General features: G+C 69.2%; 44 protein-coding genes. 18 read left to right on the top strand and 26 right to left on the bottom strand.

The genetic code is table 11. The annotated features are described in order from the left end of the window. Positions 1 to 272 precede the first annotated feature (272 nt). The gene (locus tag ACIA03_RS13835; protein ID WP_396983300.1) at positions 273 to 3,095 is read left to right on the top strand and encodes a M4 family metallopeptidase; all 2,823 of its coding nucleotides are present in this window, start codon (positions 273 to 275) and stop codon (positions 3,093 to 3,095) included. A gap of 93 nt (positions 3,096 to 3,188) precedes the next feature. Here ACIA03_RS13835 and ACIA03_RS13830 read toward each other — a convergent pair whose 3' ends face one another. The 3 genes from ACIA03_RS13830 to ACIA03_RS13820 form a co-directional block, all read right to left on the bottom strand. Then, positions 3,189 to 5,366: a 3-hydroxyacyl-CoA dehydrogenase NAD-binding domain-containing protein gene (locus tag ACIA03_RS13830; protein WP_396983298.1), complete on the bottom strand. Its 2,178-nt coding sequence runs from the start codon at positions 5,364 to 5,366 to the stop codon at positions 3,189 to 3,191. Positions 5,367 to 5,548: 182 nt separating this feature from the next. Then, entirely contained in the window at positions 5,549 to 6,760 is a 1,212-nt protein-coding gene (locus tag ACIA03_RS13825; RefSeq protein WP_396983296.1) for an acetyl-CoA C-acetyltransferase, read from the bottom strand. Between the two features lie 53 nt (positions 6,761 to 6,813). Continuing rightward, positions 6,814 to 7,407: a MerR family transcriptional regulator gene (locus ACIA03_RS13820; RefSeq protein WP_396983293.1), complete on the bottom strand. Its 594-nt coding sequence runs from the start codon at positions 7,405 to 7,407 to the stop codon at positions 6,814 to 6,816. Between the two features lie 134 nt (positions 7,408 to 7,541). On the opposite strand from ACIA03_RS13820, the gene ACIA03_RS13815 reads away from it, so the two are divergent. Continuing rightward, the gene (locus ACIA03_RS13815) at positions 7,542 to 8,690 is read left to right on the top strand and encodes an acyl-CoA dehydrogenase family protein (protein ID WP_396983291.1); all 1,149 of its coding nucleotides are present in this window, start codon (positions 7,542 to 7,544) and stop codon (positions 8,688 to 8,690) included. 92 nt (positions 8,691 to 8,782) lie between these two features. After that, positions 8,783 to 9,286 (top strand): GNAT family N-acetyltransferase, encoded by a 504-nt coding sequence (locus ACIA03_RS13810; RefSeq protein ID WP_396983288.1) that lies wholly within the window; start codon positions 8,783 to 8,785, stop codon positions 9,284 to 9,286. Here ACIA03_RS13810 and ACIA03_RS13805 read toward each other — a convergent pair. From ACIA03_RS13805 to ACIA03_RS13795, 3 genes are all read right to left on the bottom strand, one after another. After that, complete coding sequence (locus ACIA03_RS13805; protein ID WP_396983286.1) at positions 9,275 to 9,448, bottom strand: hypothetical protein; 174 nt, start codon at positions 9,446 to 9,448, stop codon at positions 9,275 to 9,277. The two genes, ACIA03_RS13810 and ACIA03_RS13805, sit on opposite strands and share 12 nt — an antisense overlap. A 134-nt stretch (positions 9,449 to 9,582) precedes the next feature. Continuing rightward, positions 9,583 to 10,371 (bottom strand): pyrroline-5-carboxylate reductase, encoded by a 789-nt coding sequence (proC, locus tag ACIA03_RS13800; RefSeq protein WP_396983284.1) that lies wholly within the window; start codon positions 10,369 to 10,371, stop codon positions 9,583 to 9,585. Between the two features lie 33 nt (positions 10,372 to 10,404). Beyond that, the gene (locus ACIA03_RS13795; protein ID WP_396983282.1) at positions 10,405 to 11,055 is read right to left on the bottom strand and encodes a TetR/AcrR family transcriptional regulator; all 651 of its coding nucleotides are present in this window, start codon (positions 11,053 to 11,055) and stop codon (positions 10,405 to 10,407) included. 58 nt (positions 11,056 to 11,113) lie between these two features. Here ACIA03_RS13795 and ACIA03_RS13790 point away from each other — a divergent pair, with 58 nt between their 5' ends. Further along, the gene (locus ACIA03_RS13790; protein ID WP_396983280.1) at positions 11,114 to 11,626 is read left to right on the top strand and encodes a DUF4386 family protein; all 513 of its coding nucleotides are present in this window, start codon (positions 11,114 to 11,116) and stop codon (positions 11,624 to 11,626) included. A gap of 103 nt (positions 11,627 to 11,729) precedes the next feature. Beyond that, complete coding sequence (locus tag ACIA03_RS13785; protein ID WP_396983278.1) at positions 11,730 to 13,349, top strand: Coagulation factor 5/8 type domain-containing protein; 1,620 nt, start codon at positions 11,730 to 11,732, stop codon at positions 13,347 to 13,349. Positions 13,350 to 13,498: 149 nt separating this feature from the next. Here the strand turns inward: ACIA03_RS13785 and ACIA03_RS13780 are convergent, their stop codons facing one another. Together ACIA03_RS13780 and ACIA03_RS13775 are read right to left on the bottom strand one after the other, a co-directional pair. Beyond that, positions 13,499 to 13,900: a hypothetical protein gene (locus ACIA03_RS13780; RefSeq protein ID WP_396983276.1), complete on the bottom strand. Its 402-nt coding sequence runs from the start codon at positions 13,898 to 13,900 to the stop codon at positions 13,499 to 13,501. A 107-nt stretch (positions 13,901 to 14,007) separates the two neighbouring features. Continuing rightward, positions 14,008 to 17,421, bottom strand: a complete 3,414-nt coding sequence (locus ACIA03_RS13775) for a bifunctional proline dehydrogenase/L-glutamate gamma-semialdehyde dehydrogenase (RefSeq protein WP_396983274.1) — start codon at positions 17,419 to 17,421, stop codon at positions 14,008 to 14,010. Positions 17,422 to 17,502: 81 nt separating this feature from the next. Here ACIA03_RS13775 and ACIA03_RS13770 point away from each other — a divergent pair, with 81 nt between their 5' ends. After that, positions 17,503 to 18,420, top strand: coding sequence for a LysR family transcriptional regulator (locus ACIA03_RS13770; RefSeq protein WP_396983272.1), 918 nt, complete (start codon positions 17,503 to 17,505; stop codon positions 18,418 to 18,420). 6 nt (positions 18,421 to 18,426) lie between these two features. On the opposite strand, the gene ACIA03_RS13765 is transcribed toward ACIA03_RS13770, so the two are convergent. Both ACIA03_RS13765 and ACIA03_RS13760 read right to left on the bottom strand, forming a co-directional pair. Then, positions 18,427 to 19,095: a TetR/AcrR family transcriptional regulator gene (locus ACIA03_RS13765; RefSeq protein WP_396983270.1), complete on the bottom strand. Its 669-nt coding sequence runs from the start codon at positions 19,093 to 19,095 to the stop codon at positions 18,427 to 18,429. Between the two features lie 49 nt (positions 19,096 to 19,144). Continuing rightward, complete coding sequence (locus ACIA03_RS13760; protein WP_396983268.1) at positions 19,145 to 20,659, bottom strand: flavin-containing monooxygenase; 1,515 nt, start codon at positions 20,657 to 20,659, stop codon at positions 19,145 to 19,147. A 275-nt stretch (positions 20,660 to 20,934) separates the two neighbouring features. Here ACIA03_RS13760 and ACIA03_RS13755 point away from each other — a divergent pair, with 275 nt between their 5' ends. Further along, positions 20,935 to 21,729 (top strand): hypothetical protein, encoded by a 795-nt coding sequence (locus tag ACIA03_RS13755; RefSeq protein ID WP_396983266.1) that lies wholly within the window; start codon positions 20,935 to 20,937, stop codon positions 21,727 to 21,729. Positions 21,730 to 21,812: 83 nt separating this feature from the next. Here ACIA03_RS13755 and ACIA03_RS13750 read toward each other — a convergent pair whose 3' ends face one another. Beyond that, positions 21,813 to 22,991, bottom strand: coding sequence for a CaiB/BaiF CoA transferase family protein (locus ACIA03_RS13750; protein ID WP_396983264.1), 1,179 nt, complete (start codon positions 22,989 to 22,991; stop codon positions 21,813 to 21,815). Between the two features lie 179 nt (positions 22,992 to 23,170). Here ACIA03_RS13750 and ACIA03_RS13745 point away from each other — a divergent pair, with 179 nt between their 5' ends. Together ACIA03_RS13745 and ACIA03_RS13740 are read left to right on the top strand one after the other, a co-directional pair. Then, the gene (locus ACIA03_RS13745) at positions 23,171 to 24,550 is read left to right on the top strand and encodes a serine/threonine protein kinase (RefSeq protein WP_396983262.1); all 1,380 of its coding nucleotides are present in this window, start codon (positions 23,171 to 23,173) and stop codon (positions 24,548 to 24,550) included. Between the two features lie 156 nt (positions 24,551 to 24,706). Then, positions 24,707 to 26,155, top strand: a complete 1,449-nt coding sequence (locus tag ACIA03_RS13740; RefSeq protein ID WP_396983260.1) for a glyceraldehyde-3-phosphate dehydrogenase — start codon at positions 24,707 to 24,709, stop codon at positions 26,153 to 26,155. A 25-nt stretch (positions 26,156 to 26,180) separates the two neighbouring features. On the opposite strand, the gene ACIA03_RS13735 is transcribed toward ACIA03_RS13740, so the two are convergent. Both ACIA03_RS13735 and ACIA03_RS13730 read right to left on the bottom strand, forming a co-directional pair. Continuing rightward, positions 26,181 to 26,897 (bottom strand): hypothetical protein, encoded by a 717-nt coding sequence (locus ACIA03_RS13735; RefSeq protein ID WP_396983258.1) that lies wholly within the window; start codon positions 26,895 to 26,897, stop codon positions 26,181 to 26,183. 266 nt (positions 26,898 to 27,163) lie between these two features. After that, positions 27,164 to 27,493 (bottom strand): AAA family ATPase, encoded by a 330-nt coding sequence (locus ACIA03_RS13730; RefSeq protein ID WP_396983256.1) that lies wholly within the window; start codon positions 27,491 to 27,493, stop codon positions 27,164 to 27,166. Between the two features lie 265 nt (positions 27,494 to 27,758). Here ACIA03_RS13730 and ACIA03_RS13725 point away from each other — a divergent pair, with 265 nt between their 5' ends. Both ACIA03_RS13725 and ACIA03_RS13720 read left to right on the top strand, forming a co-directional pair. Further along, positions 27,759 to 29,783 carry an NADPH-dependent 2,4-dienoyl-CoA reductase gene (locus tag ACIA03_RS13725; RefSeq protein WP_396983254.1) on the top strand — a complete coding sequence of 675 codons (2,025 nt, stop codon included), beginning with the start codon at positions 27,759 to 27,761 and terminating at the stop codon, positions 29,781 to 29,783. 19 nt (positions 29,784 to 29,802) lie between these two features. After that, on the top strand, positions 29,803 to 30,222 hold the full coding sequence (locus ACIA03_RS13720; RefSeq protein WP_396983252.1) for an HIT family protein: 420 nt from the start codon (positions 29,803 to 29,805) through the stop codon (positions 30,220 to 30,222). 2 nt (positions 30,223 to 30,224) lie between these two features. Here ACIA03_RS13720 and ACIA03_RS13715 read toward each other — a convergent pair whose 3' ends face one another. Next, positions 30,225 to 31,475: a glycoside hydrolase family 1 protein gene (locus ACIA03_RS13715; protein WP_396983250.1), complete on the bottom strand. Its 1,251-nt coding sequence runs from the start codon at positions 31,473 to 31,475 to the stop codon at positions 30,225 to 30,227. A gap of 15 nt (positions 31,476 to 31,490) precedes the next feature. On the opposite strand from ACIA03_RS13715, the gene ACIA03_RS13710 reads away from it, so the two are divergent. From ACIA03_RS13710 to ACIA03_RS13700, 3 genes are all read left to right on the top strand, one after another. Continuing rightward, positions 31,491 to 32,174, top strand: a complete 684-nt coding sequence (locus tag ACIA03_RS13710; protein ID WP_396983248.1) for a pirin family protein — start codon at positions 31,491 to 31,493, stop codon at positions 32,172 to 32,174. A gap of 76 nt (positions 32,175 to 32,250) precedes the next feature. Next, positions 32,251 to 32,781 carry an NfeD family protein gene (locus ACIA03_RS13705; RefSeq protein WP_396983246.1) on the top strand — a complete coding sequence of 177 codons (531 nt, stop codon included), beginning with the start codon at positions 32,251 to 32,253 and terminating at the stop codon, positions 32,779 to 32,781. Positions 32,782 to 32,796: 15 nt separating this feature from the next. Beyond that, positions 32,797 to 34,299, top strand: coding sequence for a flotillin family protein (locus ACIA03_RS13700; RefSeq protein ID WP_396983244.1), 1,503 nt, complete (start codon positions 32,797 to 32,799; stop codon positions 34,297 to 34,299). 262 nt (positions 34,300 to 34,561) lie between these two features. Here the strand turns inward: ACIA03_RS13700 and ACIA03_RS13695 are convergent, their stop codons facing one another. The 3 genes from ACIA03_RS13695 to ACIA03_RS13685 all read right to left on the bottom strand — a co-directional run bounded on the left by ACIA03_RS13695 (position 34,562) and on the right by ACIA03_RS13685 (position 39,810). Beyond that, the gene (locus ACIA03_RS13695; protein ID WP_396983242.1) at positions 34,562 to 36,361 is read right to left on the bottom strand and encodes a penicillin-binding transpeptidase domain-containing protein; all 1,800 of its coding nucleotides are present in this window, start codon (positions 36,359 to 36,361) and stop codon (positions 34,562 to 34,564) included. Positions 36,362 to 36,568: 207 nt separating this feature from the next. Then, the gene (locus tag ACIA03_RS13690; protein WP_396983240.1) at positions 36,569 to 37,591 is read right to left on the bottom strand and encodes an SGNH/GDSL hydrolase family protein; all 1,023 of its coding nucleotides are present in this window, start codon (positions 37,589 to 37,591) and stop codon (positions 36,569 to 36,571) included. Between the two features lie 128 nt (positions 37,592 to 37,719). After that, complete coding sequence (locus ACIA03_RS13685) at positions 37,720 to 39,810, bottom strand: MMPL family transporter (RefSeq protein WP_396983238.1); 2,091 nt, start codon at positions 39,808 to 39,810, stop codon at positions 37,720 to 37,722. Between the two features lie 89 nt (positions 39,811 to 39,899). Between ACIA03_RS13685 and ACIA03_RS13680 the strand changes: the two genes are divergently transcribed. Both ACIA03_RS13680 and ACIA03_RS13675 read left to right on the top strand, forming a co-directional pair. Continuing rightward, positions 39,900 to 40,220 carry a PadR family transcriptional regulator gene (locus ACIA03_RS13680; protein ID WP_396983236.1) on the top strand — a complete coding sequence of 107 codons (321 nt, stop codon included), beginning with the start codon at positions 39,900 to 39,902 and terminating at the stop codon, positions 40,218 to 40,220. Positions 40,221 to 40,465: 245 nt separating this feature from the next. Continuing rightward, the gene (locus ACIA03_RS13675) at positions 40,466 to 41,104 is read left to right on the top strand and encodes a permease prefix domain 1-containing protein (protein WP_396983234.1); all 639 of its coding nucleotides are present in this window, start codon (positions 40,466 to 40,468) and stop codon (positions 41,102 to 41,104) included. 98 nt (positions 41,105 to 41,202) lie between these two features. On the opposite strand, the gene ACIA03_RS13670 is transcribed toward ACIA03_RS13675, so the two are convergent. Genes ACIA03_RS13670 through ACIA03_RS13655 form a run of 4 tightly spaced genes read right to left on the bottom strand, consistent with a single transcriptional unit; the run spans position 41,203 to position 46,067 of the window. Continuing rightward, entirely contained in the window at positions 41,203 to 43,071 is a 1,869-nt protein-coding gene (locus tag ACIA03_RS13670; RefSeq protein ID WP_396983232.1) for a DEAD/DEAH box helicase, read from the bottom strand. Between the two features lie 59 nt (positions 43,072 to 43,130). Next, entirely contained in the window at positions 43,131 to 43,943 is an 813-nt protein-coding gene (locus ACIA03_RS13665) for an MOSC domain-containing protein (protein WP_396983230.1), read from the bottom strand. A 22-nt stretch (positions 43,944 to 43,965) separates the two neighbouring features. Continuing rightward, positions 43,966 to 45,789, bottom strand: coding sequence for a glutamine--fructose-6-phosphate transaminase (isomerizing) (glmS, locus tag ACIA03_RS13660; protein ID WP_396983228.1), 1,824 nt, complete (start codon positions 45,787 to 45,789; stop codon positions 43,966 to 43,968). A gap of 14 nt (positions 45,790 to 45,803) precedes the next feature. Beyond that, positions 45,804 to 46,067 (bottom strand): hypothetical protein, encoded by a 264-nt coding sequence (locus tag ACIA03_RS13655; protein ID WP_141791254.1) that lies wholly within the window; start codon positions 46,065 to 46,067, stop codon positions 45,804 to 45,806. Between the two features lie 215 nt (positions 46,068 to 46,282). On the opposite strand from ACIA03_RS13655, the gene ACIA03_RS13650 reads away from it, so the two are divergent. Next, positions 46,283 to 46,414 (top strand): hypothetical protein, encoded by a 132-nt coding sequence (locus ACIA03_RS13650; protein WP_396983226.1) that lies wholly within the window; start codon positions 46,283 to 46,285, stop codon positions 46,412 to 46,414. A gap of 187 nt (positions 46,415 to 46,601) precedes the next feature. Further along, on the top strand, positions 46,602 to 47,216 hold the full coding sequence (locus tag ACIA03_RS13645; protein WP_396983224.1) for a YceI family protein: 615 nt from the start codon (positions 46,602 to 46,604) through the stop codon (positions 47,214 to 47,216). 81 nt (positions 47,217 to 47,297) lie between these two features. Here the strand turns inward: ACIA03_RS13645 and ACIA03_RS13640 are convergent, their stop codons facing one another. The 5 genes from ACIA03_RS13640 to ACIA03_RS13620 form a co-directional block, all read right to left on the bottom strand. Beyond that, complete coding sequence (locus tag ACIA03_RS13640) at positions 47,298 to 47,786, bottom strand: hypothetical protein (protein WP_396983222.1); 489 nt, start codon at positions 47,784 to 47,786, stop codon at positions 47,298 to 47,300. A gap of 579 nt (positions 47,787 to 48,365) precedes the next feature. Further along, the gene (gene mctP / locus ACIA03_RS13635) at positions 48,366 to 50,006 is read right to left on the bottom strand and encodes a monocarboxylate uptake permease MctP (protein WP_396983220.1); all 1,641 of its coding nucleotides are present in this window, start codon (positions 50,004 to 50,006) and stop codon (positions 48,366 to 48,368) included. Continuing rightward, positions 50,003 to 50,257: a DUF3311 domain-containing protein gene (locus ACIA03_RS13630; protein ID WP_396983218.1), complete on the bottom strand. Its 255-nt coding sequence runs from the start codon at positions 50,255 to 50,257 to the stop codon at positions 50,003 to 50,005. The genes mctP and ACIA03_RS13630 overlap by 4 nt, the downstream gene beginning before the upstream one ends. A 156-nt stretch (positions 50,258 to 50,413) precedes the next feature. Next, entirely contained in the window at positions 50,414 to 51,736 is a 1,323-nt protein-coding gene (locus tag ACIA03_RS13625; protein WP_396983216.1) for an exo-beta-N-acetylmuramidase NamZ domain-containing protein, read from the bottom strand. A gap of 84 nt (positions 51,737 to 51,820) precedes the next feature. Then, the gene (locus ACIA03_RS13620) at positions 51,821 to 52,978 is read right to left on the bottom strand and encodes an ROK family protein (RefSeq protein WP_396983214.1); all 1,158 of its coding nucleotides are present in this window, start codon (positions 52,976 to 52,978) and stop codon (positions 51,821 to 51,823) included. Positions 52,979 to 53,032 lie beyond the last annotated feature (54 nt).

Raw genomic sequence — 53,032 nt, 5'->3', positions numbered from 1 at the left:
CTAACCCGCTTAAACAACACCAACCCCCCCCCCGGGGCCCCCACCCCAACACCCCCCCCCCCCCCCCCCCCTCGAGCCCCCGCCGGGGCGGGGTCCCCCCACCACCCCCCCCCCCCCCCCCACGGAACCGACTTCTCGGCCATCGCAAGGCGCCGAATTGAGGGCGACGACACCCACGACTGCCTGGGAGACTTCTGACCGCTGGTTCGGGCCGGCGGACTTGTCGGTCCGTGAAAATCCTCTGGGCCGCTCCCACCTCCGAAGGAGTCGAAGTGTCACCTCGTAGACGCGTCGTCGCCCTGACCGCGACCGCACTTGCCCTCGGCGGGCTGAGCGTCATTCCGCTGGCCCCGCCCGCCTCCGCCGAACCCGACCCGGTCGCGACCTACCAGGACCGCGCGGGCGTACCTCTCACCATCCATCGCACCGCCGACGGCGTGGCCGACTTCATCGGCTCGAAGGCCGAGAGCGCCGAGCCGCTGGGTGCCGCCGTCAAGCCCGCCAAGGCGGCCCGGACCCAGCTCGACCGCGCCGCGAAGGCGCTGGGAACCGACAAGGCTGACCTGCGCGAGACGTCGACCAGCAAGGCGGTCGGCGGCGGGTCGGTGACCAGATTCGGGCAGTACGTCGCCGGCCTCCCGGTCCTCGGCGGCGAGGTGGTCATCGGGCTCGACAAGGACCGCGGCCTCACCTCCGCGGCCACCAACCTCTCCGACGCCACGACCACGGAGGTCACCGAGCCCGACGATGTCACACGCGCGAAGGCCGAGGCAGCGGCGCGGGCCGTGGTCGCCAAGGCCCACCACGGAGCCACCGGCCTCACCGTGAGCGACGAGGGCACCTGGCTCTACGACGACGACCTGGTCGCCGGGCCGGAGCTCGGCGAGACCAGTGTCTTCCGGTTCTCGGTGACCAACGGTTCGAACATCCGCGAGACCGTGCTCGCCCACGGCGGCACCGGCCGCGTACTCATGCACATCAACGAGATCGCCCACGCCAACCGCCGCATCTGCGACAACGCCAACGTCCGCGCCGATGACACCCCGTGCACGGACACCAGCCTCAAGGTCAAGCGCCGCGAGGGTGATGCGCCCACCGGGATCGCCGACGTCGACAGCGCCTACGACCTGCTCGGCGCGACCTCCGACCTCTACGCCTCCCTCGGGCTGGACCTGACCGAGGAGATCGGCTGGTCCGAGGGCGTGACCCCCAAGGCGATCGCCGCGACGACCCGCTACTGCGAGCCGACACAGCCGGGCTACACACCGCCGTGCCCGATGGACAACGCCTTCTGGAACGGCGAGCAGATATTCCTCGGCCAGGGTCTGGTGGTCGACGACATCGTCGGTCACGAGCTGACCCACGGCGTGATCGAGCGCAGCTCGAACCTCTTCTACTGGCACGAGTCGGGCGCCATCAACGAGTCGATGGCCGACATCATGGGCGAGATCGTCGATCACCGCTACGCGACTCCCGGCGACTCGCCGACCGACTGGCGCATCGGCGAGGACTCCTCGTTCGGCGCGATCCGCGATCTCGCCAACCCGACGTTGCACGACCAGCCCGACCGGATGACCAGCTCGCTGTGGGAGGCCGACGACCTCAGCTACTACGCCGATGGCGGCGGGGTTCACACCAACAGCGGGGTGGGCAACAAGACGGCCTACCTGATCTCGCAGGGCGGCACCTTCAACGGCGTCACCGTCACCGGCCTCGACGTCGGCGACCCGACCCTGCAGAAGACCGCGGCGCTCTACCTCTACACGATCCAGCACCTCGTCTCCGGAAGCCAGTACGCAGACCTCGGCCGTACGCTGGCGAACGCCTGCGGCACGCTGTCGGCCGCCGGCACCGCCGGCTTCGTCGCGGAGGACTGCATCCAGGTCCAGCGCGCCACCCAGGCGACCGAGCTCGCCAAGTCACCCACCAAGGCGGGCGCGACCCACCCCGCGGAGGCGCCGAACACCTGCCCGGCCGGGAGCACCGGCAAGGCCGCGATGACGAAACCGTCCCTCACCCGCGGCGGCCTGTGGCACCAGGCGCCCGACGCCGCGCAGAACGTCCCCGAGAACGACCGTGACGGCAACGGCTCCGACTTCGGCTGGGACCCCGACCCGGAGGCGTACGGCGACCCGACCGCCAGCGGTCTTACGACGGCCGCGATCAACGTGCCGGCGGGCAAGCGGACCTATCTGCGGTTCAGCCATTGGTATCTCTTCGACTGGTACCCCGGCAGCGAACCTGCCTACCCGACGCCGGAGTACTACGACGGCGGCGAGGCCCGCCTGCTGGTCAACGGGGTCGCGACGGCCATCCCATCCTCGGCCTGGGTGAACGGGCCGAAGCAGAAGCTGCTGCTCAACAACCCCGCCAAGCCGCTGACCGGCTTCGGCGGCGACTCAAACGGGTGGATGAGTTCTCGCGTCGACCTGTCCGCCTTCGCGGGCAAGTCCGTCCAGTTCCAGTGGGTCGTGCGCGGGGACCAGTCCGTGTCGTACATCGGTTGGTTCATCGACGAGCTCGAGCTCTACACGTGCAACCCGCTGACGATCGCGAGCACCGCGCCGCCGACGATCAGCGGCACCGCACGGGTCGGCTACACCCTGACCGCGACGAAGGGCTCCTGGAACCCCACGGCCACGTCGGTGAAGTACCAGTGGCTGCGCAACGGCGTCCCGATCTCGGGCGCCACCGCGTCGACCTACAAGCTCAGCGGGGCCGACCACACCAAGGAGATCCGGGTCCGGGTGACGGCGTACTCCTCGTCGTGGCCAGCCGCCAACCCCGGCGTCCGGGCGAGCGCTGCGACCGCGAAGATCGCGGCCGGCTATCTCACCGCGGCCACCCCGACGATCGGCGGCACGCGCAGGGTCGGCTACCTGCTCACCGCCTACCCGGGCACGTGGAAGCCCTCGGGGATCACCTTCTCCTACCAGTGGCTGCGCAACGGCGTCGCGATCTCGGGCGCAACTGGGAAGTCCTACCGGCTCCGGTCCGTCGACCGCGGTGACCGCATCCGCGTGCGGGTGACCGGCCGCAAGACCGGCTACTACACCAAGACGGCGACCTCGGCGGCCACCAGCACCATCCGCTGACCCACGCCGAGGCGTCACCCAAACAGATCGAGCTGGCACCGCGGTGCCAGCTCGATCTGCGTACGTGACGTCTCGGCGATCAGACGGGGCCGATCAGACCGGGAAGGCCTCACCCTTCGCCGCGAGGTCGCGGAGGTACTGCGTCGGACGGAACCGCTCGCCGTACTTCTCGGCCAGCTCGTCGGCACGGGCCAGGAACGCCTCGATGCCGATCGAGCCGTCGGCGGCCTCGTAGCCGGTGATGAACTGGGCCGCACCACCGGTCTGCGGCGGGAAGCCGATGCCGAAGATCGAGCCGATGTTGGCGTGCGCGGCGGAGGTGATGACGCCCTCCTCGAAGCACTTCGCCGTCTCCAGGGCCTCGATGAAGAGCATCCGCTCCTCGGCGTCCCGGATCGGGATCTGCTTCTCCGCGACGGGGAACACGCTGCCGAGGTCGGCCCAGATCGAGCCACGCTTGCCGTCGGTGTAGTCGTAGAACCCGGCACCCTTGAGCTTGCCGGAACGACCCGCCTCGATGAGGGGGGTGAGCACCCGCTCCGTGGTGGTCAGCTCCTCGACGCCGGCAGCCTCCCGGGTCGTACGAGCGATCTTGACCATGAGCTCGTGGTTGAGCTCGTCGGCGATCTGCAGCGGCCCGACCGGGAACCCGGCCTGGGTCGCGGCACGCTCGAGCGAGTAGGGCGCGAAGCCCTCGGCGAGCAGCTCCAGGCCCTCCTGGATCTGGGTGCCGATGACGCGCGAGGTGTAGAAACCGCGGCTGTCGTTGACGACGATCGGGGTCTTCTTGATCTGCTGGACGATGTCGTAGGCCTTGGCCAGCGCGACGTCGCTCGTCTCGGCGCCCTTGATGATCTCGACCAGCGGCATCTTGTCGACGGGCGAGAAGAAGTGCAGGCCGATGAAGTCGGCCGGGCGGTCGATCCCCTTGGCGAGCTCGGTGATCGGCAGCGTCGAGGTGTTGGAGCAGAGCACCGCGTCCTTGTTGACGAACGGGGCGATCTCGTTGAAGACCTTCTGCTTCAGGGAGACGTCCTCGAAGACCGCCTCGACGACGACGTCGACGCCGGCGAAGTCCTCCGGAGCGACCGTCGCGGTGATCCGGCCGAGGATCTCGTCGGCCTTCTCCTGGGTGAGCTTGCCGCGGGAGACCGCCTTCTCGTTGAGCTTGGCGGTGTAGGCCTTCCCCTTCTCGGCCGCCTCGATGGCGACGTCCTTGAGGACGACCTCCGCGCCCGCCCGGGCGAAGGAGTACGCGATGCCCGCACCCATCATCCCGGCACCGAGCACGCCGACCTTCGTCGCGGCGAACTTCTCGATGCCGTCAGGACGCAGCGTGCCGGCGCCGATGGCGCCGAGGTCGAAGAAGAACGCCTGGATCATGTTCTTCGACTGCTGACCGGTGACCAGCGAGGTGAAGTAGCGCGACTCGATCCGGGTGGCGGTGTCGAAGTCGACCATCGCACCCTCGACCGCGGCCGACAGGATCGCCTTCGGCGCACGCATGTCGGACTGCTTGAGCTGCTTGCGCAGGATCGGCGGGAACGCGGGCAGGAAGCCGGCGAGCGCCGGCGAGGTCGGCTTGCCACCGGGCATCTTGTAGCCCGGCTTGTCCCAGGGCTGCGCGATCTCGTCGGGGTTGGCCTTGATCCACGCCTTCGCGGCGGGCACGAGCTCATCGGGGGAGGAGACGAGCTCGTGGATCAGACCCTTCTCGAGGGCGGCGGCGGGCTTGAACTTCGTGCCCTGACCGAGGACGTCCATCAGTCCGGTCATGATGCCCAGGAGACGTACGACGCGGGTGACGCCGCCGCCACCGGGCAGCAGGCCGAGGGAGACCTCGGGCAGACCGATGTCGTAGCGGGCGTCGAGCGCGATGCGGTGCTGGGCGGCCAGCGCGATCTCCAGACCGCCGCCGAGCGCGGCGCCGTTGATCGCCGCGACGACCGGCTTGGGGAAGGTCTCCAGCTTGCGAAGGGTCGCCTTGATCGACTCGACCTCCTCGAAGACCTCGGCGGCGTTCTCCGGCCGCACCTGGATCATGTTCTTGAGGTCGCCGCCGGCGAAGAAGGTCTTCTTCGCGGACGCGATCACGACACCGGTGACGCTCTGCTCATCGCTGGCTGCCTCGGCGTACAGCTTCTCGACGGCCTCCGCCATCGAGGTCTTGTACAGCTCGTTCATGGTGTTGGCCGACTGGTTCGGGTCGTCCAGGGTCAGCGTGACGATGCCATCGCCATCGCGGTCGTATTTCACTGCAGTCTCAGACATCTCGTTCCTTGGTGAGTCTCTCGGGGTGCTGTTCGGCTCGCGTCCCTGACATTTGTGGGCCGAGGGCCGGCGTGTCGCGTGCAGAACGTCAGGGGCGCCGGGTGGGCGGCTCGCGTCCCTGACATCTCGTACGTCACGACCGCGTGTCGCGCGCCAGAACGTCAGGGGCGCCGAGCGGCGCGTCAGACCAGCTCGACGATCGTCGCGATACCCATGCCGCCACCGACGCACAGCGTGGCGAGACCACGCCGCTTGCCCTGACGCTCGAGCTCGTCGACCAGGGTGCCGAGGATGATGGCACCGGTCGCGCCCAGCGGGTGACCCATGGCGATCGCGCCGCCGTTGACGTTGGTGACCGACTCGTCGATGCCCATGTCCTTCATGAACCGCATCGCGACCGCGGCGAACGCCTCGTTGATCTCGAACAGGTCGATGTCCTCGACGCTCAGGCCGGCCTTGGCCAGCGCCTTGCGCGAGGCCGGCGCCGGGCCGGTGAGCATGATCGTCGGGTCGGCGCCGGAGACGGCGGCCGAGACGATCCGGGCACGCGGGGTGAGGCCGTTGGCCTGGCCGGCCGCCTCGGAGCCGATCAGCATCAGCGCGGAGCCGTCGACGATGCCGGAGGAGTTTCCGGCGTGGTGCACGTGGTCGATCTTCTCGACCCAGTGGTACTTGGCCAGCGCGACGTCGTCGAAGCCGGCCTCCTGGCCCTGCTGGAGGAAGGACGGCTTGAGGCCGGCCAGGGTCTCCGCGGTGGTGCCGGGGCGGATCAGCTCGTCGTGCTCGAGCACGGTCAGGCCGTTCTGGTCGACGACCGGGATCACGGCGTCCTTGAAGTAGCCGTTCTCCCAGGCAGCGGCCGCCCGGGCGTGCGACTGCGCGGCGTAGCGGTCGACGTCGGCACGGCTGAAGCCCTCGAGCGTCGCGATCAGGTCGGCGCCGATGCCCTGCGGGACGAAGCCGGTCTTGAGCGCGGTGTCGGGGTCCTGCGCCCAGGCGCCGCCGTCGCTGCCCATCGGCGCCTTGCTCATCGACTCGACACCACCGGCGAGGATGAGGTCCTCGAACCCGCCGCGTACGCGGGAGGCGGCCTGGTTCACCGCCTCGAGGCCGGAGGCGCAGAAGCGGTTGAGCTGCACACCGGCGGTCGTCTCGGGGAGACCGGCCTTGATGGCGGCGGTCTTGGCGATGTCACCGCCCTGCTCGCCGACGGGCGTGACGACACCGAGGACGACGTCGTCGATCCGCGCGGGGTCGAGGTTGGGGTTCCGCTTGCGCGCCTCGTCGATCAGGCCGACCACCAGGTCGATCGGCTTGACCTCGTGGAGCGCTCCGGTCTTCTTACCCTTCCCGCGCGGCGTGCGCAGGTGGTCATAGATGAATGCTTCAGCCATGCGCCGATTGTGACACTAAAACTGTCACAGTCAACAGGGTCGGACGGAAAGGTTCACGATAGGTTTCGAGAAATGGTCCGGTTCACGGCGTCCTGGAAGCTGACCACGATCGCCTCGGTGGTCAGCTGCCGCAGCCGCGGGAGCACCTCCTCGAGGTGCTGGGCCTCCTCCGCGCTGTGATGGGTGCGCCGGAACGGGTCGACCACCTGGTCGCGCAGGATGGTGTTGAGGTCGGCGGCGAGCTCGGCCATGTGCCGTGAGGTCGCTGCGTACGCTGCCGCCAACGCGTCGCGAGGCAGCCCCAGCGCGATCAGCTCACGGCCGATCCTGGCCTGGATGTCCTCCGTCGGCTCGGTGGCCCAGGAGGTGATCATCGCGCGCTGCATCGCGAGATCCTCGCTGGTGATGTCGGCCGGGAGCCGGCCGAGGTAGCGCTCGATGGCCTGCAGCGTGAACCCGTGCTCCTGGAGCGCGGTGACCAGGTCCAGGCGGGCGCGGTGCTCGGGGCCGTAGTAGGCGACCCGCCCCCGGCGGATCGGGGCCGGGATCAGCCCGAGGCTCGCGTAGTAGCGCGTCGTACGCACCGACAACCCGGTGGCGGTCGACAGCTCATCGATCGTCATCAGTTCATCGGTCGTCTCGGTCATAGCCACGGACGGTAGACCAAACCGTTGCCACTTCGCCAGTGTTACTGTCACAGTTGCTCCGTCGCCCACCTATGGATGCGGTATGCGTCACGGACGCCAGGCGCGATGAGCACGACTGTCTACGGAGGAGTGTCATGCCCGAGAAGCCCACCATCTACGAAGCCGAGCACGAGGACTTCCGTGCCACGGCCAAGGCCTTCTTCGAGAAGGAGGTCGCGCCCTACCACGACGAGTGGGAGAAGGCCGGGATCGTCCCGCGCGAGCTGTGGAAGAAGGCCGGCGACACCGGGCTGCTCTGCTTCGACGTCGACGAGGAGTACGGCGGCCCCGGCATCAAGGACTTCCGGTTCAACGCGGTCCTCCACGAGGAGATGGCGAAGATCGGCGCCAGCGGCCCGGGCTTCTTCGTCCACACCGACATCATCGTCCCCTACATCTCGCACCTCGGCACCCCGGAGCAGAAGGCGCGCTGGCTGCCGGGCTGCGTCTCCGGCGACATCATCACCGCCGTCGCGATGACCGAGCCGGGCGCCGGTTCAGACCTCCAGGGCATCCGGACCACCGCGGTCGACAAGGGCGACCACTACGTTCTCAACGGCTCTAAGACGTTCATCTCGAACGGCATCAACGCCGACCTCGTCATCGTCGTCGCCAAGACCAACCCCGACGCCGGCGCCCACGGCATCTCGCTGCTGGTGGTCGAGCGCGGCATGGAGGGCTTCGAGCGCGGCCGCAACCTCGACAAGGTCGGCATGAAGGCGCAGGACACCGCCGAGCTCTCCTTCACCGACGTGGTCGTGCCGAAGGAGAACCTGCTCGGCGAGGAGGGCTCCGGCTTCATCTCGCTGATGACCCTGCTGCCGCAGGAGCGCATCTCGGTCGCCTCGATCGCCGTCGCCGCGGTCGAGCAGGTCCTCGAGCTCTCCCTCGACTACGCCCGCACCCGCGAGGCCTTCGGTCGCCCGATCGGCCGCTTCCAGAACACCGCGTTCACCCTCGCCGAGATGGCCACCGAGGCCTACCTCGCCCGACTGTTCCTCAACGACGCCATCACCCAGCTCAACGCCGGCACCGCCGACACCGTCCTGGCCAGCATGGCGAAGTGGTGGACCACCGAGCTGCAGAAGAAGTTCGTCGACCAAGGCGTCCAGATCCACGGCGGCTACGGCTACATGATGGAATACCCGATCGCCAAGGCGTTCATCGACAGCCGCATCCAGACCATCTACGGCGGCACCACCGAGGTGCAGAAGCTCATCATCAGCCGGCACCTCGGGCTCTAGCCCCGCCGGTCGAGCCGCGAGCGCCAGCGAGCGGCCTCGCGGCTCGACCGTGGCACCAGATGCCAGGCAGGTCCGTGTGCGACTCTGTCCAGATGTCGCACTCGATCGACCCTGAATCCATTCGTGTCGTTCCGATGACGTTGGAGCAGGCCGAAGACATCACCGGCTGGCGATACCAGGCGCCATACGACGTCTACGACATGGCCGGCGTAAGTCCCGATGAGTTGCTCGATCCGGAGGCCGGCTTCTACTCCGTCATGGCAGGCAGCACCCTCATCGGCTTTCGTTCCTTCGGACCCGATGGTCGGGTGCCGGGATGGGACTACGACTCGTCCGCACTCGACACCGGGGGTGGAATGCGGCCCGAACTCACGGGGCAAGGACTTGGCCGTGTGGTCGTCTCGGCAGGGCTCGAATTCGGTCGTGCCCGGTTCGCGCCCCGGGCGTTCAGAGTCACCGTCGCGTCGTTCAACACCAGAGCGCTACGAACCGTGGATTCCCTGGGTTTCGAGCGGGTCGGAACCTTCACTGCGACTCGCGGCGCCCGGAACTTCCATGTCCTCGTCCGCTCCGAACGTGTTGCACTAGGGACCTAGCAGAGCCGCCGGGATGACCGCCACCCCATCCTGGCGCCGGTAGGCATGCCGACCAGTCGTGATCACCACCATGTCGACGAGGTCATCACCCAGCTGCTCCCGCAGCCAGAGCAGATGGCGTACGTCAGCGTCCTCCGGGGTGGCTGTCAGCTTGACCTCCAACGCAACCTCCTAGTCGGCTTTCGAGCCAGGAGCCGTTTCACACGCGATCTAAGACACCTTACACACACTTTCTAGGAGTCGTTTCACACAGCCACCAGGGAACCGGGCGCACAGATGGCGAGAATCGCCTCGGACTACGACAGTTCCTTGGAGCGTACGTAGGCGGCGCGGGTGGCCTCGAGGAAGGCCGCCCGCAGGCCGCCCTTCTCCAGTGCACCCAGGGCGGCGGCGGTGGTGCCGCCGGGTGAGGTGACCTGCTCGCGGAGGATCGCGGGATGCGTGCCGCTCTCGAGCAGCTTGGCGGAGCCGGTCAGCGTCTGGATGACGAGGGTGGTCGCGTCGTCCCTGGTCAGACCCAGGTGGACGCCCGCCTCGATCCAGGCCTCGGCGACCAGGAAGACGTACGCCGGGCCGGAGCCGCTGATCGCGGTGACCGCGTCGATCTGCGACTCGGGGACGGTGACGACCTTGCCGACGGCGCCCATCAGGTCGGCCGCGGTGGCGACGGCCTCCGGTGTCGCCTTGGCACCGCCGGCGACGGCGGACATGCCCTCTCCGACCAGGGCCGGGGTGTTGGGCATGACCCGCACGACCGAGACGCCGTCCGGGACGACCGGCTCCATCGCCGAGGTCGGCACACCGGCGGCCAGCGAGACCACCGTGGCGCCCTCACGCAGCGCGGACGCGACCGACTGCAGCACCGGCACGACGCCGTAGGGCTTCACGGCAAGCACCACCACGTCGGCCTCGGCCGCGGCCTCGGCGGCCGGCAGCGTACGGATGCCGTGCTTCTCGCGAAGCGCGGCCGCCTGCTCCTCGCGCGCCTCCACGACGATGACGGAGTCGGGGGCGTGACCCGCCTCGAGCAGCCCGGCCAGCACGGCCCCGCCCATGTTGCCTGCACCGATGATCGCGATGGTCATGGGCGCAGTCTCTCAAAGTGTCCGGCGCCCGGATCAGGCGCCGCTCGGAACGAGTCCGTCCAGGATGATCCGCAGGCCGTGGTCGAACACGTCGTCGTGCGACGGCGCCGGACCCGCCGCGACCGCCTGCGCCACGGCACGCAGATGTGGCAGATCCTCCGAGGACGGATCGGCGAGCAGGGCGCTCGCAGCCAGCTCGGTGTCGGCAGGCACCTCGATGCCCTGCTGCCGCTCCTGCAGGACGAAGCCGTATACGTAGCCGTCCAGCAATGTGGTGGCCTGGACCGCCTCGATGGCCGAGAAGCCGGCCTCGAGCAACAGACCGAGGACTGCATCGATGTGCCGCAGCCTTGCTGGTCCGACATGCTCTCGCGACTCGACCAGGCCGAGCACCCAGCTGTGCCGTGCGATTGCCTTCCGAGCCGACCGACTGCACTCCTCCAAGGCACGCCGCCAGTGCGGTGTCGGCTCAGGGACATCGATCTCGGCGAAGACCGCGTCGACGATCCTGTTCAAGATCGCGTCCTTGTTGGGCACGTGGTGATACAGCGCCATCGCCTCGACCCCGAGCACCTCGGCGACGTTGCGCATGCTGACCGCAGCGACCCCTCCTCGGTCCGCCACCGAGACTGCAGCGTCGATCACACGGTCGGGCGACAGCGGCTGGCGGCGACGGGGCGGCACGTCTTCTCACCTCGCGGACCGGATGCTGATTCTTACAGGCGTAAGGTACCACGCATCCGTGCTTTACACCCGTAAAGGAGACCGCCATGACCATCGCGCCCCGGGCCTGGCGGCCGGGTTCCTCGGTTTCCGGCTGATGGCCTGCGGCTTCCATCTCCTCGCCGCCGCGATGCTCCCGGCGCTGCTGGACCTGGCACAAGGACACGGCACCACGGCTCCGGACGCCGCCACCTACGAGGTGCTTGCCGAGACGCTTCGGAGGATGCGGGATCTGGTCAACCATGTCGCTGTCATCGTGGCGATGGGCTTGGGAGACCTGCTGCTCTTCACGCTCCTCCACCGCTGGCGGCTGATCCCACGATGGCTGTCGCTGTGGGGTCTCTGCGGGGCGGGGCTCGCCATCCTCGCCAGCCTCTTGGTGCTGTCCCAGGCTCTCGAGATCGTCGCGGCACCCTACCTCTCCCTCAACGCGCCGCTCGCACTGCAGAGCGTGGTCCTGGGGGCCTGGCTCATCGGTCGCGGCCTCAGCGAGGCGAGGCCTGGCGCGCAGGGCCGAGAAACCGGGAACTAGAACACGTTCTGCCGAATTCCCGATTCCGCCGCCGGAGGGCCTCGTGCGCTGCTAGGTTTCGATACCCACCCCAGTACGACGCCGCTGGTCATCGGGAGGCCACATGCGCATCAGACGTACGTCCCTGCTCGCTGTGGTCGCCCTTGCGGTGACGGTCGCGATGGTGGGTCCACCCGCCTCCGGTGACGATGTGGAACGGCGGCTTCCCTCGCCGGAGTCCGAGATCAATGTGACCGGTGATCCGCGCACCGGCACCGCGCCGGACGGCACGGTTCAGGGGCTGGTCGACGCGCACAGCCACATGTTCATGCAGGACGGGATCGGTGGCGCGGCGGTCTGCGGGAAGGCCTGGTCGACCGCAGGGATCGCGGACGCGCTCAAGGACTGCCCGTCCCACGGGATCGCGGGCGAGACGGCGCTGCTGGAGAACCTGACCCGCTCGGGCAGCCCGCTCGGGTTCCACGACACCACCGGCTGGCCCTCCTTCAAGGACTGGCCGGCCTACGACTCCCTGACCCATCAGCAGATGTACTACCGCTGGGTCGAGCGCTCCTGGCGTGCCGGCCAGCGGATCATGGTCGTGAACCTGACCAGCAACAAAGCGCTGTGCGCGATCAACCCGGGCACCCACCAGTCCTGCGACGAGATGACCGCGGTGCGCAGGCAGGCCCGGGATGCGTACGACACCCAGGCGTTCATCGACGCGCAGTACGGTGGCGAGGGGCGCGGGTGGTACCGGATCGTCACCGACCCCGGCCAGGCGCGCGAGGTGATCGAGGACGGCAAGCTCGCCGTCGTGCTCGGCGTGGAGACCTCCGAGCCGTTCGGCTGCTCCCAGAAGCTGCGGCTGGCAATGTGCACACGCGCCAACATCGACGCCGGGCTCGACGAGCTGAAGTCGCTCGGGGTCTCTTCGATGTTCCTGTGCCACAAGTTCGACAACGCGCTGTGCGGGGTCCGCTACGACAAGGGCACCACCGGGCTGCTGATCAACGCCGGGCAGTTCCTCACCACCGGGACGTTTTGGACGCCGAAGGCCTGCGACCCCGACCAGCCCCACGACAACAACCCCCGCCTGGTCGACCGGCCTGCCGAGCTCGCCTGGCTGCCGCAGCCGCCGATCTATCCCGAGGGCATCGTCTGCAACCCCTACGGTCTGTCCTCGCTGGGCGAATACGCCCTTCGCGGGCTGATCAAGCGCGGCATGATGGTCGAGGTCGACCACATGAGCGCCAAGGCCGCGGGCCGGACCCTGGGCATCCTGGAGGAGACCGACTACCCCGGCGTCCTCGCCAGCCACTCCTGGATGGACGAGCGCTACCTCGACCGTCTCTACGCCCTCGGTGGCTTCTCGACGATCTACGGCCACAGCACCGACCAGTTCCTGGCGGAGTACGCCCGCACCGCTCCCGTCCGCGACCGTCACGACGCGGGCATCGGGTTCGGCTTCGACATGAACGGCTTCGGCGGCACGCCCGGGCCGGCGAAGACGCACGTCACCTACCCGTTCCGCAGCATCCTCGGTGACGCCGTGGTCGACCGCCAGGTCACCGGCCAGCGGATCTGGGACTACAACACCGACGGTGTCGCCCACTACGGGATGGTCCCCGACTACCTCGAGGACCTCCGCCTGACCGGTGGTCAGGACGTCATCGACGACATCGTCCGTGGCCCGGAGTCCTACCTGCGTACGTGGGCAGGGGCTCAGTCAGCAGCACACTGACAAGCAGGCCTGCCGAGTCGGCGCATCTGACCCCGTGCCTCGCGAAACTCGTGGCGCCGAGTCGGCGCATCTGACCCCGTGCCTCGCGAAGCGAAGCGAGCGAGAGGGGTCGGAGGCGCCGACTCGGCAGTCATGTCAGTGGTGGTGATTCAGTCGTCCCGAGAACACCACAGCCAACCCCCGCCGAACAAGGCCCAGACGACGAGCACAGGCTGGAAGAACAGCCGGATCAACCGCTTGGTGTCCGTGTCGAGCCCGAACGCGTCGACGCCTTCCACGTATTGCGCGATGTTGCCCGGGAAGATGGCCACGAAGAACGCGGCGAGCAACCCTCCGATGAGCCGTCGCTTGCGCGGCAGCGCGACGAAGGCCACCCCGAGCCCGATCTCGACGACGCCCGAACCGAGCACCGTCAGATCCTCGTCGACGGGGAACCATTCAGGCACCTGTGCTCGGAACTCTTGTCGCTGGGTGGTCAGGTGCGCCACCCCGGCGCCGGCCATCGCAACACCCAGCAGGAGGCGCGCGGCGGTTCGCGCGATCGAGGTCATGACACCACTGTAGGCGGACGCGCAGGAGCGTGACGGAGTCGCCGCGCTCAAGCTCCAGGCCCGCCGAGTCGGCTCGTCATAACGAGCCGACTCGGCGCTCATCTGTGTCAGAAGAGGTTCTCCACCAGCGGCGTCGGCGAGCCGAAGCGGTGCGCGGTGATCGAGACGGCCTGCTCGTGCAGGAAGGTGAGCAGCTCGACCCGGCCGGCCTCGACGACGGGCTGGGCATAGAGCGCGATGTCGACCCGGCCCTGGCTCGCCTCGGCGAAGGCCGCGCGCGACCCACCCAGCAGACGTACGCGGCTGGGCGCATGCGGGCCGGAAACGATCGACGCCCACGCGGCGGCGTCCTCGACGACGTAGGTAGCACCGGTCGCCCGCACCAGCGAGGCGGTCTCGTCGTCCAGCGCGGCGGCGACGGACACCGTGACCGGCGCTCCGGCAGCGACACCGGCCGCAAGGACGCGCAGCAGGTGGGCCACGGGGCCGCCCTCATGACGAAGCGTCACCGGCACCGGCGAGTAGCGCAGCACGTTGACCTCGGCGGTCAGTCGCGAGACGTCGCGGGCAGCACCGAACTCACGCTCCCAGGCGACGGCGTCGGACCCGGCGCCACGCTGGAGCATCTCGATCTCGTCGACCCCGAGCCGATCGGCCCAGTCGACGAGCGACCGGACGGCAGGCGCCGGAGTCGCGAGCTCGGTGGCCGGAGCCGAGACCCAGTCGCTGAGACCGACCAGGTAGTTGGGCCCGCCGGCCTTCGTCCCGGCACCGACGGCCGACTTCTTCCAGCCGCCGAAGGGCTGACGACGCACGATCGCACCGGTGATGCCGCGGTTGACGTACGCGTTCCCGACCTGGACCGACGAGAGCCACTGCGAGATCTCGGCCCGGTCGAGGCTGTGGAGGCCACCGGTGAGGCCGTAGTCGACCTCGTTCTGGATCTCGATCGCCTCGTCGAGCGAGGAGGCCGAGATCAGGCCGAGCACGGGACCGAAGTACTCGGTCAGGTGGAACTCGGAGCCACGCTTGACGCCGGTCTTCACACCCGGCGACCAGAGCCGGCCGGTGTCGTCGAGCTGGCGCGGCTTCACCAGCCACGTCTCGCCCGGGGCGAGCGTGGTCAGCGCCTTGAGCAGCTTGCCGGAGGCCGGCTCGATGACCGGGCCCACCTGCACCGTCGGGTCGGTCGGATAGCCGACGCGAAGCGAGGTCACCGCGTCGATGAGCTGGTCCCGGAAGCGCCGCGAGGTCGCGACCGAGCCGACCAGGATGCCCAGCGATGCGGCGGAGCACTTCTGCCCGGCGTGGCCGAAGGCGGAGTAGACGAGGTCCTTGACCGCCAGGTCGAGGTCGGCGTCCGGCGTGACCACCAACGAGTTCTTGCCGGAGGTCTCGGCCAGCAGCGGAAGATCGGGACGGAAGGTCCGGAACAAGGCGGCCGTGTCGAAGGCACCGGTCAGCACGAGCCGGTCCACCAGCGGCGAGGCGATCAACGCGCGACCGACCTCGTTCTCCGGCACGTGGACCAACCGCAGGACCTCCTTCGGCACCCCGGCGGCCCACAGCGTCTCGACCAGCACCGAGCCGCAGCGCTGCGCCTGCGGAGCCGGCTTGATCACCACGGCCGACCCGGCGGCGAGCGCCGCCGCGACGCCACCGGTCGGGATGGCGAGCGGGAAGTTCCACGGCGGGGTGACGAGCGTCAACCGCACCGGCACCGCACGCGCGCCGTCGACGAGGTCGAGCTCTTCGGCCAGACCGGCGTAGTAGTTGAGGAAGTCGATCGCCTCGGAGACCTCGGGGTCGCCCTGGTCGAGCGTCTTGCCACACTCCGACGCGGCGACCTCGAGCCACTCGGCGCGGCGCCGCTCGACCTCGACCGCGGCGGCCCGCAGCACCGCGGCCCGCTCGGCACCGGACTTACGGCCCCAGTCGGCCTGGGCACCGACGGCGCCCTCGAGCACCGACTCCACGGCCTCGACCGAGGTCACGGTGTGGTCGGCGACGAGCTGGTCACCCAGCGTCGAGGAGCCCACCCGGGCGATGATCGCCTTGCCCCACTCCCGGTTGCCCGGCAGGTGCGGGTCGGTGTCCGGAGTGTTCTCGAACACGGTCTGGACGTCGTCCGCGACCGGGGAGCGCCGGTCCTGGGTGCGGTTGGGCCCGGGCACCGACGAGTCGACGGCCGCCAGGGAGCGTACGAACCGCTCCTTCTCACGCGCGTAGAGCGCCTCGGAGGAGTTGAGGTCGAAGACGGCCGACATGAAGTTCTCGGTGCTGGCGCCCTCCTCGAGGCGACGCACGAGGTAGGCGATGGCGACGTCGAAGTCCTTCGGGTGCACGACCGGCACGTAGAGCAGCAGGCCACCCACGGTCTCGCGGACCGCCTCGGCCTGGCCCTCGGCCATGCCCAGCAGCATCTCGAACTCGACGGAGTCACGAACCCCACGCTGACCGGCCAGGATCCAGGCGTACGCCACGTCGAACAGGTTGTGGCCGGCGACGCCGACGCGCACGTTGGCCATCCGCTCGGGCGTCAGCGCCCAGGACAGCACCCGCTTGTAGTTGGTGTCGGAGTCCTGCTTGGTCGGCCAGGTCGCGACCGGCCAGCCGTGCAGGGAGGCCTCGACGTGCTCCATCGGCAGGTTGGCGCCCTTGACCAGGCGCACCTTGATCGGTGCGCCGCCACGCGCGCGCCGAGCAGCCGACCACTCCTGGAGCCGCATCATCGCGGCCATGGCGTCAGGCAGGTAGGCCTGCAGGACGATGCCCGCCTCCAGGTCGGCCAGCTCGGGACGGTCGAGGAGCCGCGTGAAGACGTCGATGGTCATGTCGAGGTCGCGGTACTCCTCCATGTCCAGGTTGATGAACTTCTTCGTCCCGGCGGCCGAGGACTCGGCGGCGTAGGTGTAGAGCGGGAGGAGCCGCTCGACCACGTGCTCGACCGCCTCGTCGTACGCCCAGACGGCATGCGGCGCGACCGGCGAGGAGACCTTCACCGAGACGTAGTCGACGTCGTCGCGCGCCAGCAGCTTGCGGATCCCGGCCAGCCGCCGGTCGGCCTCCTTCTGGCCCAGGACGGCCTCACCGAGGAGGTTGATGTTCAGGTTCACCCCACGCGACCGGATGCGCTCGATCTGCTTGCCGAGGCGCGCGTCGGAGGCGTCGATCAGCAGGTGTCCCACCATCTGCCGCAGCGCACGCCGCGCCACCGGGATGACGAACCACGGCGCGACCAGCGACATCAGCGCGCCGAGCTTCACGCCCAGCTTCAGGTGCCAGGGCAGGAACGAAGGTACGTTGCCGGCCAGCTCGCGCAGGCTGGCCGCGGCCACGCGTACGTCCTCGGGCCGGATCACCCGGTCGACGAACCCGACGGTGAAGTCGAGTCCGGAAGGGTCCTTGAGTACGTCGGCGAGGCGCTGGGCGGCCGCGGCGGTCGGCTTGGTCGAAGCCTTCGCCAGCCAGCCGCGGACGAGGTGGTCGACCTCGGCGATGAGCGCGTCATTGGTGGTCATAGAGCCGAGTATGCGACCGGAGTCAGATAAGATAAAGCGATGTTTCTTGGAGTTTATTCGTAAGACAGACTGAAGGATCAGATGCTCGACGTTCGCCGTCTCCGCCTCCTCGCCGAGCTCGCCGCCCGCGGGACCCTGGCCGAGGTCGCCGAGGCCCTCCACCAGAGCCCGTCGTCGGTCTCCCAGCAGCTCGGCCTGCTCGAGCGGGAGGTCGGTGTCCCGCTGCTCACCAAGGCCGGCCGCCGGGTCCAGCTCACCGCCGCGGCCGAGGTGCTCGTCGAGCACACGACCGAGATCCTGGCCCGGCTCGAGGCGGCCGAGGCCGCGGTCACCGCGCTCGGCGACGAGACCGCGGGCACGGTGCGGGTCGCCGTCTTCCAGTCGGTGGCGCTCGCCTACATGCCCCAGGCGCTCGCGGACCTCACCCGGCGGCACCCGCGCCTGCGGGTCATGCTGTCCCAGCGCGCACCCGAGCAGGCGCTCAACGACCTCGCCCTGCGCGAGCTCGACCTCGTGGTCGCCGAGCACTATCCCGACCACGGCGCTCCGCACTTCGACGGTCTCGACCGGCAGCCGCTCACCACCGACCGGCTCCGGCTCGCCGTCCCGCCCGACGGCTCCGGGGAGATCTGGGACGACATCACCTCGCTCGCCGACGCCGGCCGCGTCCCGTGGGCGATGGAGCCGCCGGGCACGGCGTCGCGCCACTGGATCGAGGAGCAGTGCCGGCGGGCGGGCTTCGAGCCCGAGGTCCGCTACGAGACCGACGACGTCGAGGCGCACGTCGCGCTGGTCGAGTCGGGCAACGCCGTCGCCCTGCTCTCCGACCTGATGCGGGTCCGCCACCGGACGGCGGTGCGGCTCATCGAGCTGCCGGGGGCGCCGCGGCGTACGGTCTTCACCGCCACGCGCACCGCCATCGCCGACTCCCCCGGAATCATCGCGTGCCGTGCCGCCCTGGCTCGCGTGGTGCCACCGGACCTGACGCTGCCCACCTGAGCGGGATCAGCGGAAGAGGTCCTCGAGCGGCTGGTCGTGGTCGATCGAGAGCCCGTACGCCGTGGTGCGGGTGTCGATCATGGCCAGTACGGCCTCGGTGACGACCGAGGTCAGGTGCTCGGCGTCGGGGATGCCCTCGCCGAGATGGACCCAGCGGCGTACGGCGCCGAAGACCATCCCGATCAGGCCGTAGATCAGCGGGTCGACGGCCTTCTTGTCGACCTCGGAGATCTCAACACCACCCAGCTCGAACGCGGTCAGGATCAGCTCCTTGATCCGTTCCGCGATCCGGTCGAGGCCCTGCTGCAGCGGCCCGGTGCCGTTCGGCGCGGTGTCGACGTCGGCCACCTGGTGCAGGAGCGGGTGCTCGAGCGCCCAGTTGACGTAGACCCCGACGGTGCGGGAGATGATCTGCCGGATCGACCCGGTCAGCTCCATCGCCGGGAAGAGCTTGGCCCACAACCCGTCCAGGATGTCGGCCTGGATGGCGAGGTCGAGCTCACGCCGGTCGGCGAAGTGGCGGTAGACCACGGACCGGGAGAGCCCGGCCGCCTGACCGATCGCCTGCAGGCTGACGTTGACGCCGTCGGTCTCGATCAGGCCGATCGCAGCATCGACGATGCGCTTTCGTCGGTCATCGTTGTGACGCTTCCAGCGAACTGCCCTGCCATCCATGGTGTGGCCATCGTAGTCCCCGCAGCGGCAGCGTCTCAGGCGAACCTGCTCAGCTGAACTTGAGGGCCCCGTCGGCGACGGGCGCACCCAGCGCCTTCATGTCGACGAGGTAGTTCTGCTTCGCGGCCCACGGCGCCCGGTCTCCGGCCTTCGGCATCTGGTCCAGCGAGCGCTGGATGTAGCCGGAGGCGAGGTCCATGAACGGCCGCTCCTCGACGCTCGGGTCCCGGGTGACCGCGGCGACGTCGTAGCCGTTCTCACCCATGAAGTCGAGCAACCGGATCACGTAGTCGGTGACCAGGTCGGCCTTGAGCGTCCACGAGGCATTGGTGTAGCCGATCGTGTAGGCGAAGTTGGGCATCCCGGTGATCATCAGGCCCTTGTAGGCCATCTGGTCGGGCAGGTTGATCGGCTCGCCGTCGACGGTGTAGTCGAGGCCACCGAAGAGCCGGAGGTTGAGCCCGGTGGCGGAGATGACGATGTCGGCCTCGAGCGTCTCGCCGGACTCGAGCTCGATGCCCTTCGGCACGAACGTCTTGATCCGGTCGGTCACCACCGCGGCGTACCCCTCGCGGATGGACTTCATCATGTCGCCGTCGGGCACGAAGCAGATCCGCTGGTCCCACGGGTTGTAGGGCGGGTTGAAGTGCTTGTCGACGTACGCGATCGCCTCGTCCTTGGTCATCCCAGGACGGCCGCCGCGGGCGGTGAGGCCGTTGATCCACTGGTCGCGGATCACCTTCTTGACGAGACCGGGGGCCCGTCGGGCCAGCTGGTAGGTGCCGACGGTGAGCGCGATGTTCTCCCAGCGGACCGTCTCGTGGCCGATCTTCTCGCGCACGCGCTTGAACGGCAGCTTGCTGAGCAGCTTGAACGGCGCGGTCTTCAGCAGAGAGGCGATCGCGTCCTGGCCCGGCCGGGAGAGGATGTACGTCGGGGTGCGCTGCAGCATCGTCACCTTCTCGGCCCGGTCGCTGCCCTCGCCGGCCAGGTTCGGCAGGAGCGTGACCGCGGTCGCGCCGGAGCCGATGATGACGACCTTCTTGCCCGCGTAGTCGAGGTCCTCGGGCCAGTGCTGCGGATGGACGAAGGTGCCCTCGTAGTCGTCGAGCCCGGGGAACTCCGGCTGGTAACCGTTGGCGTAGTCGTAGTAGCCCGAGCAGTTCCACAGGAAGTCGGCGGTGATCTCGGCGGAGCCGTCCGGCGTCTCGACGGAGACCGTCCACCGCTTGTCCTCGGTGCTCCAGGCGGCACCGGTGACCTTGTGGCCGTAGCGGATCAGCTTGTCGACGCCGTAGTCCTTCGCCGTCCTGCGCAGGTAGTCACGGATCTGGTGACCGTCGGCGAGCGCCTGCGCGCTCTCCCACGGCCGCCACTTGAAGGCGAAGGTGAACATGTCGGAGTCGGACCGGATGCCGGGGTAGCGGAAGAGGTCCCAGGTGCCGCCACTGGCATCGCGCTGCTCGAGGATGGCAAGCGTCTTTCCGGGGAGGCGCTCACGGAGCTGCGCGGCCGCTCCGATACCGGAGACGCCGGCACCGATGATCAGTACGTCGACATGCATGTGGGCCAGGTTACCCGGGAGTACGTGTTTGCGACACCCTGTCCCGCGAACTTTTGCAAGCAAATCAGAAGATCCGCGATTGAGGAACGGCTCGGTAACACCGGGGCGCCCCGCTTCCACGCGCGTACACGCGGTCACTACGCTCCCGTCTGCAGCTGTGGGGGCGGCAATGCATCCACAGCGATTTCGGGGTCACTCACCCATCGCTTTCGGTGGCTGAGGCTGCACGCGGACCGCATGGTGCGGTCGAATGATCTTCGAAAGGTTTTCGAGTGTTGAGTTTCGTACGCGCCGGCGCGGTTGTCGCGGGCGTCACCCTCGCCGGGCTCGCAGCAACTCCGGCTTTCGCCACCGGCGACGACCCGGCCGGCAACAACGGCACGGTCAAGATCATCCAGCACGGCAACATCGACGACGTTCCCGAGAACCAGCCGCACGTCGGCTGCAAGCTCGAGGTCGAGTGGTACGGCTTCGACGAGGGCGACGACATCGTCTCCAAGATCAGCTGGGCGCTGCACTCCCCGACGGAGGAGGGTGAGCTCACCGTCGACGGCCCGAGCGAGGTCTCCGTGGGCGGGGACGACGCCAGCGGCGCCGGCACCGACGACGGCCTCGACGGTCGCGAGGTCTACACGCTGACCGCCACCGGTGTTCCCCACCCGGAGCAGGGCTTCCACGCCAAGGTCACGATCCACACCCCGGGCAGCATCGGCAACGACACCAAGACCAAGGTCTTCTGGTTCCAGAACTGCGCCGAGGTGGAGCCGACCCCGACGCCCACTCCGACCCCGACCCCCTCGGAGGAGCCGAGCGAGGAGCCCACCGAGGAGCCCACCGAGCCGGCGGTCCTCATCGAGGACGAGCCCAGCGAGTCCGCGACCCCCACCCCGGTCGCAGACGCCGACTCCGAGGTCCCGACCAACATCGACGCCGGTCTCGCCGGTGAGAGCGACTCCCCCGTGCCCGCGATGTGGCCGCTGCTGGCCATGCTCGCCGGTGCTGCCGCCGCCGGCACCGCGCTCGTCGTGGTCCTGCGTCGCCGCGCTGCCGCTCTGGTCCACAAGGACTGAGCCGAACCGCGCCACATGGAACGGCGCGGCGTACGACCTCCGGGTCGTACGCCGCGCCGTTTCTGCGTCTGCTCCGCTGACCTTCAGTCCTGGAACGCGGCGCCCTTCTCGATCAGCACGTCGGCGTCGTCGATGCCCCACGCGGCGAGGGCCTCGCGGGTGTGCTGACCGGCGCTGGCCGCCGGTCCCGCACCCAAGGTGGAGGCGGTGCGGCTGAACCGCGGAGCCGGGGCGGGCTGGGTGACGCCGTGGTGGGTGACGTACGTCCGGCGGGCCTGGAGGTGCGGATGAACCGCGGCCTCGGAGGGGGTGAGGACGGGGGCGACGCAGGCGTCGGTGCCCTCGAAGATCTCGGCCCACTCGGCCATCGTCTTCGACGCGAAGGTCTTGGCGAAGAGGTCGCGCATCTCGTCGTAGCGCTCCATCTCGTACTGCCCCGGGCAGATCCCGTCGAGCCCGAGCCGGGTGACCATCTCGGCGAAGAACTTGCCCTCCAGCGCACCGACCGCGACCTGTCGGCCGTCGGAGGTGTCGTAGAGCGCGTAGAACGGCATCGCACCGTCGAGCAGGTTGCTCTGCCGCTGCTCGTGCCAGGTGCCGGAGGCGAGCATCCCGGAGATCATCGTGGCGAGGTGGGCGGTGCCGTCGACGATCGCGGCATCGACGACCTGTCCTTGACCGGTGGTCTTAGCCTCGACCAGCGCGGCGAGGATGCCCATGACCAGGTAGGTCGATCCGCCGCCGAAGTCACCGAGCAGGTTGAGCGGGAAGTGCGGTCGGGCCCGGTCCTGACCGAGCCCGTTGAGCACGCCGGTGGTGGCGATGTAGGTGAGGTCGTGACCCGCGGACTGGGCCAGCGGGCCGTCCTGGCCCCAGCCGGTCATCCGGCCGTAGACGAGGCTCGGGTTGCGCTCCAGACAGGCGTGGGGGCCGAGGCCGAGGCGGTCGGTGACTCCGGGGCGCAGCCCTTCGACGAGTACGTCGGCGCTCTCGACCAGCCGCAGGACGGTCTCGACGGCGTCCGGGTTCTTGAGGTCCAGCGCGATGCTCGGGCGGCCACGGGTGAGCAGGTCGCCGGCACCACCGCCGAGCACGTTGCCGCCCGGCCGGTCGACCCGGATCACGTCCGCACCCATGTCGGCGAGGATCGTGCAGGCGTGCGGCCCGGGCCCGATCCCTGCCAGCTCGACGACCTTGACCCCGCGGAGGGGGCCGGTGCCCTGGCCCAATGTCACTGTGGATTGCTCCGTCGACTCAGTCATGCCCGTCATGCTCCCAGAATTCCGTCTCCCCACGCGGCGTGACCGGATCTCAGAGTCAAGTCCGATACGCTCCGAGGCACACTCGCCGGTGCACAGGAGCAGAGAAGTTGTCTCGGGAAATCCCCACATCCCCCCAGTCCGCACAGTCCAGCCCGCTGACCGCGAACGATCCGCGCGAGATGGGTCCGTACGTTCTCATCGGTCGCCTCGGTCACGGCGGCATGGGTGTGGTCTACCTGGGCGAGGACGCGGCCGGCAGGAAGGCCGCGGTGAAGGCGATCCTTCCCGAGCTCACCTCCGACCCGGGTTTCCGGGCGCGGTTCGAGCGGGAGATCGAGGCCGCCAAGAAGGTCGAGAGCCGGTTCACCGCGAGGGTCCTCGACGCCGACCCCGGTGCCGAGCAGCCCTGGATGGCGAGCGAGTACGTCGCCGACCCGCCGCTCAACAAGCTGGTCAACTCCGGTCAGCGACTGTCCGAGATCGACGTACGCCAGCTGGTCGCCGGGGTCGCCGAGGCGCTCGCCGCGGTGCACGCGGCCGGGCTCGTCCACCGCGACATCAAGCCGGGCAACATCCTCTACGGGGCCACCGACCCGTGCGTGATCGACATGGGCATCGCCCGCTCCGTCGACGGCACGGCGCTGACCCAGACCGGCAAGGCTGTCGGCACCTACGGCTACCAGGCGCCCGAGCAGGTCCAGACGGGCACGTTCTCCAGCGCCGTCGACATCTGGGCGCTGGGTCTGGTCGCCTTCGTCGCCGCCACCGGCCGCTGGCCGTTCAGCGGCGAGATCGGCTCGATGGGACACCTCCTCAAGGGCGAGTCGCCCAACCTGAGCCTCTGCCCGGACTACCTGCGCCCGCTGGTCGCCGCGTGCCTGGCCGAGAATCCGGCCGGCCGGCCCTCCGCCGCGGACATCCTCGCCACCAACGGCGACTGGACCCTGCTGCCCGCCCCGGTCACCTCGGAGGAGGAGACCAGCATCGGCGCCCTGCCGCCGGCCTTCACCGGCGGCATCGCTCGCGCGCCCCGACCCGCCTCGACCTCCTCCGACACCGCCGACCTGCCCACCCGGGCGCCCACGTTCGCGGAGCCTGCCCAACCCTCGGGGCGGCGCTGGAAGATCGCGGTCCTGGCCGCGGCCGCCGTGGTCCTGGTCTCGGCCGGTGTGGCCGTCGCCGCCAATCCCGACCTCCTGCCCGGTCAGGACGACGCACCGAAGGTCGGCGAGGTGACCCCGTCGCCCGAGCCGACCACCGGCGCGAGCCGCTCGGCCACGACCGAGCCGGTCGGCGGCTCGGTGGACACCGGATCGGAGCCGGATCTGAGCGAGGAACCCGACGAGAGCGCGGCGGGCGACGGGGAGATCACGCCCAGCAGCGACGCGACGAGCGGCGCGACGACGCCGACAGAGTCCCCCGACACGACCGAGCCGACCCCCAGCGACCCGCCGAGCGAGACGGTCAGCGAGACCCCGACGACCGAGCCGACCGAGACCGCGACGGCCGAGCCGACCGAGGACCCGGTCGAGGATCCGACCGCGACCGCGACTCCCTGAGCAGCTCCTCGGAGGAGGTCGAGAGACCCCGGTCACACCGCGTCCCAGGTTGGATCGATCAAGGTGGCCGGGGCTCCGGGGATGCCGATAATCGAGCCTGGCGGAGTGTGCCGTCCGCCCCGAAATGGGCATTCCCGAGCAACTGAAAGTTGAGCTGTGAGCGACACCGACGAGACCTTCAACGACTGGCAGCACCGCGAGGAGCTCGCGGAGACGATGATCCCGATCATCGGCAAGCTCTACCGCGAGAAGGATGTCACCATCCTGGTCCACAGCCGGTCGCTGGTGAGCAAGTCCGACATCTCGATCCTCAAGGCGCACCGCTTCGCGCGCCAGATCGAAGGCGAGGAGCTCTCGGTCACCGACACGTTCCCACTGCTCCAGGCCGTCGCCAAGCTCGACCTCGGTCCCTCGAAGATCGACCTCGGCCAGCTGGCGATCCAGTACGCAGCCGACGACCGCGGCCTCTCCGTCGACGACTTCGTCGCCGAGAAGCTCGCCGGCGCCACCGGCGAGAACAAGATCGAGCGCAACGGCGGCCAGGACGTCGTGCTCTACGGCTTCGGCCGCATCGGCCGGCTCGTCGCCCGGCTCCTCGTCGAGAAGGCCGGCTCGCGCCACGGTCTGCGACTGAAGGCCGTCGTCGTCCGCAAGGGCGGGGAGGACGACCTCATCAAGCGCGCCTCGCTGCTGCGTCGCGACTCGATCCACGGCCAGTTCGCCGGCACCATCACGGTGGACGAGAAGAACGGCGTGATCATCGCCAACGGCAACCCGATCCAGTTCATCTACTCCAACGACCCGACGACGGTCGACTACACGGCGTACGGCATCAAGGACGCCATCCTCATCGACAACACCGGCAAGTGGCGCGACCGCGACGGGCTCTCGCAGCACCTGCGCCCGGGCATCAAGAAGGTCCTGCTGACCGCGCCGGGCAAGGGCGACGTCCCCAACATCGTCCACGGCGTCAACCACCAGACCCTGACCGGTGACGAGAAGGTCATCTCCTGCGCGTCCTGCACGACCAACGCAATCGTGCCGCCGCTGAAGCTGATGGAGGACCGCTTCGGCATCGTCCGCGGTCACGTCGAGACGGTGCACTCGTTCACCAACGACCAGAACCTCCTGGACAACTACCACAAGGCCGACCGCCGCGGCCGCTCCGCACCGCTCAACCTGGTGCTCACCGAGACCGGTGCCGCGTCGGCCGTCGCCAAGGCGCTCCCGGACCTCAAGGCGAAGATCACCGGCAACTCGATCCGCATCCCCACCCCGGACGTCTCGATCGCGATCCTGTCGCTCTCGCTCAAGGGTGAGACCTCGAAGGAAGAGGTCGTCGACTACCTCCGCGAGGCGTCGCTGATCGGCGAGCTGCGTCGCCAGGTGGACTTCACCACCGCCCGCGACGCGGTCTCCTCCGACTTCATCGGCTCCCGCGCCGCCTCGATCATCGACGGCAACGCGACCATCGTCGACGGCGACTCAGCGATCCTCTACGTCTGGTACGACAACGAGTTCGGCTACTCCTGCCAGGTCGTCCGCACCGTGCAGTCGATCTCCGGCGTCGAGTACCCGACCTTCCCGGCCCCGGCCGCGGTCTGAGGTCTCGACAAGCTCGACCTCCGGGCTAGCGCGCCCCGTCTCGTCCGGTCTCCGGACGAGGCGGGGCAGCGGCTTTCCAGGCCCGGAGGATGGCACCGGCGCTGGTCAGGCCGACCTGCGCGACATCGCGGAGGGCCGGCGCCGACCGTAGCCACATCTCGTACTCGATCTGCTCCTTCTGCTTCTCGGCATCGACCCTGAGCCAGTCGACCTCGCGCAACGGCCCGTTGGTCGGCGCGCCCCAGACCGTCACCGTCGGTCCGTGCTCGAGCGGCAGCCAGGTCTCCTTGATCGGCTCGAACCAGGCACCTGGCGGCTCGACCCGGAACGTACGAGGCGGGATGCTGCGGTTCGCCGCCGGCGGTGCATCTCTGTCGTAGGTGTGGCCGGTGACCTCCGCACCGAACACCACCCAGCTGGCGACGGTTGCGACCAGTGGAAACCGGCGGCCGTCCAGACAACCCCAGCGGTCCAGCAACATGCCGAGGAGGAACGGCACATACCAGTTCCGTCGCACCACCTCGGCCTGCTCCTCCCAGGTCTGCGAGAGGTCGAACCTGCGATCGCGACCGAGCCGGACGATGAGCGGGCGCACCGCGTCCAACGTTTCGTCGGCGCAGCGCGGCTGAGCGAGCAGGGCGGCGAGCCTGCGCTCGTCGTAGACGATCGCGCTGCCCACCTTCTGTCCCGGGCCGGCGAGGCCGGCGGTCAGAACCCGGTTCGCCTCGACCTTCCCGATCATGTGCAGCTCGCAGATCCGACGTATCGCCTCACGCGTAGTAACTCGTGTCATTGCCCCCATACGCCGGGACGCTAGGCAGCGAGGCCTCAACGTTCGACCGAAATCAAGATCCTGTGGATAACCCTGTGGATAGTCGGGCAATGACCCCGCGGCCAGAGAGTCAGATCCGTTCCTTTTACTAGACGATGACACCTTGTGATTCGGCCTCGTTCACAAGGTGTCATCGTCTAGTAAAAGGAACGGATATCGAACTCCGCGCCCGACACTCAGGAGCGGACGCGAGCCAGGAAGGCGCGGGTGCGCTCCTCGACCGGGTCGCCGAAGAGCTGCTCCGGCGGCCCCTGCTCGAGCACGCGGCCACCGTCGAGGAAGCAGACCTTGGTGGCGACCTCGCGGGCGAAGGACATCTCGTGGGTGGCGAGGACGAGGGTCGTCCCTGCCTCCGCCTCGGCCCGGACGATCTCGAGCACCTCACCGACGAGCTCCGGGTCGAGGGCGGCGGTGATCTCGTCGAGGAGCAGCAGCTCCCGAGCGTGATCGGCGCCTCGCCTGCGAGGCCGTGTAGTAGCCCTTCGAGAAGTCGACGACGCCCGCACGCTCGGGCGTGATCGAGATCTGGTGAACGCCTGCTTGACCCAGACGACCTCGTCCTTCGCGAACCCGAGCTGCTCGGCGACGGCGTAGGCGACCGCCGACTCGAAGCCCTTGCCGTTGCTGGGGTCGTCGTCGGAGAACCACGGCTCGTACGCCGGGGAGTCGGTGCCGACGGTCAGCTTCCCGTCCTGCTTCAGCGGCAGGTCCGCGGCCTCGCACGAGGCGGGCCACTAGCCGCCTCTTATTACTCATGAGTAGCATGTGCGCATGTCGTACGAATCCCTGCTCTCCCCGCTCACGATCGGGTCGCTCACCCTGCGCAACCGCGTGGTGATGGGGTCGATGCACACCGGCCTCGAGGACCACGCCTGGGACATCCCCAAGCTGGCGGCCTACTTCGCCGAGCGCGCACGGGGCGGGACCGGGCTGATCATCACCGGCGGCTACGCACCGAACAAGCGCGGCTGGCTCAAGCCGTTCGCGAGCGAGATGAGCTCCCGGCTGCACGCCGCCCAGCACCGCCGGGTCACCGGCGCGGTGCACGAGGAGGGCGGCGCGATCGCGATGCAGGTGCTGCACGCGGGCCGCTATGCCTACACGCCGTTCTCGGTCAGCGCCTCGGCCGTGAAGGCGCCGATCAACCCGTTCAAGCCTGCCGCCCTCTCCGACAAGGCCGTCGACGCGACCGTCAACGACTTCGCCAAGAGCGTCTCGCTGGCGAAGAGGGCCGGCTACGACGCGGTCGAGATCATGGGGTCGGAGGGCTACCTGATCAACCAGTTCCTCGCCGAGCGGACCAACCAGCGCGAGGACCGCTGGGGCGGCACCGCGACCAACCGGATGCGGTTCCCGGTCGAGATCGTTCGACGGAGCCGCGAGCTGGTCGGCGACGACTTCCCGATCATCTTCCGGCTCTCGATCCTCGACCTGGTCGAGGACGGCCAGACCTGGGAGGAGACGATCGAGCTCGCCTACGCGCTGCAGGACGCCGGCGTCTCGGTGTTCAACACCGGCATCGGCTGGCACGAGGCGCGGGTGCCCACGATCATCACCCAGGTCCCGCGCGGCGCCTGGCTGGACATGACCGCGCGGCTGAAGGCCGAGGTGTCGGTCCCGGTCTGTGCGTCCAACCGGATCAACACCCCCGAGCTCGCCGAGTCGGCCATCGCCGAGGGCAAGGCCGACCTGGTCTCGATGGCCCGCCCTCTGCTGGCCGACCCCGAGTTCGCCAAGAAGACGGCCGAGGGCCGCACCGACGAGATCAACACCTGCATCGCCTGCAACCAGGCGTGCCTGGACCACGCCTTCGCCAACAAGGCCGCCTCGTGCCTGGTCAACCCGCGCGCCGCGCGCGAGACCACGCTGGTGCTCCGGCCGACCAAGCTGAAGCAGACCGTGGCCGTCGTCGGCGCCGGTCCGGCCGGCCTCGCCGCCGCGACCTCGGCCGCCGAGCGCGGCTTCGCGGTGACCCTCTTCGAGAAGTCCCCGAAGATCGGAGGCCAGTTCCGCCTCGCCATGGCGGTGCCCGGCAAGGAGGACTTCAAGGACACGCTCCGCTACTTCACCCGGCGCCTGGAGGTGCTGGGCGTCGACGTACGCCTCGACACCGAGGCCACCACTGCCGACCTGGAGCCCTTCGACCACGTCATCGTCTCCACCGGCGTCACCCCGCGGCTCCCGCGGATCGCGGGCTCCGAGGACGACCGAGTGGTGACGTACGCCGACGTGCTGGCCGGCCGGGTCGTCCCGGGCCGCCGGGTCGCGGTCGTCGGCGCCGGCGGCATCGGCGTCGACGTGTCCGCCTGGCTGACCCACCAGCCCGAGACGCTCGAGGAGTGGAAGGCCCGCTGGGGCGTCGGCGACCCGGCGACCTTCCGCGGCGGGCTCACCACCCCGGTCCTGGAGGCGCCCGCCCGCCAGGTGACCCTGCTGCAGCGCAAGTCCACCCCGATCGGCATCGGCCTCGGCAAGACCTCCGGCTGGGCCCACCGCGCCCACCTGAAGCAGGACGGCGTCAAGCAGGTCCGGGGGGCGACGTACGACAAGATCGAGGCGGGCGACGACTCGGTGACCCTCCACTACGCCGTCGACGGCGAGCCCCGCACGCTCGAGGTCGACCACATCATCCTCTGCGCGGGCCAGGAGTCGGTGCGCGCGCTCTGGCCCGAGGACGAGTCGGAGGTGAAGGGCGCCAAACAGAACTGGCACCTGATCGGTGGCGCCGACGTCGCGGCCGAGCTCGACGCCAAGCGGGCGATCCAGCAGGGAACCGAGGTCGCCGCCGGCCTGTGACCCCCGATAGCCTCGGCACATGAGCGATCCCGACTGCCTGTTCTGCAACATCGTCGCGGGCAACATCCCGTCGACGAAGGTCTACGAGGACGACGAGACGTACGCCTTCATGGACATCGCCCCCGCAGCCGTTGGGCACACGGTGGTGGTGCCGAAGACGCACACCAAGGACGTCCTGACCGCCGACCCGGCGGTGTACGCCTCGACCGCGAAGGCCGCCCAGGCGGTCGCGAAGCGGGCGGTCGACGTGCTCCAGGCGGACGGGGTCAACCTCCTCAACAACTGCGGGTCGGCGGCATGGCAGACCGTCTTCCACCTGCACTTCCACGTGATCCCGCGCTACACCGACAAGTCCAAGGACTCGCTCACGCTGCCCTGGGTGCCGAAGCCGGGTGACCTCGACGCGATCAAGACGATCGGCGAGAAGCTCGCCTTCTAGGCTCAGCCCGTCGGAGCGCCTTCGGCGTGGGCGGCGACCATGTCGGCGTACCACCCGAAGGACCGCTTCGGCGTCCGCACCCCGGCGGCGTCGACGTGCACCAGGCCGTACTTCCCGCCGACACCGTCCTCCCAGTCCTTGCCCGTGAACGGCGCCTCCCAGCCGTCGCGGTCGAGCAGGGTGTAGGCGTAGAAGCCGCGGACGTCGACACCGCGCTCGATCGCGGCCGAGACCGCCTCCAGGTGTGCCTCGAGGTAGTCGATCCGGGCCTGGTCGTCGACCTCGCCGTCCACCACCGGAGCGTCGTACGCAGCACCGCACTCGGTCACCACGATCGGCGGCATCGCCGCGCGATAACGGGATCGGGTGATGATCAGCCATTCCCGCAGGGCGGTCGGCACCACGCCCCAGCCGGTGTCGGTGGCGGGGTAGCCGACGAGCGGCACCATCCGGAACGGGATGTCGTCACCCTCGGCGGAGGCGCCGATGCGCTGAGGGGCGAAGAAGTTGACCCCGTAGAAGTCCAGGGGCGAGCGGATGGCGGCCATGTCGCCCGGCATCACGACGTCGTCGGCGAGACCGGCGAGGTCGCGGGGGTAACGGCCCATCAGCATCGCCTCGAGCGGCACCGCGTTCCAGGCCAGATCGATGAGCTTGGCCGCACCGACGTCGGCAGGATCCTCCGACAGCGGCCAGATCGGCTCGTGGTGGTTGGCGCAGCCGACCGACCCGACCCCGGCGGCGCGCAGCACCTGCACGCCGCGGCCGTGGGCGAGGAGCAGGTGGTGCATCGCCGCGACGACGCCCCAGCCGGCACGGCGGCCGGGCGCGATCGTGCCGAGGCCGTAGCCGAGGTAGCCGGCCACGTTGGGATCCTGGACCGGCACCCACTCCGGGACCCGGTCCCCGATCAGGTCCGCCACCATCTCGGCGTAGACACCGAACGCGTCGACCGTGGCGCGGTTGAGCCAGCCGCCGTCGGCGGCCAGCGGCTCGGGCAGCTCGCCGGCGTAGAGCGTGGCCGACGGGCGCAGGCCGGCCTCGAGCAGCTCGTCGACCAGCCGGTCATAACGAGCGCGGGCATCGGGATCGAAGACACCGCGACCACCCGGCTGGAGCTCACGCCAGGAGACCGCGAACCGGTATCCCGGCGCACCGAGACGCATGAGCAGCGCGACATCCTGCTCGCCCCCCGGCCGGGTGGCGTCTGCAGTGCCGAACACGAAGCCAGTCGGGAACTTGGGAAACGCCACGGCACAATCATGACTGTGACTGCCCAGATCCGCCGAGGAACCGCCCGATTCACGGAACGTCCCCCCGGCCTCCGGCCAGGAAAAATAACCTGGCACACCTACTCCTTCGGTCCCCACTACGACCCCAGCCGCGTCGGCTTCGGCCCGATCGTGGCCTACGACGAGCACCTGCTGCGCAACGGTGAGGGATTCGAGACCCATCACCATGCCGGCGTCACGATCGTCACCTGGCCGCTGTCCGGCGAGGTGACCCACACCGACTCCACCGGTGCCACCGGCACCGTCGTCCCCGGCCAGGTCGGTGTCTTCACCACCGGCGACGGCGTCAACCACTCCGAGTTCGCCACGGCCGCCGGCACCCGGTTCATCCAGGTATGGGTCGCGGGCAGCACCGGGGAGCCGGCGTACGCCGTCCACGATGTCGCCCCGGTCGAGGGCGAGTGGGTCGAGGCGGTCCGGCTGGACCAGGGGTCGCTGCGGGTCGGCCGCGTCGGCACCTCCGGGCCTGCCGAGATCACTCTTCCCGAGGCTCGGCTGCGCCATCTCCACGTCGCCTCCGGCGCTCTCCTGCGCAGCGGGATGGCCGAACCGCTCACCGCCGGCGACGCCTTCGAGGTCACCGCCGGGGACGATCTTCCGCCGGAGTTCACGGTCAGTGCTGGCGTACCGACGGAGCTTCTTCTCTGGACCTTCGAATAGATTCGAATAGAGCGGACAAGCCTGAGGCCCGACGGATACAGTCCGCACCAGACTGCTGCTCAGTGTGGAGGATTGTGTGACGACGTTCCTGATCATCGGAGCCGTCGGGCTGGGCCTCCTGCTGGTGTCGCTGGTGATCGGCGACCTCCTCGACGGCTTCCTCGGCGGCCTGCTGGACTGGCTGGCGAGCGACTGGTTCTCCACCGCCGCGCTGGCCGGGTTCGTGTCGGCGTTCGGGTTCGGTGGCGCCATCGCCCACGGCCCGCTCGGGCTCACCCTGCTGCCCTCCATCGTGATCGGCTCCGTCGTCGGAGCCCTCTTCGCCTGGTTCGCACTGTGGCTGACCCGCCTGCTGAAGGAGGAGCACACCGACGCCGCGCCCTCGGGCGACGCCGCCGTCGGGCTGGACGCCGCCGTGATCACCACGATCCCGGCCGATGGGTTCGGTGTGGTGCGGGTCGCCCTCGGGGGCCACACGGTGACCTACAACGCCAAGGCCCCCGACCTCGACGAGCCGATCACGCCGGGCACTCCCGTGCACGTGACCGGCGTCCTCTCCCCGACAGCAGTCACCGTCGCGCCGACGTGGCGCGAGATCACCTCCTGACCTGAAGGGGTCCTCATGGAACTGCTGGTGCCGATCGCCGGCCTTGTCGTACTTCTCATCCTGCTCCTGCTGCTGGTCACCAGCCGCTACAAGGTCGCCGGCCCCAACCAGGCCTTCATCGTCACCGGGCGTAAGGGCAAGGCGGTCCTCAACCCCGAGACCGGCCAGCTCACCACCGACCTGTCGGGCCAGAAGGTCGTCCTCGGTGGCGGCGTCTTCGTGGTGCCGTTCGTCCAGAAGCTCGCGACGATGGATCTCTCCTCGCGCCGGATCTCGGTCCAGATCCGCGGTGCGGTCTCCGGGCAGGGCATCAAGCTCAACCTCGACGGTGTCGCGATCGTGAAGGTCGGTGGCAACGCCGACCAGATCCGCCTCGCCGCGCAGCGGTTCCTCTCCCAGCAGGAGGAGATCGAGCCGTTCACCCAGGAGGTGCTCGCCGGTGCGCTGCGCTCGATCGTCGGCGGCCTCACCGTCGAGCAGATCATCCGCGACCGGGCCGCCTTCGCCCAGCGTGTCGCGGATGAGTCGGAGTCGAGCCTCACCGGCCAGGGCCTGATCCTGGACACCTTCCAGATCCAGGACGTCACCGACGACGGCTCCTACCTCGCCAACCTCGGCCGCCCCGAGGCCGCCCGCATCACCCAGGCCGCCTCGATCGCCGAGGCGGAGGCCCGTCGCGCCGCCGAGCAGGCCCGGATCAAGGCCGAGGAGGAGATCGCGATCGCTCAGCGTGCGCTCGCCCTCAAGCAGGCCGAGATCAAGGCCGAGACCGACGCTGCCGCAGCGAACGCCGCCGCCTCCGGCCCGCTGGCCCAGGCCGACCGCGACCAGGCCATCCTCACCGAGCAGGAGAAGGTCGCCGTACGCCAGGCGGCACTGACCGAGCGGCAGCTCGAGACCCAGGTGCGCAAGCCCGCCGACGCCGAGCGCTACCGCGTGGAGCAGGAGGCGGAGGGTCGCCGCAACTCCGAGATCGCGGCTGCCGAGGCCCGCAAGGCGGCCACCATCGCCGCCGCAGAGGCCGACGCCGAGCAGGCCCGACTCAGCGGTGAGGCCGAGAAGGCCCGCCGTGCCGCGCTGGCCGAGGCCGAGGCCATCGAGGGCGCCAAGCGCGGTGACGCGCAGAAGTCGCTGCGTCTGGCCGGCGCCGAGGCGACCCGGGCCGAGGGTGAGGCGAGCGCTGCCGCGACCCTGGCCGTCGGTCAGGCCGAGGCGGAGGCGATGGAGAAGCGCGCCACGGCGTTCGCGTCCTACAACGACGCCGCCGTGCTGCAGATGCTGATCGAGGTCCTGCCCCGGGTCGCCAAGGAGGTCGCCGCGCCGATCAGCGCCATCGACAACCTGACCGTCCTCTCCACCGAGGGCGCCGGCGCCATCCCGAAGCAGGTCAACGACAACGTCGTCCAGACCCTCAACATGCTCAAGACCACCACCGGCGTGGATCTCGGTTCGCTGCTCCGCAAGGCCGTCGACAAGACCGCAGAGAACGGCGCCACGGAGATCCCTGCCGGGCAGTGACCGATCCACACCTTCCCCACACGGACTCACCAATCCTGTGGGAAAAAGGACATTGACGTGACAGCCAGGAACAAGTCTGGTTATGTATCCACGTCGACGTAGGGAGGGAGCACTCCACGCCTCGACCGGGCCTCGCGGCCGCAAGGCCGCCAGGCTCGCCCCTCCGAGCTTCTCTACTGTTCCCCCCGTCGGTAGAGAAGCACCGAGGGAAATCGATTGTGGCCCGGCCTCACGGCCGGGCCACATCTCATTTCGCGGCTGCTCAGCGCTCGTTGACCGTCCGCAGGAACGCCTCGACCAGGGGCCCCGAGGTGGCGGCACCGTTCTCGCCCTCGTCGACGTAGACCGCCACGGCCAGGTCACCCTGCGCGGCGATCATCCAGGTGTGGGTCAGGCGCTTGCCGTTGCGGTCGAACTCCGCTGTGCCGGTCTTGGCGATCACCGGCTTGCCGGGCACGTCGGCCAGGCCGCTGCCGGTGCCGTCGGTGACCACACCCCGGAAGATCGTACGCAGCTGCTCGGCCTCGTCGGCGGCGAGCGGTTCGACGCCCGACGGCTTGGCGACCTGGCCCTCGACGAGGTTCGGGACCACGGTGTGACCGCTCTGGATGGAGCCGATGACGGCGGCCATCACGAGCGGCGAGGCGAGCACCTTGCCCTGCCCGATCGCGTCGGCGGCGTGCTCGGTCTCGCTGCCGGGCTCGGGGATCTGTCCGAAGTAGGAGGTGAAGCCGGCGTCGCGGTCGATCCCGAAGCCCAGCGAGGCGGCGGCCGAGGCGATCTCGGCGTGGCCGACCTCGCCCGCAGCTTCGACCATGGCGGTGTTGCAGGACTCGGCGACGGCGTGGGCGAGCGTGATCTCCCCGAGGGCCGACCTGGGGTACCACGAGTCGTTCGTGAAGGTCTTGCCGTCGACGGTCGCCTTGGCCGGGCACCCGACCTGGCTCGTGGGGTTGAGACCCTTGCGCAGCAGGGCCAGCGTCGTCGCGGTCTTGAAGGTCGAGCCCGGGGCGGCCTGGCCGTAGGTGGCCAGGTTCATCTTGTTGTCCCTGCCGTTGGCGGCGACCAGCACGGCACCGTCGCTGGGCCGGATCGCGACCAGGGCGCTCTCGGGCTTGATGCGCTTCAGGATCTTCTCGGCGCTCTTCTGCAGCCGCGCGTCGAGGGTGACGGTCAGCGACTTCCCGTCGACCGGGTCGGTGCTGTAGAGCCTCTTGAGGATCTCGCCCTCGTCACCGAGCACCGCGACCTGGAGTCCGGGCTTACCGCGCAGCTGCTCGTCGTAGCGCGCCTGCAACCCGGAGAGTCCGGCGAGGTCACCCGGCAGGTAGGTCCCGGGATGCTTCTTCATCATCTCGGCCGTCACCTCACCGACGATGCCGATGACCGGGGACGCGAACTCCTTGGTCGGACCGAGCGGGAGGGTCCGGTTGAGCATCGCGGCGCCCTTGATCTTCGCGATCCTCGCGGCCTTGGTCTTCGTCATCATCGGCTTGCGGATCGAGATCGCCTCGACGAACGCCTTGTCCCCGGCAGCCTTGACGCGCTTGGCGTAGCGCTTCGGGTTGATGCCGACGATCGCAGCGACGTCCCGGGCGGCCGCGGGCGCCGCCACCGGGTCGATCAGGGTCTTGTCGATGCCCACGGTGACGACCGGACGGTCGGCGACCAGGGTCGCTCCTGACGTACTCAGGATCTCGCCGCGCTGCTGCTGGACGGTCTCGACGTGGAGGCTGCGGCCCTCGGCGAGCGCCGGGGCGACGACGGTCGGCTCCCAGACGAACTCCCACTTCTCGTCGGTCTTGCGGAGCTCGACCTCCGACTCGTAGGTCCACCGGCCGCCCGGCAGGCCCCAGGCCCAGGTGAGCGTCGACTTCGCGCTGTCGGTGCCGTGGCCGGTGAAGGTCGGCTTGGTCGCGGACACGTCGGGGGCGCCGAGCTTCCCGAAAAGGTTGCCGGTCAGATCCTGGTAGTCCGCCGCGACGGACGCGGGGTCGGTCTTCGCCACGAAGTCGACCTTCGTGAAGGTGCCGGTCTCCAGGGCTGTGGTCAGGCTCGACATGCTCGGCCCCGGGTCCTTGGCCCCACCACAGGCAGCAAGCAGCGGTAAGGCAACAGCAAGGGCCGCTATGCCCCGGGATACTCGCATGGAACGGTTCTATCAGCCCCGCCCCCAAGATTGGGTTACACCTGTCCAACGCCGAGGTTGTGAAGCCGAGAGTGACCGGTGGGCCACGCTCGGCTTCACAACCGTTCCACAAGCGTCAGATCAGTGCGTCGCCAGCCAGGCGTCCAGATCGACCCCGCGCTGGTCCGCGAGCTTCTGCAGACGCTCACGGGTGGGCGGCTGGAACACCTCCGGCTCGATGTGGCGGTCGAGGGCGGCGTACTTCTGCTGCTTGGCGGCCTGGGCGGGACCGGATGCCTCGGCCGCGGCGAGCACCGCCGGGGTCGCGGTGACCGCGGCTCCGGTGAGCGGCGTGCTCACCAGCGGCGTGTAGCCGTCACGCTGCCCGGCGACGTTGGGGTGGTAGGACTCCTCGATCGGGTCGGAGAGACCGTTGATCCACTCGACGTCGTCACAGACGGCGTGCCCGGTGAACCGGCTGATCGGGTTGACGTAGGTGAAGCCTGCGGCGCTCGCGCGCGACGCCGTGGTGTTGTTGAGGAGCACCGCAGTGTCGTTGAGCATCGTCTCGTCATCCGGGCTGAACCAGGTGAGCGCGTTGCAGTCCTCACCCATGAACAGCTTCGGGTATCCCACGACCACCACCTTCGCGTAGGGCGCCGCGGAACGGATCCTGGAGTAGAGGGTGGTGAGGTTGCCCGGGAGCGTGTTGCGGATGTAGTTCTGCGCGCCCGCGACCGCGCCGGCACAGTCGCTCGCCCAGGCCGGATAGGCACACTCGGTGATCACGTCGGCGAAGCCGGCGTCGTTGCCACCGACCGAGATCGTCACGTACCGGGTCGAGCTCGACAGCGCGCTGATCTGGTTGTTGATGACATCGGCGACCACCGCGCCCGAGCAGGCGCGGAAGTTGAGGCTGTAGCTCTTCGCCGCGGCGACCAGACTCGGGTACGCCAGGGTCGACCGTTTGCACGAGGTGCCGTCGGAGATGTAGCTGCGCGTGCCGACTCCCGAGGAGTAGGAGTCGCCGAGCGCGACGTAGGGCTCCCCAGCCGCAGCGGCTGGGGAGCCTGGGGCGGCGGCGAGGCCGGCCCCGAGAAGGGCGATGGAGGTGAGGGAGACCGCGAGGCGGACTTTGGACAGGCGGAAGGTCGAACCGTTCATGGCAACTCCCGAAAGCCAGGGGCCGCTTGGGGGTGCAGCCCTTCTCTTCGGTTGTACGCGCCCTTACGTTCCCTCGCAGGAAATTTGTTTCATGTCCAAGTAACTGTCCGGAACCCGCTTACCCAGGTTCATTCGGCGTTCTGCAGCCTCGGCAGGATCCGGTCGAGCCACCCCGGCAGCCACCACGCACCGGCACCGAGGAGCCGCATCACGGCGGGCACCACGAGGCACCGCACCACGACCGCGTCCAGCAGCACCGCCACCGCCATCACGAAGCCCATCTCCTGCAGCATTCGGTCCGGGCTGAACCAGAAGGCGCCGAAGACCACGACCATGATCGCGCCGGCCGCGGTGATGACGCCGCCGGTGTGCGCCAGCCCCTCCCGGACCGCCTCCTGGGCGTCACCGCTGCGCAGCCACTCCTCGCGCATCCGCGAGATCAGGAAGACCTCGTAGTCCATCGAGAGCCCGAAGACGATCGCGAAGGTCATCACCGGCAGGAACGCCTCGATCGGACCGGGCTCGACCCCGAGCAGCCCCTCCTGGAAGACGTACGTCATCGCCCCCATCGAGGCGCCGATCGAGATCAGGTTGAGGATCGCCGCCTTGATCGCCACCGCGACGGAGCGGAAGACGCACATCAGCAGCAGCGCGGAGAGCCCGACCACCAGCCCGACGAAGAGCGGCAGCTTCTTCCCGACCGCGTCGGAGTAGTCGATCAGCGCCGCGGTCGACCCACCGACGAGGACGTCATCGCCGAGGTCGTCCCGGAGATCCTCGACCAGCTCGGTCGTCTCGGCGTCCTGCGGGCCGGTCTCCGGGAACGCGATGGAGGTGAACACCGCCCCGTCTGCCGACGGCTGCGGCGGCGTCACGGCGGCCACGCCGTCGTACCCCCGGATCTTCTCGTACGCCGCGGCCGCCTGCTCCTGCGAGCCCTCGGTCATGACGATGAGCGGCCCGTTGGCGCCGGGTCCGAACTTCTCGCTGACCAGGTCGTACGCCTTCCGCGTGGTCGAGGAGGTGTCGTCGTTGCCAGCGTCGGCGAAGCCGAGCTGGAGACCGAGGACCGGGGTGGCGAGGGCGCCCAGAGCGACCAGGGAGACGACCAGCGCGACCCACGGGTGCCGCTGGACGCCGCCGGCCCAGGCACGCCAGCGCTGACCGGGCTCCCGGCGGGAGCGGGCGGCGTGGCGGCGTACGGACTTCTCCAGCCGCTTCCCGAACAGCGTCAGCAGCGACGGGAGCAGGGTGACCGCGGCGATCATCGTCATCAGGACGGTGAGCGCGACGCCGAGGACGACACCCTGGATCGAGGTCAGCTGCAGCACGTAGAGCCCGCAGAGCGCCAGGATCACGCTGACGCCGGCGAAGAGGACCGAACGACCGGCGGTGTCGATCGCGGTCGCGGTGGCGTCCTCGCGGGTGGAGCCGTCGAGCAGCTCGCTGCGGTAGCGCGAGAAGACCAGCAGCGCGTAGTCGATGCCCACACCGAGACCGACGATCATCAGCATCGGCGCGGTGTAGTCGGGGATCGTGGTCAGGTGGGAGAGCAGCGTGACCACGCCGAAGGTCGTGCCGACCGCGAAGATCGCGGTGATCAGCGGCAGGCTCGCCGCCAGGAACGAGCCGAACATGAACAGCATGATCACCAGCGCGGCGAGCATCCCGATCCCCTCGGAGCTGCCGCCCTCCCCCGCGCTCACCTCGCGCATCGAGTCGCCGGCCATCTCGACCTGGAGATCGCCGGCCGACGCATCGTCCGCGAGCTCGAGGAACGGCTCATAGGTGCTGGTCGGGAGCTCACCGGCCTTGGCATCCATCACGATCGTGACCAGCGCCGTCGTACCGTCCTCGCTCACCGGCCCGCGCTGCGGATCGGCCGCCTCGACGCTTTCCACATGGGGAACCTCGGCGAGATCCGCGAGCAGTTCGTCCACCGCCTGCTGGTCGGTGTTCCACCGGCGCTCGTCGTGGATGACCGCACGCACCTCGTCGCCGGCCGACCCGCCGTGCTTCGCCTGCAGGTCGGCCATTTCCTGCGACTGGGTGCCCGGGATGTCGAAGGAGTTGCGGTAGTCGTCGCCGATGCCCTGCGCGGCCGCCGTCACGCCGACGAGCACCACCACCCACAACAGCAGCGCGGTCCAGTGGTGGCGCTGGGAGAAGGACGCCAGCCGCCGTAGCGGACTGGGTCTCGTGGTCGTCTGAATGGTCATCGCGTCTCCTCGATTCGATAAAGCCTGTCTACCTGTAGACAGGCAACATGTATGGAGACAAGATACGACGGTCTGTGTAGGCTGTCTACATGAAAGCCGACGCCCTCCGCGGCCACCTCGACTCGCTGATCCTGGCCGTCGTCGAGAAGCAGCCCCTCCACGGCTACGCGATCATCGAGGCCCTCAGCGCCCGCAGCGGTGGCGAGCTCGACCTCCCCACCGGCACCATCTACCCCGCCCTGCGGCGCCTGGAGAAGGCCGGCTACCTCCACAGCTCCTGGTCCGAGGTCAGCGGCCGCAAACGCCGCACCTACGAGCTCTCCTCCGCCGGCCGCAACGCCCTCGCCGCCCATCGTCAGGAGTGGCGCACCTTCGCCAAGGTCGTCTCCGGCGTACTCGGCGAAGCCTGACCCGCCGAGGCGTCGCGCCCGGCGCCTGATCTCGTAGCCGTCTCCCTGACGTTCGGTAGTCCCCTTCTGCGTGTCGCGCAGCAGAACGTCAGGGACGCCACGGGACGGCCGGCGCCCCTGACATCCAGTACGCCGCCGCAGCGTGTCGCGAACCAGAACGTCAGGGACGCCACGCACGCCCACAACACCACCAATCAGGGGGTTCCCTGATGCGGTCGGCACACCCAGGGACAGAGGATGAACGCATGAGCGCCGTCGACGTCTACCTTGCGGACCTGCGCGCCGCGATCCCCGGGCCGAGCTGGACCCGGCGCGACCTCCTGCGCGAGGCCGGTGACCATCTCGAGGACGCGACCGACGCCTACACGGCGGCCGGCTACACGATCGCAGAGGCGGAAGCCATGGCGCTACGCGACTTCGGCTCGGTCGATGACATCGCACCCGGCTTCCGCGACACCGTCGCGATCGGTGCCGCGCGACGTACGGCTCTCATGCTCGTCCTCGTCATGATCCCTCAGGCGTTCCTGTGGGACGGCGGCATCGACCTGGGTTCGAGCGCGCACCTGGCGGCCCCCGATGCCGGGCTGTTCAACGTGCTCGACAGGATCATCGAGTACGTCGGCACGATCGGCGCAGTCGGTGCCGTCATCGCGCTCGTCGCGACCGCGATCGGTCAGCGCTGGCTCCCCATGGGCCGACGCGCAGCACGACTGACCGCGGCCTGGGCCTTCACCGTCGCGGTCGTGATCCCGGTCATCGGTCTCACGATGCTGGCCCTCACCGGCAGCCTCACCGCGATGGTCGCGCTGGCCGCGATCGCCTTCATGGCGATCCCGTTCGCATTGGTCGTCCTCTCCGCCCAACGCACCCTCGCCGCCTGCTGACCCCTGCCGAGGCGTCACCCCGGTCGCCCGAGACGTCAACGCTGTGACCATTCGGTCGACGCGCCTGACGCCTCGGCCGACGCGGGCGACTTCTCGGGTCAGTCGAACTTGCGCTTCTGGCGCGGCTTGCGGGGCCGGTCACCGGCCTCGGGCGCACCGCGGCGCGGCCCCTGGCTCCGGTCGAAGCGACCACCCGAGCGGCGTACGGGGCCGCCGCCGGAGTCCTCGGAGAGCTCGATCAGCTTGCCGGAGATGCGGGTCGACTCGAGAGCCTTCCAGGTCTCGGGAGCCAGGTCCGCGGGGAGCTCGACGAGCGAGAAGTCGTTGCGGATGGAGATGTTGCCGAAGTCGGCGCGGCGCAGACCGCCCTCGTTGGCGATGGCGCCGACGATCTGGCGCGGCTCGACGCGGTGGCGCTTGCCCACCTGGATCTTGTACGTCGCCAGCGGCTGCCCGTTGCCGCGCGACCGTGACGACTCGCGGCGCTCACCGGTCCCCCGCTCGCCCCGGTCGTCGCGTTCGCGACGGCCACGGCGCTCCTCGTACGCGGGCTTCTCGGGCTCCGGGTCGAGGAGCAGCGGCTCCTCGCCGTGGAGCACCGCGGCCAGGGCGGCCGCGACGTCGACCTCGGGGACGTCGTGCTCCTCGACATAGTGACGCACCACGTCGCGGAAGAACTCGATGCGCTCGGCCTCCTGCAGCGCGGCGGTGATGCCGTCGTCGAAGCGGGAGAGGCGGGTTGCGTTGACCTCGTCGACCGAGGGCAGCTGCATCTGCACCGGCTGCGCCTTGGTGTGCTTCTCGATCGCACGCAGCAGCCACCGCTCACGCGGGGTGACGAACGAGATCGCGTCGCCGGTGCGGCCCGCGCGGCCGGTGCGGCCGATGCGGTGGACGTACGCCTCGACGTCGGTCGGCAGGTCGTAGTTGACCACGTGCGAGATCCGCTCGACATCCAGACCACGGGCCGCGACGTCGGTCGCGACCAGGATGTCCAGCGAACCGTCCTTGAGCTGGTTGACGGTCTTCTCGCGCTGGACCTGGGCGATGTCACCGTTGATCGCGGTCGCCGCGAAGCCACGCGCGCGCAGCTTCTCGGCCAGCGACTCGGTCTCGGACTTGGTGCGCGTGAAGACGATCATGCCCTCGAAGTTCTCGACCTCGAGGATGCGGGTGAGCGCGTCGACCTTCTGGGGGTAGGACACCATCAGGTAGCGCTGGGTGATGTTGGCGGCGGTCTGGGTCTTCGCCTTGACCGAGATCTCCTTCGCATCGCGAAGGTACTTCTTCGACAGCCGGCGGATCTGCGCGGGCATGGTCGCCGAGAAGAGCGCGACCTGCTTGTCCTCAGGGGTGTCGGCGAGGATGGTCTCGACGTCCTCCGCGAAGCCCATGTTGAGCATCTCGTCGGCCTCGTCGAGCACCAGGAAGCGCAGCTGGGAGAGATCCAGCGTGCCCTTCTCGAGGTGGTCCATGATCCGGCCGGGGGTGCCGACGACGACGTGGACGCCGCGACGCAGCGCGGTCAGCTGCGGACCGTAGCCCTGCCCGCCGTAGACCGGCAGGATGCGTACGCCGTCGAGGTTGGACGCGTAGCGCTCGAACGCCTCGCACACCTGCAGGGCCAGCTCGCGCGTCGGCGCGAGCACCAGCGCCTGAGGCGCGTTCTGGTAGACGTCGAGGTTCGAGAGCACCGGCAGCGCGAACGCGGCGGTCTTACCGGTGCCGGTCTGCGCCAGACCGACGACGTCGCGGCCCTCGAGCAGCGACGGGATGGTCGCCGCCTGGATCGCCGAAGGCGTCTCGTAGCCGAGCGCCTTCACGGCCTCGAGGACACCGGCGGACAGACCGAGTGAGTCGAACGTCGGACCCTGCTCAGCCTCCACGCTGGACCCACCGCTGGGCGCGCTCGGCTCCTCGGGCGCGGGAGTGGTGGATACGGCAGATTCAGGGTCGGTGCTCACCATCCAACGGTAGGCCCTTATAGCACGATCTCAGCATTCCTCGGCGCGGTGGCCCCGGTCACTCAGGAGACGATGACCTCGTCACCGACCGCGATCTCGCCGGGGTGCGCGACGGCGAGATGCACCGCCGCCCAGACCTTGCCGTCCCAGCGACGATGCTTCGCGAGGGCACGGAGCGGGTCCTTGCCCGACTCCAGCGTGTCGGCATCGATGGTCGTCATCACGCACCGGTCGATCGGGGCGGCGACCCGGAACCGGGCGCCACCGATCGCGACCTCGCTCCAGCCGTCCTCGGCGAACGCCTCCGGAGCACCCTCGACGAGCAGGTTGGCACGGAAGCGCCCCGCCGGCACGTCACCCTCGGCCCAGGCGTCGATCTGCTCGGCCGAGGCGTCGCTGATCAGCGACACGGGCGAGGAGTCGTGGAACGCGGCGAACTCACCGGGCCGGTACTTGGCCGGGTTCATCGCCCGCTTCGTCGGATCCGCACACCACACGAGCCGCAGGTCGTCTCGGCCGAGCGCCTTCCGCAGCCAGGCGTCGGCAGGCTCCCCGACGGCCTTCGCGGTCAGCGGCTTCTGGAAGAGACGTACGCCGACGGCCGGCGCCTCCGGGCCGGGCACCGTCACCTCCAGCGGGTCCATCTCCGGACCGTTCAGCAGCAGGTCCACGCCGGCCGGCCCACCGGTCGACGGCGTGTCCGCCACGATCGTGAACAGTTCCCTCAGCTCACGAGCCGTCACCAGCGTGCCGCTGCCGTCGACGACCATCCACTCGCGGTCCCCGACGATCCCGGCCCTGCCGACGTAGGCCTCCTCGACCGGCCTGATCGCCGTCGACTTCACCGGATGCAGATTGATACCCGCCAGACGCATGGCCCGATTCAACCGCTCCCGGCTACTCAACGGTTACCGATTTAGCGAGATTCCGCGGCTTGTCCACGTCGTGGCCGAGTGCCTTGGCGGCGTGGAAGGCGATCAGCTGGAGCGGGATGGTCAGCAGGATCGGGTCGACCTCGACCTCGTTCTTCGGTACGTCCACGCGCAGTGCGTCGAGCTCGCCGAGGTCGACGTCGGGGTGGGTGACGACGACCAGCGGCCCTCGGCGGGCGCTGATCTCGTGCAGAGCCGCGACGTTGCGGTCGGTCAGCTCGTCGTGGGGCACGATCGCCACGGTCGGCACGGACTCGGAGATCAGGGCGAGCGGGCCGTGCTTGAGCTCGGAGGTCTGGTAGGCCTCGGCGTGCCGATAGGAGATCTCCTTCAGCTTCTGAGCGCCCTCGCGCGCGACCGGGTAGCCACGTACGCGTCCGACGAAGAACATCGACTCGGCCTCGGCCAGGCGCGCCGCGACCTCCTGGAGGTGGGACTCGCTCTTGAGGATCTCCTCGATCTGCCTCGGCAGCGCCTGCAGGCCGGCGATGAGCCGCTTCCCGTCGGCGATCGAGAGGTCGCGCACCCGACCGAGCTGCAGCGCCAGCAGCGAGAACGCGACGTACATGTTGGTCAGCGCCTTGGTCGAGGCGACCGCGATCTCCGGGCCGGCGTGCAGGTAGATCCCGCCGTCGACGGCTCGCGCGATCGCCGAGCCGACGACGTTGACGACGCCCAGCACGCGCCCGCCCTTGCGGCGGATCTCCTGGACAGCGAGGAGCGTGTCGATCGTCTCCCCGGATTGGGACACGGCGACGTAGAGCGTGTCCGGCTCGATGATCGGGTTGCGGTAGCGGAACTCCGATGCCGCCTCGGCGTCGGCCGGGATCCGGGCCAGCTCCTCGATCAGCCCGGCCCCCATCTGGCCGACGTAGTAGGCGGAGCCGCAGCCGAGGATCTTCACCCGGCGGATCGCGCGCAGCTCGCGCGGGTCGAGGTTGAGCCCGCCGAGGTGGGCCGTGCCGAACCGCTCGTCGAGCCGTCCGCGGAGCGCTCGCTCGACCGAGGATGGCTGCTCGAGGATCTCGGTGAACATCCGCGGCTCGTCGGCGAGCTCGCCGTACTCGTACGCCGACGGGTCGACGTCGACCTCGCGGGCCGTCGTCGTGGTCGTCGTCAGGTCCTGGCGGAAGGTCGTGAAGCCGGTCGCGGTGACGGTCGCCAGCTCGCCGTCGTCGAGGTGGGCGACGGTGGTGGTGTGGCGCACGATCGCGGCCAGGTCCGAGGCGACGTACATCTCGCCGTCGCCGACCCCGACGATCAGCGGGGAGCCATTGCGGGCCACCACGATGCGGTCGGGGAAGTCGGCGTGAACGACGGCGAGGCCCCAGGTGCCCTCGACCTGGGAGAGCGCGTCGACGACCTTGGCCTCCAGATTGTCCGCAGTCGACAATCCGATGAGGTGGGCGAAGACCTCGGTGTCGGTGTCACTGACCAGCTCGACGCCCGCATCGGTGAGCCGCTCCCGCAACGAGGCGGCATTGTCGACAATCCCGTTGTGGACAACCGCGACCCGGCCGTCGGCGGAGACATGCGGGTGGGCGTTGGTGTCGTTCGCCGGACCATGCGTCGCCCAGCGGGTGTGGCCGATGCCGACCTTGCCGGCGAACCGCTTCGGCAGCGCATCCACCAGATCCCGGACGCGGCCGGCCTTCTTCACCACCTGGAGCCTGCTGCCCAGCACGGCGACACCCGCCGAGTCGTAGCCGCGGTGCTCCAGCCGGGCCAACCCCTCGGTGAGCAGGCCGGCAGCCTGCTGGGGCCCGATGTAGCCAACGATTCCGCACATGTGTCCTGTCCGTCCTATCCGTAGATGAGCCGTCGCAGCTGACGTTCGGTCAGCTGCGGCGCGGCAACGACCCGCGCCCGAAGCTCCTCGGCGAGCTGCGCGAAGATCGCGTCGTTCTTCGCGCCGTAGGTCTTCAGCTGTGCATGCCGGCGGCGCACGTAGGCCTCGACCGGTTCGTCGAAGTACGCCACCACGTCCTCGATCACCCGCGCCGCCTCCGTGGGCGGAAGCCCGGTGGTGGCGACCAGGTGGTCGATCAGCGCTTGCTCCGCATTCACGCAACCCACTGTGAGGCACCCACCGGACGAGGTTCAAATTTCTGCCCGATTTCGGGCAGAACTTGCCACTTTGACCCGAAGTGGGGCGCGGCACGCACTCGGCGCCCCATTCGGGGTCCTCAAGTGGGGCGCACCGCGCCATCTGCCGGACTACTTGGACACAGGAGTGGGGGTGCGGTATGTTAGGTGAACACAAGGTGAACAGGAGGTGTCTGATGAAGGGAAATGAAGTGACTAGCAGGCTCGAGCTCCGCTGGCTCCCCGTCGTCGACCGCCGCGGCCGTAAGCACATGGAGGCCCGCTGGGTCGAAGTGAGCACACCCGCGACCACTCGTCACGCTGCCTGACAACCACTCAACACTTCCGAGGCCCGCTCCCGACAGGGAGCGGGCCTCGTGCGTTTAGGGATAGCGTTGTCACTGCAACCAATTTTCCGCCATCGCCAGAAACGCCCGCGAGAACGGGAACATTGGGCGAGATTCCCCCGTTATGATGCTTGCAGTTTCAACCAATTCTTCCAGGAGCGCACCCGTCATGGGCATTTTCAGCAAGAAGGACGCGGCCCCCGCCGCAACCGAGTTCGACACCCCGACCGCCGCCATCGAGGACATCGCGGGTGACTACACCCTCGACGTCGCCCACACCCGCCTGGGCTTCTCGGCTCGCCACGCGATGGTGACCACCGTGCGCGGCTCCTTCAAGGAGTTCGAGGGCACCGCGACGATCGACACCGCCGAGCCCGCCAAGTCCAAGGTCTCCCTCACGATCAAGGCTGACTCCGTCGACACCGGCAACGCCGACCGCGACGGCCACCTGCTCTCCGGCGACTTCTTCGAGAACGAGACCCACCCCAACATCACCTTCGAGTCGACCGAGGTCGAGTTCGACGGCGAGACCTGGAACATCACCGGCGACCTGACCATCAAGGGCACCACCAAGTCGGTCACCGTCCCGTTCGAGCAGACCGGCTCCGCCAAGGACCCGTTCGGCAACACCCGCGTCGGCTTCGAGGGCGCCGTCGCGATCAACCGCACCGACTGGGGCCTCTCCTTCAACGCCGCCCTCGAGACCGGCGGCGTGCTCGTCTCCGAGAAGATCAAGCTCGAGTTCGACATCTCCGCGATCAAGAACGCGGACGAAGCGGCCTGATCCTGAGGTCGATCTGACCACGATGCGTCGGGGCCACCGGGAGTCTCCCGGTGGCCCCGACGCATCTCATGAGCGCCTCGCTCAGCGCGCGTCCTTGACGTAGTAGTACTTCTGCGCCCCGACCCGAGCGGTCCCGACGACGTCCGCGGACGACGAGTCGCCAGTCGCTCCACCGGCGAAGCCGACCTGGTCCGTACCGAGATCGACACCGCGCCCACCAGCCAGCGGGGGCCGGGCGTCGTTGTCATGGTGGACCACGCCACCGCCGGTGGCGTTGTCGACCGGAGACTCGACGTGCGCACGGCCACTGACCACGACCGTCGTCCCATCGGTCGTCACCGTCACCGCCCCGTCGTTGCCGGCCTGTTCTCCCGACACCGTCACCGGACCCACTGGCCCACGATCCGGTTCCTTGATCGGCTGCTGGGCCGCCGGGGCGGCCCGGGTGTCATCCGGCTCAACGGACCGGGAGTCGGCACAGGCGACCGTGGCACCGGCGGCCACCAAGCCACCTGCCACGAGGGTCACCGCCACCGATCGCCGAAGTCCCCCGAGTACCTTCGAGTTCATCGCGTTCTCCTGATGTGAGGTTGCGCGGCCCGTGGCCGCAGGACCCCGAGCCCTTCTAGACAGAGGGGTCCGAGTGTTGTGGGAATGCGGGACCCCGTCGGCGCCTGCACCCGGCGCCCGAGCGCACGGGGATCGCGGCTGGCACCGGCGGGGTCCCGCCGAATGAGGCGAGCGCAACTCTGGTCACGCTCATAGCCCCACCCATAGGACCGGACGGATCGGCAGTGTCGATGGACACTGCCAGCTTCACGTCCGGCGGTAGATCCGCGCAGGCGACGCCCCCCGGCGTCCAATCGTCTGCGTGGATCCGCTGCTCATCATCACGCTCGATCTTCGTCGCGGGTCGGACAGGACGAGCCGTCACGGCGCGGCGTACGCCGGCGTCTCGACTGCTCGCCGAGACCATCACAGCCTCTTTGTCCAACATCGACACTCCCGAGATCGGCCCGAATCAGACCTTCAACACTTGTTACGTACATCGACGGTATGACGTTGCAGTTCCTTTGGAAATAAGGAAAAAGTCCCGCAAACACGTCATTGAGGCGTGTTTGCGGGACTTTGTCTCAGGGTCGATCGCCCTCAGCGCACCTCCGTCGTCGAGCTCAGCTCCTCGACGACGCCCTCGTCGCCGGCGTCGACCGAGTAGTCCTCCGGCGAGGTCGCGTCCTCACCGTCCGGCACCTTGAGCGCCCTCAGGATCGGGGTCAGCACGACAACCACGATCAGGTTGAACAGGAACGCGGTGAGCGCGATGTAGATCGGCGTCTCCGTGCCCGGGAACGGCGCCAGCGGCCCACCGAAGTGCTCCTGCGTGGGCGAGGAGACCCCGTAGGCGACGATCGTCCCGTACGCCATCCCGACCGCCCAACCGGCCAGGACCGCCCAGCGGTGGAACCACCGGGTGTAGAGCCCGACGACGATCGCGGGCAGCGTCTGCAGGATCCAGACACCGCCGAGCAGCTGCAGGTTGATGGCGTACGACTTCGACAGCGCCAGCACGAAGAGCAGTGCCCCGAACTTCACGATCAGGGACACGATCTTGGCCTGCTTGGCCTCGTCCTGCGGGGTCGCGTCGGGCTTCAGGTAGGCCTTGTAGATGTTGCGCGTCCACAGGTTCGCGGCCGCGATCGACATGATCGCCGCCGGCACCAGCGCACCGATGATGACCGCCGCGTACGCGACGCCCGCGAACCACGCCGGGAACTGGTCCTCGAAGAGCTGCGGGATCGCCAGCTGCGGGTTCGGCGGGTCGCCGACCATCACCCCCGCCGCAAGGGCGACGAACCCGAGCAGCGCCAGCAGCCCCAGCAGGAACGAGTACGCCGGCAGCAGCGCGGCGTTGCGCCGGATCACGGTGCGGCTGCGTGTGGAGAGGACGCCGGTGATCGAGTGCGGATACATGAACAGCGCCAGCGCCGAGCCGAGCGCCAGGGAGGCATAGGCCCACTGGCCCGCGGCCGCAGCCGGGAACAGCGCCTTCGGCGCGGCCTCGCCGGCGGCGATCGCGTCGGCGTTCTCGGTGTTGAACGTGTCGAAGCCGTTCTGCACCGTGTCGAAGATGTTGCCCCAGCCACCGAGCTGTGAGGGGATGTAGATGATCGCCACGATGATCACGATGTAGATCAGCGAGTCCTTCACGAACGCGATCAGCGCCGGCGCCCGCAACCCGGAGGAGTACGTGTAGGCGGCCAGCACCGCGAAGGCGATGAAGAGCGGCAGATCACGGATGAACCAGTTCGAGGAGTCGCTCTGCAGACCCATCACCTCGAGCACGACCTCCATGCCCACCAGCTGCAGCGCGATGTAGGGCATCGTGGCCAGCAGACCGGTCAGCGCGACCACGAGACCGAGCGACTTGGAGCCGTAGCGCCCGGTGACGAAGTCGGCCGGGGTCACGAACCCGTGTTTGTGCGAGACCGACCACAGCTTCGGCAGGAACGCGAAGATGATCGGGTAGACGAGGATCGTGTAGGGCACCGCGAAGAAGCCGACGGCCGCGCCGGCGAACAGCGTCGCGGGGACCGCGATGAACGTGTACGCCGTGTAGAGGTCGCCTCCGATGAGGAACCAGGCCACGAACGTACCGAACCCGCGGCCGCCCAGGCCCCACTCGTCGAGGTTGTCCATCGACTTCGCCCGGCGCCAGCGCGCCGCGGAGAAGCCGAGGATCGTGACCAGCAGGAAGAGGAAGGCGAAGACGGAGACGGCTACCGCACTCACTGGCCGGCCTCCTTCCAGGGACGCCCGGCGGCGGCACGGTCACGCCGGAACGCGGCCTTGGCGACGAAGTAGGCGATGGTCGTGAACAGGACCGAGCAGGGGATGAGGACGAGCTGGAACCAGAAGTAGAACGGGAATCCTGCGAGCGTCGGAGTCTCCTTCGCGTACAGCGGCACCGCGAGTGACGGGGCTGCTGCCGCGACCAGGAGGACCCCGACGAGGATCCACGAGCCCTTGGACGAGGACGGCATGGGTCACCTCCGAGATCTGTCGAAGTGGGGTAGGACGATGTGACCTTGGTCACAATGACGACTTGTGTCCAGCCCAAATCGACCCACACGACGACGAACGGTCGATCCGCCGCGACGAACGGTCGAACCCCGTGCCGCGGGAGGGACGCTTCGACCTCAGCGGTAGATCAGGTAGGGCCGGCGGCGGGCGTCGAACGCGGCGAGCTCGTCGGCCCAGGCGGCCCCGACCTCGTCACAGGTGGCGCCGTCGTCGATCTGCGTACGCAGCCTGGTCGAGCCGGTGAGCTTGTCGATCCAGAAGGGCCGGGCCGTGTCCCAGGAATCCTGGCGCCAGGTGAACTCGGGGTAGAGGGACCTGGCCGCGACCAGCATCTCGACACCGGTGCGGATCGGGTCGAACCGGTCGCGGTCCTGGATCGTCACCTGCACCCCGCCGCAGACCTGGCCGGCGAACTTGTTGACCGAGGGGTTGAAGTAGGCCTCCCGGAACGTCACGCCCGGCAGGTCCGCCTCCTGCAGCGACGCGGCCCAGCGGTGGTCGACGAACGGCGCCCCGATCAGCTCGAACGGCTTGGTGGTGCCGCGCCCCTCGGAGAGGTTGGTGCCCTCGAACATGCAGGTGCCGGGGTAGGCGAGCGCGGTATCTGGGGTCGGCATGTTGGGGCTCGGCAGGACGAAGTCGAGCCCGGTGTCGGCGTACAGCGTCCTTCTCCGCCACCCAGAGACCTCGACGATGTCGAGCTGTTCGAGCCGCCCTCCGGCGTGCTCCTCGAGGAACTCGCCGTCGAAGAAGCGGGCCAGCTCGCCGACCGACATCCCGTGCTGCTGGACGATCTCGCGGGCCCCGACCCCCGAGGTGTACGCGGCGGTCATCATCGGTCCGCGAGCGACCCCGCCCACAGGGTTGGGCCGATCGAGGACCACGAAGCGCGTGCCGGTCGCGACGGCGGCCTGCATCGCCGTCCACATCGTCCAGATGTAGGTGTAGAACCGGGCGCCGACATCCTGGATGTCGAAGACGACGGTCTCCACGTCGGCCGTGGTGAACAGCTCGCGCATCTTCGCGACACTCGCTCCGTAGGCGTCGTAGACGGTCAGGCCGGTGCGCTCGTCGACGAAGGTGCCCTCCGAACCGCCGGCCTGAGCCGTGCCCCGGAAGCCGTGCTCCGGGCCGAACACTCCCGCGATGCTCACGGTCCCGGACTCGTGCATCTCGTCGACGATGTTGCGCAGGTTGCGCAGCACGCCGGTGGGGTTGGTGATGATGCCGACCCGTTCGCCCGACAGCACCGACCAGTCGTCGGCGGCGGCCCGGTCGGCGCCCGGAGTCACCGGACGACCTCGGTCGGCGGCCGGGGTCGGCAAGGCCGGTTCCGGCTCGGCGCCGGCCGCCCCGGCGAGGATCGGCGCTCCCGCCACACCGATCGTTGCCGCGGCGAGCAGCCGGCGGCGGGCGATTCTCGGACCTTCAGCGACCATGATCTGCTCCCGTCCTCGGTGAGTCCCGACCTGGCACGTTAGTCCCGCCGCACCGGCCTGGGGAGCTGAATTCGACGGTCCGGATCAGACCCGGGCGAGGTGGGCGTCCAGCCGCTCGGGGGAGAGCAGGTGGTTGATGGCCACCGCGGCGCAGCCGACCATGCCGGTGGAGTCGGCGTGGGTGGAGGGGACGAAGGTCAGATCACGCGTGGCCAGTGCGGTGGAGCGCGAGTAGACGGTCTCGCGGACGCCTGCGGTGAAGAGGTCGAAGGCGGCCGCCATGTCGCCGCCGATCACGACGACCTCGGGGTTGAGCAGGTTGATCGCGATCGCCAGCACCTCGCCGAGCTGGCGACCGGCCTCGCGCAGCAGGCCACGGGCGATCGCGTCACCGGCCAGCGCGGCCGCCACCAGGTCGCGGATGTGACCGGCGGAGACGCCGGAGTCGACCAGGCCCTGGGTCAGCGCCCAGCCGGCCGCGACCGTCTCCAGGCACCCGGTTGCCCCGCACCGGCAGGGGCGCTCGCCGGCGGACTCGACCCGGGTGTGCCCGATCTCGCCGACGGCACCGGCATGGCCACGCAGCACCCTGCCGTCGGCGATGACCGCCAGGCCGAGGCCTGTCGAGGCCTTCACGACGAGCGCGTCGCGCGGATGCAACCCGCTCCCGAAGAGCTCAGCCGTGGCCAGCGCATCGGTGTCGTTGACGAGCACCAGCGGGCCGTCGGTGAGGCGGTCGAAGTAGGGGTCGAGCGCGACGCCGTCCCAGCCTCGCATCACCGGCGAGTCGACCGAGACCCGGCGGACGGGGTCGACGACGCCCGGCAGGCTCATCCCGACGCCGAGCACCGGCGGCTCGATCCCCTCCAGGAGCCGCTCGAGCCGGTCGGTCACGTCGGGCATCAGGTCGTCGGCGGAGATCCCGACCTCGTGGTCGCGGGTGTCACCGGCGAGCTCGCGGCCATCGAGGTCGAAGACGGCCAGCTGGCTGCGGGAGCGCCCGATCGCCACCGCCAGGACGACCCCGGCGTCGGCGTTGAAGGTCAGCGAGCCCGGCGGCCGGCCACCGGTGGAGGCGAGCTCCTCCCCGGTGAGGATCAGCCCTGCCTCGACCAGGGCGGAGACCCGAGAGACCACAGCGGTACGCGACAGACCGGTGGTCTTCTGCAGATCACTGCGGGTGAGGGCGCGCCCGGAGCGCACCAGGGCGAGGACGTCGGCGGCGGTTGTCATCTCGGGCATGGGCCCAGCGTACGCCACTTATGTCTTTCGTGTACCAAAGATTTACTTGTATCG

The organism is Nocardioides sp. NPDC051685, assembly GCF_044453405.1.
Classification (GTDB): domain Bacteria; phylum Actinomycetota; class Actinomycetes; order Propionibacteriales; family Nocardioidaceae; genus Nocardioides.
The sequence above is the reverse complement of the archived record's forward strand: the minus strand, read 5'-3'. Positions and strand labels throughout refer to the sequence as shown.

What these genes read in the sequence shown, in the direction of transcription:
- ACIA03_RS13765 (WP_396983270.1), bottom strand. Translation starts at nt 19,095, where the DNA reads ATGGATGGCAGGGCAGTTCGCTGGAAGCGTCACAACGATGACCGACGA.
- ACIA03_RS13675 (WP_396983234.1), top strand. Translation starts at nt 40,466, where the DNA reads ATGAGCGCCGTCGACGTCTACCTTGCGGACCTGCGCGCCGCGATCCCC.
- ACIA03_RS13690 (WP_396983240.1), bottom strand. Translation starts at nt 37,591, where the DNA reads ATGAACGGTTCGACCTTCCGCCTGTCCAAAGTCCGCCTCGCGGTCTCC.
- ACIA03_RS13810 (WP_396983288.1), top strand. Translation starts at nt 8,783, where the DNA reads ATGTCGCACTCGATCGACCCTGAATCCATTCGTGTCGTTCCGATGACG.
- proC (WP_396983284.1), bottom strand. Translation starts at nt 10,371, where the DNA reads ATGACCATCGCGATCATCGGTGCAGGCAACATGGGCGGGGCCGTGCTG.
- ACIA03_RS13695 (WP_396983242.1), bottom strand. Translation starts at nt 36,361, where the DNA reads ATGTCGAGCCTGACCACAGCCCTGGAGACCGGCACCTTCACGAAGGTC.
- ACIA03_RS13645 (WP_396983224.1), top strand. Translation starts at nt 46,602, where the DNA reads ATGGGCATTTTCAGCAAGAAGGACGCGGCCCCCGCCGCAACCGAGTTC.
- ACIA03_RS13670 (WP_396983232.1), bottom strand. Translation starts at nt 43,071, where the DNA reads ATGGTGAGCACCGACCCTGAATCTGCCGTATCCACCACTCCCGCGCCC.
- ACIA03_RS13780 (WP_396983276.1), bottom strand. Translation starts at nt 13,900, where the DNA reads ATGACCTCGATCGCGCGAACCGCCGCGCGCCTCCTGCTGGGTGTTGCG.
- ACIA03_RS13760 (WP_396983268.1), bottom strand. Translation starts at nt 20,659, where the DNA reads ATGCATGTCGACGTACTGATCATCGGTGCCGGCGTCTCCGGTATCGGA.
- ACIA03_RS13725 (WP_396983254.1), top strand. Translation starts at nt 27,759, where the DNA reads ATGTCGTACGAATCCCTGCTCTCCCCGCTCACGATCGGGTCGCTCACC.
- ACIA03_RS13815 (WP_396983291.1), top strand. Translation starts at nt 7,542, where the DNA reads ATGCCCGAGAAGCCCACCATCTACGAAGCCGAGCACGAGGACTTCCGT.
- ACIA03_RS13720 (WP_396983252.1), top strand. Translation starts at nt 29,803, where the DNA reads ATGAGCGATCCCGACTGCCTGTTCTGCAACATCGTCGCGGGCAACATC.
- ACIA03_RS13630 (WP_396983218.1), bottom strand. Translation starts at nt 50,257, where the DNA reads ATGCCGTCCTCGTCCAAGGGCTCGTGGATCCTCGTCGGGGTCCTCCTG.
- ACIA03_RS13680 (WP_396983236.1), top strand. Translation starts at nt 39,900, where the DNA reads ATGAAAGCCGACGCCCTCCGCGGCCACCTCGACTCGCTGATCCTGGCC.
- ACIA03_RS13620 (WP_396983214.1), bottom strand. Translation starts at nt 52,978, where the DNA reads ATGCCCGAGATGACAACCGCCGCCGACGTCCTCGCCCTGGTGCGCTCC.
- ACIA03_RS13745 (WP_396983262.1), top strand. Translation starts at nt 23,171, where the DNA reads ATGGGTCCGTACGTTCTCATCGGTCGCCTCGGTCACGGCGGCATGGGT.
- ACIA03_RS13735 (WP_396983258.1), bottom strand. Translation starts at nt 26,897, where the DNA reads ATGATCGGGAAGGTCGAGGCGAACCGGGTTCTGACCGCCGGCCTCGCC.
- ACIA03_RS13830 (WP_396983298.1), bottom strand. Translation starts at nt 5,366, where the DNA reads ATGTCTGAGACTGCAGTGAAATACGACCGCGATGGCGATGGCATCGTC.
- ACIA03_RS13820 (WP_396983293.1), bottom strand. Translation starts at nt 7,407, where the DNA reads ATGACCGAGACGACCGATGAACTGATGACGATCGATGAGCTGTCGACC.
- ACIA03_RS13625 (WP_396983216.1), bottom strand. Translation starts at nt 51,736, where the DNA reads ATGGTCGCTGAAGGTCCGAGAATCGCCCGCCGCCGGCTGCTCGCCGCG.
- glmS (WP_396983228.1), bottom strand. Translation starts at nt 45,789, where the DNA reads ATGTGCGGAATCGTTGGCTACATCGGGCCCCAGCAGGCTGCCGGCCTG.
- ACIA03_RS13750 (WP_396983264.1), bottom strand. Translation starts at nt 22,991, where the DNA reads ATGACTGAGTCGACGGAGCAATCCACAGTGACATTGGGCCAGGGCACC.
- ACIA03_RS13825 (WP_396983296.1), bottom strand. Translation starts at nt 6,760, where the DNA reads ATGGCTGAAGCATTCATCTATGACCACCTGCGCACGCCGCGCGGGAAG.
- ACIA03_RS13785 (WP_396983278.1), top strand. Translation starts at nt 11,730, where the DNA reads ATGCGCATCAGACGTACGTCCCTGCTCGCTGTGGTCGCCCTTGCGGTG.
- ACIA03_RS13665 (WP_396983230.1), bottom strand. Translation starts at nt 43,943, where the DNA reads ATGCGTCTGGCGGGTATCAATCTGCATCCGGTGAAGTCGACGGCGATC.
- ACIA03_RS13685 (WP_396983238.1), bottom strand. Translation starts at nt 39,810, where the DNA reads ATGACCATTCAGACGACCACGAGACCCAGTCCGCTACGGCGGCTGGCG.
- ACIA03_RS13700 (WP_396983244.1), top strand. Translation starts at nt 32,797, where the DNA reads ATGGAACTGCTGGTGCCGATCGCCGGCCTTGTCGTACTTCTCATCCTG.
- ACIA03_RS13770 (WP_396983272.1), top strand. Translation starts at nt 17,503, where the DNA reads ATGCTCGACGTTCGCCGTCTCCGCCTCCTCGCCGAGCTCGCCGCCCGC.
- ACIA03_RS13640 (WP_396983222.1), bottom strand. Translation starts at nt 47,786, where the DNA reads ATGAACTCGAAGGTACTCGGGGGACTTCGGCGATCGGTGGCGGTGACC.
- ACIA03_RS13775 (WP_396983274.1), bottom strand. Translation starts at nt 17,421, where the DNA reads ATGACCACCAATGACGCGCTCATCGCCGAGGTCGACCACCTCGTCCGC.
- ACIA03_RS13650 (WP_396983226.1), top strand. Translation starts at nt 46,283, where the DNA reads ATGAAGGGAAATGAAGTGACTAGCAGGCTCGAGCTCCGCTGGCTCCCC.